This window comes from Streptococcus sp. 1453 (assembly GCF_013276955.1).
In the GTDB taxonomy this organism is placed as follows: domain Bacteria; phylum Bacillota; class Bacilli; order Lactobacillales; family Streptococcaceae; genus Streptococcus.
Map to the genome: position 1 here is coordinate 329 of NZ_VMLZ01000002.1, position 57,671 is coordinate 57,999.

42 protein-coding genes and 1 tRNA gene (1 of these 43 cut by a window edge) are annotated in these 57,671 nt (G+C 40.5%); 34 read left to right on the forward strand and 9 right to left on the reverse strand.

Annotated features, from left to right (window positions below; all coding sequences use genetic code 11):
* The 8 genes from HW098_RS10360 to HW098_RS00965 form a co-directional block, all read left to right on the forward strand.
* A partial coding sequence (locus HW098_RS10360) for a hypothetical protein (protein WP_240149435.1) occupies positions 1 to 892 on the forward strand: 892 nt, incomplete at its 5' end.
* A 147-nt stretch (positions 893 to 1,039) separates the two neighbouring features.
* Positions 1,040 to 2,317, forward strand: coding sequence for an ABC transporter permease (locus HW098_RS00930; protein WP_176138989.1), 1,278 nt, complete (start codon positions 1,040 to 1,042; stop codon positions 2,315 to 2,317).
* Between the two features lie 126 nt (positions 2,318 to 2,443).
* On the forward strand, positions 2,444 to 3,091 hold the full coding sequence (vex2, locus tag HW098_RS00935; protein ID WP_000173725.1) for an ABC transporter ATP-binding subunit Vex2: 648 nt from the start codon (positions 2,444 to 2,446) through the stop codon (positions 3,089 to 3,091).
* A gap of 161 nt (positions 3,092 to 3,252) precedes the next feature.
* Positions 3,253 to 4,632 (forward strand): ABC transporter permease subunit Vex3, encoded by a 1,380-nt coding sequence (gene vex3 / locus HW098_RS00940; RefSeq protein WP_176138990.1) that lies wholly within the window; start codon positions 3,253 to 3,255, stop codon positions 4,630 to 4,632.
* Between the two features lie 298 nt (positions 4,633 to 4,930).
* Entirely contained in the window at positions 4,931 to 8,665 is a 3,735-nt protein-coding gene (locus tag HW098_RS10365; protein ID WP_240149436.1) for a LysM peptidoglycan-binding domain-containing protein, read from the forward strand.
* A gap of 164 nt (positions 8,666 to 8,829) precedes the next feature.
* Positions 8,830 to 9,486 (forward strand): response regulator transcription factor VncR, encoded by a 657-nt coding sequence (gene vncR, locus HW098_RS00955; protein WP_176138991.1) that lies wholly within the window; start codon positions 8,830 to 8,832, stop codon positions 9,484 to 9,486.
* The gene (gene vncS / locus HW098_RS00960; RefSeq protein ID WP_176138992.1) at positions 9,483 to 10,811 is read left to right on the forward strand and encodes a sensor histidine kinase VncS; all 1,329 of its coding nucleotides are present in this window, start codon (positions 9,483 to 9,485) and stop codon (positions 10,809 to 10,811) included. The genes vncR and vncS overlap by 4 nt, the downstream gene beginning before the upstream one ends.
* A 140-nt stretch (positions 10,812 to 10,951) precedes the next feature.
* The gene (locus tag HW098_RS00965; RefSeq protein WP_001019001.1) at positions 10,952 to 11,833 is read left to right on the forward strand and encodes a class II fructose-bisphosphate aldolase; all 882 of its coding nucleotides are present in this window, start codon (positions 10,952 to 10,954) and stop codon (positions 11,831 to 11,833) included.
* A gap of 320 nt (positions 11,834 to 12,153) precedes the next feature.
* Here HW098_RS00965 and HW098_RS00970 read toward each other — a convergent pair whose 3' ends face one another.
* The 5 genes from HW098_RS00970 to HW098_RS00990 form a co-directional block, all read right to left on the reverse strand.
* Positions 12,154 to 13,344: a ferric reductase-like transmembrane domain-containing protein gene (locus HW098_RS00970; protein ID WP_176138993.1), complete on the reverse strand. Its 1,191-nt coding sequence runs from the start codon at positions 13,342 to 13,344 to the stop codon at positions 12,154 to 12,156.
* A gap of 293 nt (positions 13,345 to 13,637) precedes the next feature.
* The gene (locus HW098_RS00975; protein WP_050313389.1) at positions 13,638 to 14,297 is read right to left on the reverse strand and encodes an amino acid ABC transporter permease; all 660 of its coding nucleotides are present in this window, start codon (positions 14,295 to 14,297) and stop codon (positions 13,638 to 13,640) included.
* Positions 14,298 to 14,306: 9 nt separating this feature from the next.
* Positions 14,307 to 14,984 carry an amino acid ABC transporter permease gene (locus HW098_RS00980; RefSeq protein WP_000131137.1) on the reverse strand — a complete coding sequence of 226 codons (678 nt, stop codon included), beginning with the start codon at positions 14,982 to 14,984 and terminating at the stop codon, positions 14,307 to 14,309.
* Positions 14,985 to 14,996: 12 nt separating this feature from the next.
* Entirely contained in the window at positions 14,997 to 15,791 is a 795-nt protein-coding gene (locus HW098_RS00985; protein ID WP_176138994.1) for a transporter substrate-binding domain-containing protein, read from the reverse strand.
* Positions 15,792 to 15,801: 10 nt separating this feature from the next.
* Positions 15,802 to 16,560, reverse strand: coding sequence for an amino acid ABC transporter ATP-binding protein (locus HW098_RS00990; RefSeq protein WP_001229567.1), 759 nt, complete (start codon positions 16,558 to 16,560; stop codon positions 15,802 to 15,804).
* A gap of 176 nt (positions 16,561 to 16,736) precedes the next feature.
* On the opposite strand from HW098_RS00990, the gene recJ reads away from it, so the two are divergent.
* From recJ to HW098_RS01030, 8 genes are all read left to right on the forward strand, one after another.
* On the forward strand, positions 16,737 to 18,959 hold the full coding sequence (gene recJ, locus HW098_RS00995; protein ID WP_176138995.1) for a single-stranded-DNA-specific exonuclease RecJ: 2,223 nt from the start codon (positions 16,737 to 16,739) through the stop codon (positions 18,957 to 18,959).
* Positions 18,960 to 19,132: 173 nt separating this feature from the next.
* Positions 19,133 to 20,794, forward strand: a complete 1,662-nt coding sequence (locus tag HW098_RS01000; protein WP_176138996.1) for a ribonuclease J — start codon at positions 19,133 to 19,135, stop codon at positions 20,792 to 20,794.
* A 66-nt stretch (positions 20,795 to 20,860) separates the two neighbouring features.
* Complete coding sequence (locus tag HW098_RS01005) at positions 20,861 to 21,640, forward strand: alpha/beta hydrolase family protein (protein ID WP_176138997.1); 780 nt, start codon at positions 20,861 to 20,863, stop codon at positions 21,638 to 21,640.
* 111 nt (positions 21,641 to 21,751) lie between these two features.
* Entirely contained in the window at positions 21,752 to 22,972 is a 1,221-nt protein-coding gene (locus HW098_RS01010) for an aminoacyltransferase (RefSeq protein ID WP_176138998.1), read from the forward strand.
* 4 nt (positions 22,973 to 22,976) lie between these two features.
* A complete protein-coding gene (gene murN, locus HW098_RS01015; protein ID WP_176138999.1) occupies positions 22,977 to 24,209 on the forward strand; it encodes a peptidoglycan bridge formation alanyltransferase MurN in 1,233 nt (410 codons plus the stop codon).
* 78 nt (positions 24,210 to 24,287) lie between these two features.
* Positions 24,288 to 24,989, forward strand: coding sequence for a M57 family metalloprotease (locus tag HW098_RS01020; protein WP_176139000.1), 702 nt, complete (start codon positions 24,288 to 24,290; stop codon positions 24,987 to 24,989).
* A 38-nt stretch (positions 24,990 to 25,027) separates the two neighbouring features.
* Positions 25,028 to 26,875, forward strand: a complete 1,848-nt coding sequence (uvrC, locus tag HW098_RS01025) for an excinuclease ABC subunit UvrC (protein ID WP_176139001.1) — start codon at positions 25,028 to 25,030, stop codon at positions 26,873 to 26,875.
* Positions 26,865 to 27,698: a metallophosphoesterase family protein gene (locus HW098_RS01030; RefSeq protein ID WP_176139002.1), complete on the forward strand. Its 834-nt coding sequence runs from the start codon at positions 26,865 to 26,867 to the stop codon at positions 27,696 to 27,698. The genes uvrC and HW098_RS01030 overlap by 11 nt, the downstream gene beginning before the upstream one ends.
* A gap of 65 nt (positions 27,699 to 27,763) precedes the next feature.
* On the opposite strand, the gene HW098_RS01035 is transcribed toward HW098_RS01030, so the two are convergent.
* The gene (locus HW098_RS01035; RefSeq protein WP_176139003.1) at positions 27,764 to 28,564 is read right to left on the reverse strand and encodes an amino acid ABC transporter substrate-binding protein; all 801 of its coding nucleotides are present in this window, start codon (positions 28,562 to 28,564) and stop codon (positions 27,764 to 27,766) included.
* A gap of 171 nt (positions 28,565 to 28,735) precedes the next feature.
* Between HW098_RS01035 and HW098_RS01040 the strand changes: the two genes are divergently transcribed.
* From HW098_RS01040 to ldcB, 8 genes are all read left to right on the forward strand, one after another.
* A complete protein-coding gene (locus HW098_RS01040) occupies positions 28,736 to 29,341 on the forward strand; it encodes a nitroreductase family protein (RefSeq protein WP_050209139.1) in 606 nt (201 codons plus the stop codon).
* A gap of 12 nt (positions 29,342 to 29,353) precedes the next feature.
* A complete protein-coding gene (gene pepV, locus HW098_RS01045) occupies positions 29,354 to 30,754 on the forward strand; it encodes a dipeptidase PepV (RefSeq protein ID WP_176139004.1) in 1,401 nt (466 codons plus the stop codon).
* Between the two features lie 53 nt (positions 30,755 to 30,807).
* Positions 30,808 to 31,386: a uracil-DNA glycosylase family protein gene (locus tag HW098_RS01050; protein WP_176139005.1), complete on the forward strand. Its 579-nt coding sequence runs from the start codon at positions 30,808 to 30,810 to the stop codon at positions 31,384 to 31,386.
* Positions 31,387 to 31,545: 159 nt separating this feature from the next.
* Entirely contained in the window at positions 31,546 to 31,833 is a 288-nt protein-coding gene (locus tag HW098_RS01055) for a rhodanese-like domain-containing protein (protein ID WP_176139006.1), read from the forward strand.
* A 275-nt stretch (positions 31,834 to 32,108) separates the two neighbouring features.
* Positions 32,109 to 33,434: a branched-chain amino acid transport system II carrier protein gene (brnQ, locus tag HW098_RS01060; protein WP_176139007.1), complete on the forward strand. Its 1,326-nt coding sequence runs from the start codon at positions 32,109 to 32,111 to the stop codon at positions 33,432 to 33,434.
* A gap of 201 nt (positions 33,435 to 33,635) precedes the next feature.
* Complete coding sequence (locus HW098_RS01065) at positions 33,636 to 34,673, forward strand: M42 family metallopeptidase (protein ID WP_176139008.1); 1,038 nt, start codon at positions 33,636 to 33,638, stop codon at positions 34,671 to 34,673.
* Position 34,674: 1 nt separating this feature from the next.
* On the forward strand, positions 34,675 to 35,145 hold the full coding sequence (locus HW098_RS01070; RefSeq protein ID WP_176139009.1) for an HIT family protein: 471 nt from the start codon (positions 34,675 to 34,677) through the stop codon (positions 35,143 to 35,145).
* Between the two features lie 2 nt (positions 35,146 to 35,147).
* Complete coding sequence (gene ldcB, locus HW098_RS01075) at positions 35,148 to 35,864, forward strand: LD-carboxypeptidase LdcB/DacB (protein WP_176139010.1); 717 nt, start codon at positions 35,148 to 35,150, stop codon at positions 35,862 to 35,864.
* On the opposite strand, the gene HW098_RS01080 is transcribed toward ldcB, so the two are convergent.
* The gene (locus HW098_RS01080) at positions 35,861 to 36,073 is read right to left on the reverse strand and encodes a hypothetical protein (RefSeq protein ID WP_176139011.1); all 213 of its coding nucleotides are present in this window, start codon (positions 36,071 to 36,073) and stop codon (positions 35,861 to 35,863) included. The genes ldcB and HW098_RS01080 overlap by 4 nt on opposite strands.
* A gap of 100 nt (positions 36,074 to 36,173) precedes the next feature.
* Between HW098_RS01080 and rplK the strand changes: the two genes are divergently transcribed.
* The 7 genes from rplK to HW098_RS01115 all read left to right on the forward strand — a co-directional run bounded on the left by rplK (position 36,174) and on the right by HW098_RS01115 (position 47,986).
* A complete protein-coding gene (rplK, locus tag HW098_RS01085; RefSeq protein WP_001085807.1) occupies positions 36,174 to 36,599 on the forward strand; it encodes a 50S ribosomal protein L11 in 426 nt (141 codons plus the stop codon).
* Positions 36,600 to 36,806: 207 nt separating this feature from the next.
* Positions 36,807 to 37,496, forward strand: a complete 690-nt coding sequence (gene rplA, locus HW098_RS01090) for a 50S ribosomal protein L1 (RefSeq protein ID WP_001085675.1) — start codon at positions 36,807 to 36,809, stop codon at positions 37,494 to 37,496.
* A gap of 532 nt (positions 37,497 to 38,028) precedes the next feature.
* The gene (locus HW098_RS01095; RefSeq protein ID WP_176139012.1) at positions 38,029 to 44,766 is read left to right on the forward strand and encodes a YSIRK-type signal peptide-containing protein; all 6,738 of its coding nucleotides are present in this window, start codon (positions 38,029 to 38,031) and stop codon (positions 44,764 to 44,766) included.
* 447 nt (positions 44,767 to 45,213) lie between these two features.
* Positions 45,214 to 46,206: an ATP-binding cassette domain-containing protein gene (locus tag HW098_RS01100; protein WP_176139013.1), complete on the forward strand. Its 993-nt coding sequence runs from the start codon at positions 45,214 to 45,216 to the stop codon at positions 46,204 to 46,206.
* A gap of 1 nt (position 46,207) precedes the next feature.
* On the forward strand, positions 46,208 to 47,026 hold the full coding sequence (locus HW098_RS01105) for an ABC-2 family transporter protein (RefSeq protein WP_176139014.1): 819 nt from the start codon (positions 46,208 to 46,210) through the stop codon (positions 47,024 to 47,026).
* A 1-nt stretch (position 47,027) separates the two neighbouring features.
* Positions 47,028 to 47,813 (forward strand): ABC transporter permease, encoded by a 786-nt coding sequence (locus HW098_RS01110; RefSeq protein ID WP_000760742.1) that lies wholly within the window; start codon positions 47,028 to 47,030, stop codon positions 47,811 to 47,813.
* A gap of 100 nt (positions 47,814 to 47,913) precedes the next feature.
* Positions 47,914 to 47,986: transfer RNA gene (locus HW098_RS01115), tRNA-Thr, on the forward strand.
* A gap of 190 nt (positions 47,987 to 48,176) precedes the next feature.
* On the opposite strand, the gene HW098_RS10370 is transcribed toward HW098_RS01115, so the two are convergent.
* On the reverse strand, positions 48,177 to 48,317 hold the full coding sequence (locus tag HW098_RS10370; RefSeq protein ID WP_240149437.1) for a hypothetical protein: 141 nt from the start codon (positions 48,315 to 48,317) through the stop codon (positions 48,177 to 48,179).
* Positions 48,318 to 48,795: 478 nt separating this feature from the next.
* Here HW098_RS10370 and HW098_RS01125 point away from each other — a divergent pair, with 478 nt between their 5' ends.
* Together HW098_RS01125 and HW098_RS01130 are read left to right on the forward strand one after the other, a co-directional pair.
* On the forward strand, positions 48,796 to 55,458 hold the full coding sequence (locus HW098_RS01125) for a S8 family serine peptidase (RefSeq protein WP_176139015.1): 6,663 nt from the start codon (positions 48,796 to 48,798) through the stop codon (positions 55,456 to 55,458).
* Positions 55,459 to 55,950: 492 nt separating this feature from the next.
* Positions 55,951 to 56,259, forward strand: a complete 309-nt coding sequence (locus HW098_RS01130) for a hypothetical protein (protein ID WP_176139016.1) — start codon at positions 55,951 to 55,953, stop codon at positions 56,257 to 56,259.
* Positions 56,260 to 56,339: 80 nt separating this feature from the next.
* On the opposite strand, the gene HW098_RS01135 is transcribed toward HW098_RS01130, so the two are convergent.
* Positions 56,340 to 56,699 (reverse strand): DUF3397 family protein, encoded by a 360-nt coding sequence (locus tag HW098_RS01135; protein ID WP_012972478.1) that lies wholly within the window; start codon positions 56,697 to 56,699, stop codon positions 56,340 to 56,342.
* A gap of 91 nt (positions 56,700 to 56,790) precedes the next feature.
* On the opposite strand from HW098_RS01135, the gene HW098_RS01140 reads away from it, so the two are divergent.
* Positions 56,791 to 57,671: the 5' portion of a TIGR01212 family radical SAM protein gene (locus HW098_RS01140; RefSeq protein WP_176139017.1), read on the forward strand. Its footprint extends 76 nt past the window's final position; 881 of the gene's 957 nt are visible here — the first part of the coding sequence; the start codon lies at positions 56,791 to 56,793; the stop codon falls past the right edge of the window.

A 57,671-nucleotide genomic window follows, 5' to 3' on the forward strand; every position in this document is an offset into this window, starting at 1 on the left:
AGCTATCGATAACATCAATCCTCAGCCTGCTCCTCGTCCAAATCCAACTCCACGTCCTGACGACAGTGCTAACACCAACAGCGGTACTAATGCCGATAACGGTGCTAACACGAACAACGGCGGTACTACCACCCCTGCTGACAGCAATATCAACAGTGTGACACCAGGTAACAGTGGCAACACTCCAGCCCCTGGTGTGACGACAGACGATAGTAGCAACACCACCCCTGCTACTCCATCATCTACTGTTGGACAGGCTCAAGCAAGTACTCCAGCTCAAGAAACACCAGTTTCTACATCTACTTCAAACAATTCAGGCAATACGGTGACTCCTAGCGAGACTGGTCCTGTTGACAAGTCTGAACTTGCTCGATTGGTTGAAGAACTGGAAACTCGTTTGAAAGACTTGGATGGTATTGATCAATCTGTCATTGACGCTGCGAAGGTCATTCTCGGAGAGGGTCAAGAAGCCCTTAGAAATGCTGACTTGACAGAGGCAGGCTTGAGAGAGGTTACTGCTAAGGTCAAAGAAGCACTCGAATCCTTGAAAGGCAAGCAAGCAACTAAGGATGAAGAAGAAAGGAAAGAAACAAGGAAAGAGCAAGGTCATCTTCCATATGGTACGATGATTGGTAGCCTTCTCGCTCTTCTTGGTCTCCTTCTCTTCCTCATCGCGAGTCGTAAGAAAGAGTCAGAACTCAAGAAATTGACCAAGGAATTAACTAAGGTTCTGCAAGAAAACGACCTTACAAATGTAGATGCGAAAGTCCTCGACCAAGCACGAGAAGCTCTCGCTCAAGCAGTTGCCTTCCTAGCCAATGAGAAAGAGTCTGACCACACAGAAGATGAGTTGATTGAGAAACTCAAAGCTATTCTTGCTCAGTTAAGATAAGTCAAGCTTAGACGAGTCGGAAACCAGCTAGAATAGTACTTGAAAGAGCAACGGTGAAAGCCGTTGCTCTTTTTGATTCTTTTTTCGTATTTCATAAACATTTCATATTTGGGTTTTATAATAGTCTTACAAATATGGAGGTGACAAATGAATCCAATCCAAAGAGCTTGGGCTTATGTCAGCAGAAAGCGACTGAGAAGTTTTATTTTATTTCTGATTTTATTGATCCTGTTGGCTGGAATTTCAGCCTGTTTGACTCTGATGAAGTCCAACAAAACGGTGGAAACCAATCTTTACAAATCACTCAATACCTCTTTTTCTATTAAGAAGATAGAGAACGGTCAGACTTTCAAGTTGTCAGACCTAGCATCTGTAAGCAAGATTAAGGGACTGGAAAATGTTTCTCCTGAACTGGAGACGGTCGCAAAACTAAAAGACAAGGAAGCGGTGAGTGGCGAGCAGAGCGTGGAGCGTGATGATTTTTCCGCTGCGGATAAGAATTTGGTTAGCTTAACGGCTCTTGAAGATTCATCAAAGGATGTTACCTTTACCAGCTCGGCTTTCAATCTAAAAGAAGGGCGACACCTTCAAAAAGGGGATTCCAATAAAATTCTGATCCACGAAGAGTTGGCTAAGAAGAACGGTCTTTCGCTTTATGACAAGCTTCGCTTGGATGTTGGACAGTCAGAATCTGGAAAAGGGCAAACAGTAGATTTTGAAATTGTCGGCATCTTTTCTGGTAAAAAACAAGAGAAATTCACAGGCTTGTCTTCTGACTTCAGTGAAAATCAAGTCTTTACAGACTATGACAGTAGCCAAACTCTTTTGGGAAATAGTGAACCGCAAGTCAGTGCAGCGCGCTTCTATGTAGAAAATCCTAAGGAAATGGACGGACTCGTGAAGCAGGTAGAAAACTTGGCCTTGGAAAATCAAGGATACCAAGTCGAGAAGGAAAACAAGGCCTTTGAACAAATCAAAGACTCAGTTGCAACCTTCCAAACCTTTCTGACCATTTTCCTTTATGGAATGTTGATAGCTGGAGCCGGAGCCTTAATTCTGGTCTTATCTCTCTGGTTGAGAGAACGGGTCTATGAGGTGGGAATTTTACTTGCACTTGGAAAAGGCAAGAGCTCGATTTTCCTACAGTTCTGTTTAGAGGTAGTTTTGGTATCTCTCGGTGCCTTGCTTCCAGCATTTGTTGCAGGAAACGCCATCACATCTTACCTACTCCAAACACTACTAGCAAGTGGAGATCAGGCAGCCCTACAAGACACACTAGCTAAAGCAAGCAGTTTATCAACCAGTATCCTATCTTTTGCAGAATCCTATGTTTTTCTAGTTCTGCTTAGTTGCTTGTCTGTAGCCCTTTGTTTCCTATTCTTATTTAGAAAATCGCCTAAAGAAATTTTATCATCTATTAGTTAATACTCTTCGAAAATCTCTTCAAACCGCGTTAGCTGTATCTGCAACCTCAAAGCTGTGCTTTGAGCAACCTGCTGCTAGATTCCTAGTTTGAACTTTGATTTTCATTGAGTATAAGAAGGAGAAATCATGACTTTATTACAATTACAAGATCTTACCTACCGTTATAAGAACACTGCTGAAGCAGTCCTATATCAGATCAATTATAATTTTGAACCCGGGAAATTTTACAGTATTATTGGTGAGTCAGGAGCGGGGAAATCCACTCTCTTGTCCCTCCTTGCTGGTTTAGATAGTCCTGTTGAAGGTTCTATCCTTTTTCAAGGAGAGGATATTCGTAAGAAGGGCTATTCTTACCATCGCATGCACCATATTTCCCTGGTCTTTCAAAATTATAACTTGATAGATTATCTTTCTCCGCTGGAAAATATCCGCTTGGTCAACAAAAAGGCAAGCAAGGATACACTGCTTGAGCTTGGTTTGGATGAAAGTCAGATCAAGCGGAATGTTCTCCAGTTATCAGGTGGTCAACAACAACGTGTTGCCATTGCTCGTAGTTTGGTATCAGAAGCTCCAGTTATTCTTGCAGATGAGCCAACAGGAAATCTAGACCCTAAAACTGCTGGAGATATTGTCGAACTGCTCAAATCACTTGCCCAGAAAACAGGTAAATGTGTCATCGTCGTAACCCACAGCAAAGAAGTGGCACAAGCGTCAGATATTACACTTGAATTGAAGGACAAGAAACTGACTGAAACTCGCAATACGACGAAATAATATGAGCTTTTTCAGTTATACTCTTCGAAAATCAAATTCAAACCACGTCAGCGTCGCCTTACCGTACTCAAGTACAGCTTACGGCTAGCTTCCTAGTTTGCTTTTTGATTTTCATTGAGTATTAGAACTATAAAATAGAACAACATCTAGAAAGGGAACCTATGTTACACAACGCATTTGCCTATGTTACAAGGAAGTTTTTCAAATCGATTGTCATCTTCCTGATTATTCTCCTCATGGCGAGCTTGAGTTTGGTCGGCTTGTCGATCAAGGGAGCTACTGCCAAGGCTTCTCAGGAGACCTTTAAAAATATCACCAACAGCTTCTCCATGCAAATCAATCGTCGCGTTAATCAAGGAACGCCACGTGGTGCTGGGAATATTAAGGGTGAGGACATCAAAAAAATCACTGAAAACAAGGCCATCGAGTCTTATGTTAAACGCATCAACGCTATCGGAGATTTGACTGGATATGAACTCATCGAAACGCCAGATACCAAGAAAAATCTGACACCTGACCGTGCTAAACATTTTGGAAGTAGCTTGATGATTACTGGTGTCAATGACTCTTCTAAAGAAGATAAGTTTGTTTCCGGTTCTTATAAGCTGGTCGAAGGTGAGCACCTAACCAACGACGACAAGGACAAGATTCTTCTGCACAAGGACTTGGCAGCCAAACACGGCTGGAAAGTAGGAGATAAGGTCAAACTAGACTCTAATATCTACGATGCAGACAATGAAAAAGGTGCCAAGGAAACAGTCCAAGTGACAATCAAGGGACTCTTTGATGGCCACAATAAGTCGGCAGTAACTTACTCACAAGAGCTTTACGAAAACACAGCCATCACAGACATTCACACGGCTGCAAAACTTTATGGTTACACAGAAGACACAGCTATTTATGGGGACGCAACCTTCTTTGTAACAGCGGACAAGAACTTGGATGATGTCATGAAAGAGTTGAATGGTATCAGTGGTATAAATTGGAAGAGCTATACACTCGTTAAGAGCTCATCTAACTACCCAGCTCTTGAGCAATCCATCTCTGGTATGTACAAGATGGCCAATCTCCTCTTCTGGGGTAGCTTGAGCTTCTCAGTTCTTCTCCTTGCCCTCTTGCTCAGCCTTTGGATCAACGCCCGTCGCAAGGAAGTGGGAATTCTCCTCTCTATCGGTCTCAAGCAGGCAAGTATCTTGGGGCAATTCATCACCGAATCCATCTTAATTGCAATTCCTGCTCTCGTTTCTGCTTACTTCCTAGCCAACTACACAGCTCGTGCAATCGGAAATACTGTCCTTGCCAATGTCACTTCAGGTGTTGCCAAGCAAGCTAGCAAGGCGGCTCAAGCCTCTAACCTTGGTGGTGGTGCAGAAGTAGATGGCTTTAACAAGACCTTGTCAAGCCTAGATATTTCCATTCAGACATCAGACTTTATCATCGTCTTTGTCCTAGCCTTGGTTCTAGTGGTTCTCGTTATGGCGCTTGCTTCAAGCAATCTCCTTAGAAAACAACCAAAAGAGCTCTTGCTCGATGGTGAATAATACTGATGCTAGACTGAAAAATGAGGCTAGCAACTGAAAGTTTTAAAATGATACATGAAGCAGAAAGCAATGGTAACAATCATTGCTTTCAGTTGCTTTCTTTGTACTTTAGTACTTAAATATGATATACTAAGGTTATGGAATTTATTGGAAAGGAGTTTCGCAACTTATATATGGAATTGTGCATAAAAATAGATAGATAAATCTGTAGAAGCCTATCCATATCGCAAACATAGGCTAGTAGACCTAGGCAGGGTCTACTTTAGAAAATATAGAATAGTGAGGAAAAATAAACATTATGAGACAAACAAATGTTAGAGGAAGCTTGTCCCTCCGTGGCTTTAGAAAATTAAGAACTGGTGCAATTGTTGCGACAGGTGTCATTTTGCTAGGGCTGGGCTTTTTAGCTCCAACTGTATCAGCCAGTGAACAAGATGGTGTCTGGGTAGCCAGAACAGTTGAGGAAGTGAAAGCTGATATTCAAAATATAGACAATTTATCACACTACACAATTAAGTGGGGAGATACACTGAGTGCTATTAGTGGTGCAACAGGGTTATCTGTTGATAGTTTGGTTGAGATAAATCGTATTGCAAATAGAGATTTGATTTTTGCTAATAATAAATTGTATTTTAGCGAAGAAGCTTTTCTAAAAGATGGAAATACAGAAGTCAAAAGACAGCGAGTGTCGATTGAGAATTCTGGTAGCCGTCAAAGTTATGAAGTTGAAACAAAGACAGATACTGTAACTGGAGAGCAAAGGACTACTGTTAAACAAACGACACCAGTAGCTGTGGAAACACCAGCAGTATCAGCACCGAAATCAGAAGCCTCAGTCTCAGTTACGCCAAAAGCCGAAACAAGATCAGAAACTTTACCTGCTCCATCTGCAGATACTACAAATGAGTCAGGAAACTCAACTGAATCAAGTCCAGTAACAGACAAGGTCCCTTCGAATATAGGGACTACAAATCAACCTGTAGTTTCAAATCCAAGTTCTGAAGCGCCAGCGCCAAAAGCGGAAGAGCCAGTGACTCCAGAAGCGAAAGAAGAGAAGCCAGCGACTCCAGCGCCAAAAGTGGAAGAACCAGCAACACCAGCGCCGAAAGAAGAGAAGCCAGCGACTCCAGCGACAAAAGTGGAAGAGCCAACAGAATCATCTGAACCAAAAACAGAAGCACCGACAACTCCAGAAAATAAAGAAGAACAACCGGGTGCAACAGAAGCAACGGAACCAGAAGTAACAGAGTCAGAGATAGCTAAACCAGCTGAACCAAATGCAGAAGCTCCAGCACCGAAAGTAGAAACGCCAACAGAATCATCTGAACCAAAAGGAACAGAAGCAGAGCCAGAGGTAGCAAAACCAGCAGAACCAAATGCAGAAACTCCAACGCCGAAAGTTGAAGAGCCAACTACTCCAACACCTAAAGAAGATGCAACTGAAGGAAAAGTAGAAGCGTCGAAAGTTGAAGCACCAGAGGCGTCAGCTGAACCAAAAGGAACAGCGCCAGTGGTAGAGGAAGACACTTCAGGAGAACAAGATCAACCAGCAGAAGAAACCCCAGCACCATCAAAACCAGAAACCCCAGCTTCAACAGAAGAAGTAGCAAAGGAAGCTGAAGGAACAGAGCCAGAGGCAGCGAAACCAACTGAACCAAACGCAGAAACTCCAGCAGAATCAACTGAATCAAAAGCAACCGAGCCAGAGGTAGCAAAACCAGCTACACCAAAAGCGGAAGCTCCAGTAGAATCAACTGAATCAAAAGCAACCGAGCCAGAGGTAGCGAAACCAGCTGAATCAAACGCAGAAGCTGCAACAGAATCAACAGAAGCTTCAGGAACTTCAGCAGAAACAACACCTAAAGAAAATGAAACAGAAGGAACTACACCAGGTGCAACAGCAGAAGCAGGGGAAACAACAGGAGAAGAAGGAAAAGAACCTGAGAAAACGTCAGAAACGGCAAATACTCCATCAACAGGTGTTACAGCTAGTGCTAATTCAGATGAATCAGGAAATACAACTGAAGAAAAAGCAGAAATGCCGAAAGTTGAAGAGCCAGCGCCAGCGGTAGAGGGTACAACTGCAGGAGAACAAGGTCAACCAGTAGAAGAAAAACTAGCTCCAAAAGAAACAGGAGAAGAAGGTAAAGCGGAGGATTCAGTTTCTTCAACTGAATCTTCATCAACTGCCTCTGAAGGTGAGTCAACAGTTACACAACCATCTGTAGAATCAGGAACAGATTCTACATCGGAAGCTGAAGGAAAAACATCTGAGGAAGCAGGAACACAAGCTCCAGCAGAATCAGCTACAGCACCAAAAGAAACAGATTCAACTTCAGAAAAAGAAGTTGAAGAATCAGGAGCAACAGGAAAAGAAGCGAAAGAAACTGAAGAAAAACTAGCTCCAAAAGAAGATTCAACATCAGGAGATGAAGGTAACGCCGAAACATCAAATAATCCAACAACAGGCGCTACAACTAGTGCTGATTCAGATGAATCAACTCCTTCAACATTGACCTCTGATGAAACAAAACCAGAAGAGGTAGCAAATGAATCTGAAGGAAAAGAGTCAGCAGAAGAAGGAACATCTGCAACTACTGAAACAGCCACACCAGTGCCAGCAGTAGACTCTACAAATGAGGCGCCTAACGAAGGTGAATCAGAAAATCCAGTAGCAGAAGGAACACCAGTCACAGAAGAACAACCGTCTACAGACAATACGGCTTCATCAAGTGCAACAAGTAATTCAGCTGACTCAAGTTCATCAACTGAATCAACAGCTCCAGAATCAACGACTGCTACAACGGGAAATACTTCAAATTCATCAACAGACGTTACAACTGATGGCAACTCAAACGATTCAACTTCTAATGAAGAAAAACCTCAAGGCGATGAACCAGCTGTGGAACATCAGGGTTCAGAGAAGTCTTTAGAGAAAGAAACTGAAGACAGTAATAAAGCTGCGATTGATGAAGATAGGGCAACAAAAGACAAAGAAATCAATGAGAGCACTCTAAACGAGGAGCAGAAAAAAGAAGCCCGCGAAAAAGTAACAAAACTCACTGAAGAGTACCACAAGAAGCTTGCTACAGAACAAGATACGGAGAAACAGGTTGATATTGTAGAAGAGTACAGAGAAGAACTGGCTAAGATTGAGACTCCAGGTGTAACCTATGACAGCCCTGATTACAATAAACCAATCGAAAGTCATGCTGGTGGAACAACTATAGATGAAAATAGTACAGTAGCAAACAGCGCACTAACTTCTAGCAATCCATCTTCTCAGCCGTCCTCATCTGAAGACTCACCACAAGCAAAACCTGCGGCAACGTCGGACAGTTCTACAACTGGTGACTCAGGCTTCCGAAGTGCAGGAACTTACCAACCTCGAGTAACTCGTCGTCGTAGAAGTATTGAGGAACCTCAAAACACAGTCTCTATTTATTATAATTTTGATGGTATGAAAGATATTCCAGGCTTCTTTGGTGATCCTGGTGAAAAAAATACCGTTACGATTCCTGCTGGAACGAGTGAAGCACAGGCAAAAGAATTAGTAAAAGAAAAAATTCAAGCTAAAGTTCAAGAATTAAATAAACGTGGATATACAGTAAAAGAAGAAATAGTATTTGAGCAAGATACTGATGTGAAAAACTTTAATTACGTAGTCACTTTCACTAAGCAAGCTACAGGAACTACAGGTTTCAGGATGGCTCCAGCAGTTCAACCACGCGCTAGCAGAAATCGTAGAAGTCTAGAACAGCCAGCTCCTCAAAAGGTCAAAGTAAATGTATTTTATAACTTTGATAAAATGAAAGATATTGCAGGTTTCCTAGGATATATCGATGGAACTTCTCTTGAAATCGTGGAAGGTTCAACAAATGAACAACAGGTGAAAGTAGCAGTTCAGAACCAAGTTGAAGCTAAGAAAGAAGAGTTGAGAAAACGTGGCTACACTTTCAAAGAGGACTATGTCTATCAAGCTAATGGGAAAGATTATAACTACGTTGTAACATTTTCAAAAGCAACTAAATAACGTTCATTTCACGGGGAGTGAAATGTGAGCAGAGAGAGCGATAGGCTCTCTTTGTTTTATCTAGTAGTCAGTTACTTAAAGACAAAAGGCCAGCAAGAGACTATAATAGAAAATAGAGTAGGTATTTATTCTAAGAAAAATAAAAAATAGAGAGCAGTTAAAGTATGAAAATTTTAATTGTAGAAGATGAAGAGATGATCCGTGAGGGGATCAGTGACTATTTGACAGATTGTGGTTATGAAACCATTGAGGCTGCAGATGGGCAAGAAGCCTTAGAGCAATTTTCCAGCTATGAGGTGGCCCTGATTTTACTGGATATCCAGATGCCCAAACTCAATGGCTTAGAAGTTCTAGCTGAGATTCGTAAGACTAGTCAGGTCCCTGTCCTGATGTTGACCGCCTTTCAGGATGAGGAATACAAGATGAGTGCTTTTGCTTCGCTAGCAGATGGCTATCTGGAAAAGCCCTTCTCCCTCTCCCTCTTAAAAGTGAGGGTGGACGCGATTTTCAAGCGCTACTACGATACAGGACGAATTTTCTCCTATAAGGATGCCAAGGTGGACTTTGAAAGCTACAGTGCAAGCCTCGCAGGTCAAGAAGTGGCCATCAATGCTAAAGAGTTGGAAATTCTTGATTATTTAGTGAAAAATGAAGGACGAGCCTTGACTCGATCTCAGATAATCGATGCGGTCTGGAAAGCGACAGATGAGGTTCCCTTTGACCGTGTTATTGATGTTTATATTAAGGAACTGCGGAAAAAGCTAGACTTGGATTGTATCCACACTGTGCGCAATGTTGGTTATAAATTGGAGCGAAAATGAAACGAACAGGTTTATTTACAAAGATATTTATCTATACCTTCTCGATTTTTAGTGTTCTGGTTATTTGCCTTCATTTGGCTATTTATTTTCTTTTTCCTTCGACTTATCTGAGCCACCGTCAAGAAACTATTGGTCAGAAAGCGACAGCCATTGCCCGGTCACTCGAAGGAAAGGATAGGCAGAGTATAGAGAAAGTGTTAGACTTGTATTCCCAGACTAGTGATATCAAGGGGGCTGTCAAGGGCGAGATGACCGAGGATAAGTTAGAAGTCAAGGACAATCTTCCTCTGGACACAGACCGCCAGACTACCTCCCTCTTTATCGAGGAGCGGGAGGTGAAAACGCAAGATGGTAGCACCATGACTCTCCAGTTTCTAGCTTCCATGGATTTGCAAAAGGAAGCAGAGCAAATCAGTCTCCAATTTCTTCCCTATACCTTGCTGGCATCCTTTCTGATTTCCCTCTTGGTGGCCTATATCTACGCTCGGACCATTGTTGCCCCGATCTTGGAAATCAAACGGGTGACTCGTCGGATGATGGAACTGGATGTCCAAGTGCGATTGCGCGTGGATTCCAAGGATGAGATTGGTGATCTCAAGGAACAAATCAATAGCCTTTACCAGCATCTTTTGACTGTTATTGCGGACTTGCATGACAAGAATGAAGCCATTCTCCAGCTGGAAAAGATGAAGGTCGAATTCCTACGAGGAGCTTCTCATGAATTGAAAACACCGCTGGCTAGTTTGAAAATCCTAATCGAAAACATTAAAGAAAATATCGGGCGCTATAAGGATAGAGATCACTATCTGGGAGTTGCCTTGGGGATTGTGGATGAGCTCAATCACCATGTTCTCCAGATACTTTCTCTCTCTTCTGTGCAGGAATTACGAGATGATAGGGAAACAATTGATCTTCTCCAGATGACGCAAAGTCTCGTTAAGGATTATGCCTTACTAGCCAAAGAAAGAGAACTCCAGATAGACAATAGTTTGACTCATCAGCAGGCTTATCTAAACCCATCAGTTATGAAGTTAATCCTGTCTAACCTCATCAGTAATGCCATTAAGCACTCTGTTCCAGGTGGCTTAGTTCGAATTGGAGAAAGAAAAGGAGAACTCTTTATTGAGAATAGCTGTAGTCCAGAAGAACAAGAAAAACTAGCCCAGTCTTTTTCTGACAATGCTAGTCGCAAGGCCAAGGGGTCTGGGATGGGACTCTTTGTGGTCAAGAGTCTATTGGAACATGAAAAATTAGCTTATCGTTTTGAGATGAAGGAGAATCGTTTAACCTTCTTTATAGCTTTTCCAAATGTTGCCCAAGACTAGGGAGGGAAAGGGTTTACATAGATGAAGCTAGAAGAAATTCAATCGAAACTACGGGAAAAACTAGATTTTTTTGTCAAAAAGTGATAAAATGAACAATGTAAATGGGATGACCCATAAAAATATACAGGAGGCCTGATAAAATGGCAATCGTTTCAGCAGAAAAATTTGTCCAAGCAGCTCGTGACAACGGTTATGCAGTTGGTGGATTTAACACAAACAACCTTGAGTGGACTCAAGCTATCTTGCGCGCAGCAGAAGCTAAAAAAGCTCCAGTTTTGATCCAAACTTCAATGGGTGCTGCTAAATACATGGGTGGTTACAAAGTTGCTCGCAACTTGATCGCTAACCTTGTTGAATCAATGGGTATCACTGTACCAGTAGCTATCCACCTTGACCACGGTCACTACGAAGATGCACTTGAGTGTATCGAAGTTGGTTACACTTCAATCATGTTTGACGGTTCACACCTTCCAGTTGAAGAAAACCTTAAATTGGCTAAAGAAGTTGTTGAAAAAGCACACGCTAAAGGTATCTCAGTAGAAGCTGAAGTTGGTACTATCGGTGGTGAAGAAGACGGAATCATCGGTAAAGGTGAATTGGCTCCAATCGAAGACGCTAAAGCAATGGTTGAAACTGGTATCGACTTCTTGGCAGCTGGTATCGGTAACATCCACGGTCCTTACCCAGCAAACTGGGAAGGTCTTGACCTTGACCACTTGCAAAAATTGACAGAAGCTCTTCCTGGATTCCCAATCGTATTGCACGGTGGATCAGGTATTCCTGATGAGCAAATCCAAGCAGCTATCAAACTTGGTGTTGCCAAAGTTAACGTTAACACAGAATGCCAAATCGCATTCGCTAACGCAACTCGTAAATTTGCTCGTGACTACGAAGCAAACGAAGCAGAATACGACAAGAAAAAACTCTTCGACCCACGTAAATTCTTGGCTGACGGTGTAAAAGCTATCCAAGCATCAGTTGAAGAACGTATCGACGTATTCGGTTCAGAAGGTAAAGCTTAATCTAGCTGAATAATACAGATGAAACCTGCCCATTGGGTGGGTTTTTTGGTGTTTCAAGCTACTCGTTTTAGTATAGTCAACTGAAACTAGACTAGCACAATGCTGCTTCTATAGCGTTTTGAAACTGGAATAGGACGTCATGACTGCTAAAAGATTTCTATAAATTCATTTGATTTTCCTAATCAATTTGTTCGTATCCTATTTCACTCCACTATAAAACATTCTTATCAATTGATTTGAATGCCAAAATTGTATCGCTCCGGTCTTATTTTATTTGGCTATAAAAAACTCTCCTAGAATTCCCAGGAGAGTATGATTGGTTATTTGAACTTGAATCCTTCGTAAATAAGCTCTGCTTTTGGATTTTGTTTCTTAATCTGTTTGGCAAGTGACTTCATCATAGAAAGAGGACCACACATATAGACGATTGCATGTTCGGGTACTTCTTCTTGATCAAAATTAAGATAGCCGTCTTTCCTACTGTCTACTAGATTGAGTTTAAAATTAGGATTTTTCTGAGCATAGTTACGGAGTAAATCTAGGTAGACTGCATTTTTTTCTCCACGGAAGCTATAGTAGAAGTGAACCTGTTTATCTAAAATAGGATGTTCACGGATGTAAGAGATGAAGGGGGTAATCCCAATACCTCCAGCAATCCAAACCTGATTTTCTCGTCCTTCTTCTATGATCATGTGTCCGTAAGCTCTGTCTACGCTTACTTTGCTACCGACTTGAAGATTGTCATAGATATTCTTGGTATGGTCACCTGAATTTTTGACAGTAAAGTAAAGAGTTTGACCATGACCTCCTGAGATAGAAAAGGGATGCGGAGCACTTTCAAAGCCTTCTTGGAAAATCTTTAGAAAGGCAAATTGTCCTGATTGATAGTTGAAAGGTCTGCTAAGATGGATTTGAATTTCTCTAGTATCGTGATTTAATCGTTTGAGATTGGTGATTTTCCCTAGATAGGGGAAGCCAATCTTTTGATATAGAAAAATGATATAAAAACCAGCTAGCAAGCCTAAAAGAGCATAGCTACCAACAAGAAAACTTAGAAGATTAAATGTGAGAAGACGATTGCCCATCATCATGTAGACGTGAAAGAGTCCAAAAATATAGGCTAGGTAAACTAGACGATGAATCCATCGCCAAGCTTCGTATTGGATGTATTTTCCTAAATAGGCGACAAGGATGATGCTGACAAAGATATAGATTGCAAGATTGCCAAACTGAGCAGCTAAGCGAGTGCCCCACAGACCGCCCATACTAAAGTTATGAAAGATGAGTAGGATGATGGAGAGAAAGGCTGTGAATTTGTGGACGGTGTAGACCTTCTCCAAACCGTGAAACCAGCTTTCTAGTAGGGGGAGACGAGTGGCGAGGATAAAGGTCAGAGATAGGCTTGTTAAAGCTAGTCCTGGAATCATGAATTGGGGAGAAGTGTTCATCCAAGTCAAAATAGTCAAGATAAAACTAGCTATGATAAAGAGTAGTCCTTTGAGTGATTTCATAGAAAATTCCATTTCATTTAGATTCGATTTGTTGTAAATAAATTTGTTACATTTTATCATAGAAAAAGTATGGTGTCAAATTGAGGTCTATAAATATCTACTCTCATCAAAAAACTCTCCAATTGAACTGGAGAGTGGCTGTTTATACTCAATGAAAATCAAAGAGCAAACTAGGAAGCTAGCCGCAGGCTGCTCAAAACACTGTTTTGAGGTTGTGGATAGAACTGACGAAGTCAGTAACATATATACGGCAAGGTGAAGCTGACGTGGTTTGAAGAGATTTTCGAAGAGTATTATTCTGCAGCTTGTTGCCAACGTTTGGCTAGCATATGAGACAGGCTAGAAATGGCTAGGTTAAAGCTGAAGTAGATGAGGGCAATCAGGATATAAAGACTAAACACTTGCTCTGGTTCGAAATAACGGCCCATGAGAATTTGGCTGGCTCCAAAGAGTTCTTGTAGGGCGATAACAGAGTAGAGGAGGCTGGTATCCTTAATCACGGTTACAAACTGAGAAATGATGGCTGGCAGCATTTTACGAATGGCTTGTGGGAGAATGATGTAGTAGAGGATTTGGGATGAAGTGAAGCCTTGTGACATTCCTGCTTCGTACTGCCCCTTGTCTACGGCATTGAGACCACCTCGAATAATCTCAGCTAGGGCCGCTGATGTAAAGAGAGTGAAGGCAGTGATTCCTGCTGGTGTGGATTTCATCTTGAAAACCAAAAAGATGGTGAAAATCCAGAGAAGGTTGGGAACGTTACGCACAAACTCGATGTAAATGCTAGAGATGATACGTAAGACAGGATTTTTCCCATTTCTCATGACGGCTAGCACTGTCCCGATAAGGGTAGCGAGGACGATGGCAATCAGAGAAATATAGAGGGTCAAGCCAAATCCTTTAAAGATAAAGACTAGGTTATCTGGGGTCAAAACTTCTAAAATGGATTCCATAGTAACCTCCTAAAGTGAATAAGCTTTTTTGTTGGCTTGCTCCATCTTGCGACCAAACTGGGCAACAGGGAAGCAAAGAGAAAAGTAGAGAAGGGCAGCACCTAGAAAGGCTGGGATATAGTTTCCGTTAAGAGCCGACCAAGACTTGGTCACAAACATCAAGTCCACTCCAGAGATGATAGCGACTGTCGAGGTGTTTTTGATGAGGTTAACAATTTGGTTGGTCAAAGGAGGGAGAATAATACGGAAGGCCTGAGGCAAGATAATCAAGCGCATGGCGCTGATATAGGTAAAACCTTGCGACAAGGCGGCCTCCATCTGACCGCTAGGAATAGACTGAATACCTGAGCGAATAACCTCAGCGATATAGGCGCCGTGATAAAGTCCGACGCAGAGAACAGCTGTCCAATAAATCGGAATCATGATGATATGGTCACTGATAAGAGGTAGGCCATAAAAAACGATAACAAACTGCACCAAGAGGGGAGTATTTTGGTAAAATTCGACAAAGATGCGAGCTAAAATTCTCAATATTGGACGCTTGCTGGTTGACATGGCTCCAAAGAAGATGCCCAAAACCATGGCTAGGATAAAAGATCCGATAGCTAGTGCAAGAGTGAAGAGGAAACCATTGAAAAATTGTCCAAAATCCTGAAAATAGGCTGTCCAAGATGATAAATCTGTCATGGGGTATCCTCCTTAATCTGCAGTATGGCTAGATGGTTTGAGCTTGTAACGGTCATAAAGTTTCTGCAAACTACCATCCTTGCTCCATTTAGTAACCAAGTTATCAAGATAGTCGTTGAGTTCGGTATTTGATTTCTTGGTAACGATACCGTAGTCAGATGGCTTGAAACTATCATCTAGTAGCACTGTGCGCTTGCTGATGTAGCCAGACAGAATCGAGCGGTCGACGGAAAAGGCGTCGATACGGTAAGCATGCAGGGAAGTAATCAATTCTGGGTAGGAACCAAGTTCGACGAATTTAAACTTCAGACCTTTCTTTTTACCCAGTTCAGTAATCAGGCGTTGGGTGATGGAACCTTGGGCGACTCCGATGGTTTTGCCGTTTAGGTCCTCAATCTTTTTGATTTTGGCAGATTTATTGACCAAAAAGCCAGATGCGTCCGTGTAGTAGGGACTGGTAAAGTTGTAGAGTTTTTTGCGTTCGTCTGTGATGGTAAAGGTTGCGATATCCATATCGACCTGTTCATTGTCCAGAAGGGGGCCACGGGTTTGTGCTGTAACAGGCACATAACGAACCTTGACCTTGAGCTCATCAGCTACCATCTTGGCCAGGTCAGTTTCGATACCAGAAAAGGTCCCTGTCTTGGGATCCTTGTAACCGAAATTGGGAACGTCTTGTTTGACACCAACAACCAGCTCGCCTCTTTTTTGAATATCTGCGACACTGGTATCAGCCTGAACTGGTTTTGTAGCAGCAAGGCCCAAAAGGCTAATCAATAATGCTGATAAAAAGAATTTCTTTTTCATAGGCGCCTCCTTATTTGACTTTGTCACTTTCGTGGTTGATGATTTTGCTGAGGAATTGTTGGGCACGAGGTTCGCTTGGATTGTCGAAAAAGTCATCAACATCTGTCGTATCCACCAACACTTCTCCATCAGCCATAAAGATGATGCGGTCCGCAACTTCACGGGCAAAGCCCATTTCATGGGTAACGACAATCATATTCATACCATCGTGGGCTAATTTTTGCATAACTGCCAGAACATCGCCGATGGTTTCAGGATCAAGAGCAGATGTTGGTTCATCAAAGAGGAGGAGTTCAGGATGCATGGCGAGTCCACGTGCGATGGCAATCCGTTGTTTTTGTCCACCAGATAGCATGGCTGGATAAGAATCTTTTTTGTCCCACATATTAACAAATTCCAGATATTTTTGGGCTGTTTTTTCAGCTTCTTTTTTATCAATTCCTAGAACTTTTATGGGTGCTAGTGTTACGTTTTCTAACACTGTTTTATGCGGATAGAGGTTAAAATGTTGAAAAACCATGCCGACTTCTTTGCGAAGAGGCACCAAATCTTTCTGGCTGGCACCAGCAACTTGGTGACCATTTACTAGAAGGCTTCCCTTGTCAACAGCCTCCAAACCATTGATAGTGCGGATAAGAGTGGATTTGCCAGAACCAGAAGGGCCTAGGAGGACAACAACTTGCCCTTTTTCAAAATGGAGATTGATGTCGCGGAGTGCGTGGTAGTCTCCGTAATATTTTTCGACGTGTTCAAATTCTACTAAAGCCATAAGGAATCTCCTTTGTGTTAGATTTTATAACATGATTCTACACCAAAAAATTTGTCTTGTCAAATCATATCTGAAAAAATTCACTAAAATTTTATAAAAAAGCAATCTGGATAGAGAAAAAGCCTAAATCATGTTATAATGAAGCAATAGAATTCTTAGAAAGAGTGGATGTCTTTTTGATAACACCTACTTATGAATGGCAGTTTGCCTCGCAGGTTGAAGATGCGAATTTTACAAAGATAGCCAAGAAGGCTGGACTGGGTCCTGAGGTGGCTCGGTTATTATTTGAGAGAGGGATTCAGAACCAAGAAAGTCTGAAGAAGTTTTTAGAACCTTCCTTGGAGGACTTGCATGACCCTTATCTACTCCATGATATGGATAAGGCAGTGGAACGGATTCGTCAGGCCATTGAAGAAGGGGAAAATATCCTCGTTTACGGTGATTACGATGCGGATGGAATGACTTCGGCTTCTATTGTTAAGGAAAGTTTGGAACAGCTTGGTGCCGAGTGCCGGGTTTATCTGCCTAATCGTTTTACCGACGGTTATGGACCTAATGCCAGTGTTTACAAATATTTTATCGAGCAAGAAGGAATTTCCTTGATTGTGACAGTGGATAATGGAGTTGCGGGTCACGAGGCTATTGAATTGGCCCAGTCTATGGGAGTAGATGTCATTGTGACCGACCATCATTCCATGCCTGAAACCCTCCCTGATGCCTATGCCATTGTCCATCCTGAACACCCTGATGCGGACTATCCTTTCAAATATTTGGCTGGTTGTGGAGTGGCTTTCAAGTTGGCTTGTGCCCTGTTAGAAGAAGTGCAAGTGGAATTGCTTGATTTGGTCGCTATCGGAACTATTGCAGATATGGTGAGTTTGACGGATGAGAACCGTATCTTGGTTCAATATGGTCTAGAAATGCTGGGGCATACTCAGCGCATTGGTTTACAAGAAATGCTGGACATGGCTGGATTTGCCGCCAACGAAGTAACAGAAGAAACGGTTGGTTTTCAGATTGCCCCTCGTTTGAATGCCTTGGGACGCTTGGATGATCCCAATCCTGCCATTGATTTGTTGACTGGATTTGACGACGAGGAAGCTCACGAGATTGCCCTCATGATTCATCAGAAAAACGAAGAGCGCAAGGAAATCGTCAAGTCTATCTATGAAGAAGCTAAGACCATGGTGGACTCTGAGAAGAAGGTTCAAGTCTTGGCCAAGGAAGGCTGGAACCCTGGGGTTCTGGGAATCGTCGCTGGTCGTTTGTTGGAAGAATTAGGGCAGACAGTCATCGTTCTCAATATAGAGGACGGTCGTGCCAAGGGTAGTGCTCGTAGTGTGGAAGCGGTCGATATTTTTGAAGCTCTGGATCCTCATCGAGACCTCTTCATCGCCTTTGGTGGCCATGCTGGTGCGGCTGGTATGACGCTGGAAGTTGAGAAACTTTCAGATTTATCTCAAGTCTTGGAAGATTATGTTCGTGAAAAAGGTGCAGATGCTGCTGGCAAGAACAAGTTAAATCTAGATGAAGAACTGGATTTGGAGGCACTTAGCTTGGAAACGGTCAAAAGTTTTGAACGTTTGGCACCTTTTGGCATGGACAATCAGAAACCTATCTTTTATATCAAGGATTTTCAGGTCGAAAGTGCTCGTACTATGGGAGCAGGAAATGCCCATCTCAAGCTGAAAATTTCCAAGGGTGAGGCGAGTTTTGAAGTGGTGGCCTTTGGACAAGGTAGATGGGCAACAGAATTTGCTCAAACCAAGAATCTAGAGTTGGCAGTCAAATTGTCTGTCAACCAATGGAATGGCCAAACTGCTCTCCAGTTGATGATGGTGGATGCGCGTGTGGAAGGTGTTCAACTTTTTAACATCCGTGGGAAGAATGCAGTCTTGCCAGAGGGAGTTCCAGTCTTGGATTTTGCTGGAGAACTACCAGATTTAGTAGATAGTGAAGCTGTTGTTGTAAAAACCATTCCTGAGGATATTACTCAGCTGAAGACCATTTTTCAGGAACAGCATTTCTCTGCTGTCTATTTCAAAAATGATATTGACAAGGCTTACTATCTGACAGGTTATGGGACTAGAGAGCAGTTTGCCAAATTGTACAAGACCATCTATCAGTTCCCAGAGTTTGATATTCGCTACAAGCTGAAAGATTTGGCTACTTATCTTAATATCCAACAAATCTTGCTGGTCAAAATGATTCAAATATTTGAAGAACTAGGCTTTGTGACGATCAAAGATGGTGTCATGACAGTGAATAAAGAGGCACCAAAACGGGAGATCGGAGAAAGTCAGATTTACCAAAATCTCAAACAAACCGTCAAAGACCAAGAAATGATGGCGCTGGGTACCGTGCAAGAAATTTATGACTTTTTAATGGAAAAAGAGTAGATCATAGGAAAGAGTTGGGAAACCAGCTCTTTTTTGAAAACAAATCTTCATTTTGAAAATCATCAAAAAAATGGTATAATGGTAGGAAAAGATTCGGCTAACAGTAATAGTGCTTTTAGAATAAAAGGGTAAGCAACCCTATAATCAAGATAAACAAAGCTTTCGGAGGAAAAATGAGTAATATCAGTTTAACAACACTTGGTGGTGTACGTGAAAACGGGAAAAATATGTATATCGCTGAAATCGATGGGTCTATTTTCGTTTTGGATGCAGGTCTGAAATACCCTGAAAATGAACAACTAGGGGTGGACGTAGTTATTCCAAATATGGACTACCTTTTTGAAAATAGCGACCGTATCGCTGGGGTCTTCTTGACCCACGGCCATGCGGATGCCATTGGTGCTCTTCCTTATCTCTTGGCGGAAGCCAAGGTACCTGTATTTGGCTCCGAGTTGACCATTGAGTTGGCCAAACTCTTTGTCAAAGGAAATGATGCGGTTAAGAAATTCAATGATTTCCATGTCATTGATGAGGATACGGAGATTGATTTTGGAGGAACTGTGGTGTCCTTCTTCCGTACGACACACTCTATCCCAGAAAGTTTGGGTGTTGTCTTGAAGACAGCTGAAGGTAGTATCGTTTATACAGGTGACTTTAAATTTGACCAGACAGCTAGTGAATCCTATGCGACAGACTTCGCTCGTTTGGCAGAAATCGGTCGTGATGGAGTTCTAGCTCTTCTTAGCGATTCAGCCAATGCAGACAGTAATATCCAAGTGGCTAGTGAAAGTGAAGTTGGGGACGAAATCACTCAAACCATTGCGGACTGGGAGGGCCGTATCATTGTTGCGGCAGTAGCCAGCAACCTCTCTCGTATCCAGCAGGTGTTTGACGCTGCGGATGCAACAGGTCGTCGTGTGGTTTTGACAGGATTTGATATTGAAAATATCGTCCGTACCGCGATTCGCCTCAAGAAATTGTCTCTAGCTAACGAGAGTCTTTTGATTAAGCCAAAAGATATGTCTCGCTTTGAAGACCATGAGTTGATTATTCTTGAGACAGGTCGTATGGGTGAGCCGATCAACGGTCTTCGCAAGATGTCGATTGGTCGCCACCGTTATGTGGAAATCAAGGACGGTGACCTAGTTTATATCGTAACCACTCCATCTATCGCCAAGGAAGCAGTCATGGCGCGTGTGGAAAATATGATTTACCAAGCTGGCGGTGTTGTCAAACTGATTACTCAAAGTTTGCGTGTGTCAGGTCACGGAAATGCGCGTGACTTGCAGTTGATGATCAATCTCTTGCAACCCAAGTATCTCTTCCCAATTCAAGGGGAGTACCGTGAGTTGGATGCCCACGCTAAGGCTGCTATGGCAGTTGGAATGTTGCCAGAACGCATTTTTATCCCTAAAAAGGGAACCAGCATGGCTTATGAGAATGGGGACTTTGTCCCAGCTGGCGCAGTTTCGGCAGGCGATGTCTTGATTGACGGAAATGCTATCGGTGATGTTGGAAATGTGGTTCTTCGTGACCGCAAGGTCTTGTCAGAGGATGGTATTTTCATCGTAGCAATCACAGTTAACCGTCGTGAGAAGAAAATTGTGGCCAAGGCCCGTGTTCACACGCGTGGATTTGTTTATCTCAAGAAGAGCCGTGATATTCTCCGTGAAAGTTCAGAATTGATTAACCAAACGGTAGAAGATTATCTTCAAGGAGATGACTTTGACTGGGCAGACCTTAAAGGGAAGGTTCGTGATAACCTGACCAAGTATCTCTTTGACCAGACTAAGCGTCGTCCAGCTATTTTACCAGTAGTCATGGAAGCAAAATAATCGTTGAAATAAACAGAGAGAAAGTCGAGTTTCGGCTTTTTCTTATAGAAAAATAGAGGAAAAAATATGGCAGTAATGAAAATCGAGTATTACTCACAAGTCTTGGATATGGAGTGGGGAGTGAATGTCCTCTACCCTGATGCCAATCGAGTGGAAGAACCAGATTGTAAAGACATTCCAGTCTTGTACCTCTTGCACGGGATGTCTGGCAATCATAATAGTTGGCTCAAGCGAACCAATGTAGAACGCTTACTTCGGGGGACTAATCTCATCGTCGTCATGCCCAATACCAGCAACGGTTGGTACACTGATACCCAATATGGTTTTGACTATTACACAGCTCTAGCAGAGGAATTGCCAGAGGTTTTAAAACGCTTCTTCCCTAATATGACTAACAAGCGTGAAAAGACCTTTATCGCTGGTCTCTCTATGGGAGGCTATGGCTGCTTCAAACTAGCTCTTGCAACAAATCGTTTTTCTCATGCAGCTAGTTTTTCAGGTGCCCTTAGTTTTCAAGATTTTTCTCCTGAGAGCCAAAATCTGGGAACGCCGGCTTATTGGAGAGGCGTGTTTGGGGAAATTAAAGACTGGATGGCTAGTTCTTATTCTCTTGAAAGTCTGGCTAAAAAATCGGACAAAAAGACCAAGCTGTGGGCTTGGTGTGGCGAACAGGATTTCTTGTATAAAGCCAATAATCTCGCAGTGAAAAATCTCAAAAAACTGGGATTTGATGTGACCTATAGCCATAGCGCTGGAACTCACGAGTGGTATTACTGGGAAAAACAATTGGAACGGTTCTTGGCAACCCTACCGATTGATTTCAAATTAGAAGAGAGATTGACTTAGTTTGAACTTCAGCATAGGGGGAGTAGAACTAAAATAAAATATGTTTTCACTAGACTTTTCAAACGAAAGTAGTAGAATAGTAATAAGATATTGGAGGAAAGAGAGTAAGAAATGTACCGTTATCAAATTGGCATTCCCACATTAGAATATGATCAGTTTGTCAAAGAACATGAATTAGCTAATGTATTACAAAGCAGTGCTTGGGAAAAAGTGAAATCTGATTGGGATCATGAGAGATTTGGTGTCTATGAAGAGGGGAAGTTACTGGCTGTGGCTAGTATTCTCATAAAATCTCTTCCTTTAGGCTATAAAATGTTTTATATTCCAAGAGGTCCTATATTGGATTACAGGGATATAGAACTTTTAAAGTTTGTCCTGCAGTCTATTAAGTCTTATGCTCGCAGTAAGAGAGCGTTTTTTGTGACTTTCGATCCAAGTATTTGTCTATCTCAACATTTGGTCAATCAAGATAAAAGAGAATATCCTGAAAATCTTGCTATTGTTGAGATTTTAGGGCAATTAGGAGTGAAATGGTCTGGGCGGACAACCGAGATGGATGACACCATTCAGCCTCGTATTCAGGCGAAAATATACAAGGAAAATTTTAAAGAAGATAAACTTTCTAAGTCAACAAAACAGGCTATTCGAACAGCGCAAAATAAGGGAGTAGAGGTTCAATTTGGTGGAACTGAATTATTAGAGCCTTTTTCCTTTTTGATGAAAAAAACCGAGAAGCGAAAAGAGATTCATTTGAGGAATGAAGTCTATTATAAAAAATTGTTAGATAATTTTAAGGACGAGGCTTATATCACCTTGGCAACCTTGGATGTCTCTAAACGTTCGCAAGAATTAGAAGAACAGTTAGCGAAAAACAGAGCCTTGGAAGAGACCTTTACTGAGTCGACTCGAACTTCAAAAGTAGAAGCGCAGAAGAAGGAAAAAGAACGTTTGTTAGAGGAATTGACTTTCCTGCAGGAATATATGGATGCAGGTCAAGCAAGAGTTCCTTTAGCGGCTACTTTGAGTTTGGAATTTGGTAATACCTCTGTCAATCTATATGCTGGTATGGATGATGATTTTAAACGTTACAATGCACCGATTTTAACTTGGTATGAAACGGCTCGCTATGCCTTTGAGCGAGGTATGTTGTGGCAAAATTTAGGTGGTGTTGAAAACTCTCTCAATGGTGGACTTTATCATTTTAAGGAAAAATTTAATCCAACGATTGAAGAATATTTGGGTGAATTTACAATGCCTACCCATCCTCTCTATCCTCTGTTAAGACTTGCTCTTGATTTCCGTAAAACATTAAGAAAAAAACATAGAAAGTAAGTATATGGCACTAATTACACTCACGAAAGAAGAGTTTCAAGCTTATTCTGGTCAGGTTTCTTCTCGTTCCTTTATGCAATCGATCCAGATGGGGGAGTTGTTAGAAAAAAGAGGGGCTCGAATTGTTTATCTTGCTTTGAAACAAGAAGGAGAAATTCAAGTCGCAGCTTTGGTTTATAGTTTACCAATGCTAGGTGGTCTTCATATGGAGCTCAATTCGGGGCCGATTTATACCCAACAAGATGCTCTTCCAGTTTTTTATGAAGAGTTAAAAGAATATGCCAAGCAAAATGGTGTATTAGAGTTGCTTGTAAAACCTTATGAAACTTATCAAACTTTTGATAGCCAAGGTAATCCAATAGATACTGAGAAAAAAAGTATCATTCAAGGTTTAACTGATTTAGGTTATCAATTTGATGGCTTGACAAGAGGTTATCCAGGTGGAGAGCCGGATTGGTTATACTATAAGGATTTGACTGAATTAACTGAAAAGAATTTGCTTAAAAGTTTTAGCAAAAAAGGGAAACCTTTGGTGAAAAAGGCTGAAACCTTTGGCATTCGGTTGAAAAAGTTAAAACGTGAAGAGTTATCAATTTTTAAGAACATCACAAAAGAAACCTCTGAACGTAGAGAATATAGTGATAAAAGTTTAGAATACTATGAGCATTTTTATGATGCTTTTGGAGAACAAGCGGAGTTTCTCATAGCAAGCTTAAATTTTTCGGACTATATGAGCAAATTGCAAGGTGAACAAAGTAAACTAGAAGAAATCTTGGACAAGTTGCGACTTGATTTGAGTAAAAATCCTCATTCTGAGAAAAAACAAAATCAACTGAGAGAATATTCTAGTCAATTTGAAACTTTTGAAGTTCGAAAAGCAGAAGCGCGAGACTTGATTGAAAAATATGGAGAAGAAGATATTGTTTTAGCTGGGAGTTTATTTGTTTATATGCCTCAGGAAACGACTTATCTCTTTAGTGGTTCTTACACTGAATTTAATAAGTTCTATGCCCCTGCGCTACTTCAAAAATATATTATGTTGGAAAGTATAAAACGTGGAATACCTAAATACAACTTCCTAGGGATTCAAGGGATTTTTGATGGTAGTGATGGTGTTTTGCGTTTTAAACAGAATTTTAATGGCTATATTGTACGCAAAGCAGGTACTTTCCGTTATCATCCATCGCCTTTAAAATACAAAGCTATCCAGTTACTCAAAAAAATAGTAGGACGTTAAGATGAAAAAGCCAGTATTTAGCTTTCTTTCAGCTTCTTTTAGTAAAATAATTTTTATTTGCTAGAAAGGTGGAGAGACATGCGCTGGCTTTTTCGTTTGATAGGGGCTTTCTTTTCTTTTGTGTGGCGTTTGTTTTGGCGTCTAGTTTGGATAGCTTTTCTTTTGTGTGCTTTTGCTTTTGGACTTCTTTGGTATCTGAACGGTGATTTTCAAGGAGCGCTAAAGCAAGCAGAGCGGTCAGTAAAAATTGGTCAACAAAGTATCGACCAATGGGAAAAAACAGGGCAACTGCCTCAGTTGAACCAGACAGATAGTCACCAACACTCTGAAGGAAGGTGGCCGCAGGCTTCTGCTCGTATTTACCTAGATCCCCAGATGGATTCACGCTTTCAAGAGGCGTATTTAGAAGCAATTCAGAACTGGAATCAAACTGGTGCTTTTAACTTTGAACTCGTGACTGAGTCTAGTAAGGCGGATATCTTGGCTACTGAGATGAATGACGGAGGCACTCCTGTGGCAGGAGAGGCAGAAAGTCAGACCAACCTCTTAACAGGGCAATTCTTGTCTGTCACGGTACGGTTGAATCACTATTATCTGTCCAATCCTAACTATGGCTATTCCTATGAGCGCCTTGTCCATACTGCAGAACATGAGTTGGGGCATGCGATTGGCTTGGACCATACAGATGAGAAGTCTGTGATGCAACCAGCAGGTTCCTTTTATGGTATCCAGGAAGAGGATGTTGAAAGACTTCGAAAATTATATGAGACTAGTGAGTAGGGGACTATCTTTCCCTACTTTTTTGCTATAATGGAATTATGAACAACTTGATTAAATCAAAACTAGAGCTCTTGCCGACCAGCCCTGGTTGCTACATTCACAAGGATAAAAACGGCACCATTATCTATGTAGGAAAGGCTAAAAATCTGCGTAACCGCGTGAGGTCTTATTTCCGTGGGAGTCACGATACTAAGACAGAGGCCTTGGTGTCTGAAATTGTGGATTTTGAATTTATCGTTACGGAGTCCAATATTGAGGCACTTCTCCTAGAAATCAACTTGATCAAGGAAAACAAGCCCAAATACAATATCATGCTCAAGGATGACAAGTCCTATCCTTTCATCAAGATTACCAATGAACGCTATCCTCGTTTGATTATCACCCGTCAGGTCAAGAAGGACGGCGGTCTCTACTTTGGACCTTATCCAGATGTGGGGGCAGCCAATGAAATCAAGCGACTGCTGGATCGGATATTCCCTTTTCGCAAGTGTACAAACCCACCGTCTAAGGTCTGTTTTTACTACCATATCGGCCAATGTATGGCCCATACCATCTGTAAGAAAGATGAGGCCTATTTCAAGTCCATGGCTCAGGAGGTTTCTGACTTCTTAAAAGGGCAGGATGACAAAATCATTGATGACCTCAAGGGAAAAATGGCAGCGGTAGCCCAGACTATGGAATTTGAACGTGCGGCGGAATACCGTGACCTAATTCAGGCCATTGGAACGCTTCGAACCAAGCAACGGGTCATGGCTAAGGATCTCCAAAATCGGGATGTCTTTGGCTACTATGTGGACAAGGGATGGATGTGTGTTCAGGTTTTCTTTGTTCGTCAGGGAAAACTCATTGAGCGGGATGTCAATCTCTTTCCCTACTACAATGATCCGGATGAGGACTTTTTGACCTATGTGGGACAATTTTATCAAGAAAAATCTCATCTGGTTCCCAATGAGGTACTGATTCCGCAGGATATCGATGAAGAAGCCGTTAAGGCTTTGGTGGATACCAAGATTCTCAAGCCCCAGCGTGGAGAGAAAAAGCAGCTGGTCAATCTAGCCATAAAAAATGCCCGAGTCAGCCTAGAGCAGAAATTTAACCTGCTAGAGAAATCTGTCGAGAAGACCCAAGGGGCTATTGAAAATCTAGGACGCTTGCTCCAAATTCCGACTCCAGTTCGCATCGAGTCCTTCGATAACTCCAATATCATGGGAACCAGTCCTGTTTCAGCTATGGTGGTCTTTGTCAACGGCAAACCAAGCAAGAAGGATTATCGTAAGTACAAGATAAAAACGGTTGTCGGTTCAGATGACTATGCTAGTATGCGTGAGGTTATTCGCAGACGTTATGGTCGAGTACAAAGAGAAGGTTTAACTCCGCCAGATTTGATTGTCATTGATGGGGGACAAGGTCAAGTCAATATCGCCAAGCAAGTCATCCAAGAGGAGCTAGGCTTGGATATCCCCATTGCAGGTTTGCAAAAGAATGATAAGCACCAAACCCATGAATTGCTCTTTGGAGATCCGCTTGAGGTGGTGGAGTTGTCTCGCAATTCTCAGGAATTTTTCCTCCTCCAACGCATTCAGGACGAGGTCCACCGCTTTGCCATCACTTTCCACCGTCAACTGCGCTCCAAAAATTCCTTTTCATCCCAATTGGATGGTATTGATGGTCTAGGACCTAAACGCAAGCAAAATCTCATGAAGCATTTCAAGTCTCTGACAAAAATCAAGGAAGCCAGTGTGGATGAGATTGTCGAAGTTGGAGTACCAAGAGCAGTAGCAGAGGCTGTGCAGAGGAAGTTGAACCCGCAGGAAACAGAAATCTTGCTTCAAGTGGCGGAAGAAAGAGTAGATTACCAAACGGAAGGAAACCACAATGAACCATAAAATCGCAATTTTATCAGATATTCATGGCAATGCAACTGCACTAGAAGCAGTGATTGCAGATGCTAAAAATCAAGGAGTCAGTGAATACTGGCTTCTGGGAGATACTTTTCTTCCTGGTCCAGGCGCAAATGACTTAGTCGCCCTGCTAAAGGACCTTCCTATCACAGCCAGTGTTCGAGGCAATTGGGATGATTGTGTCCTGGAGGTCTTGGATGGGCAATACGGTTTAGAAAATCCGCAAGAAATCCAGCTTATGCGAATGACTCAGTTTTTGATGGAGCGAATGGATCCTGCAACGATTGTCTGGCTACGAAGCTTGCCTTTGCTGGAAAAGAAAGAAGTTGAGGGGCTGCGTTTTTCTCTCTCACATAATTTACCGGACAAAAATTATGGTGGTGACTTGCTAGTTGAGAATGATACAGAGAAATTTGACCAACTCCTAGATGATGAAGTTGACGTGGCAGTCTATGGTCATGTTCACAAGCAGTTGCTTCGTTATGGCAGTCAAGGGCAACAAATCATCAATCCAGGGTCGATTGGCATGCCCTATTTTAATTGGGAGGCGTTAAAAAATCACCGTGCCCAGTATGCCGTGATAGAGGTTGAAGATGGGGAATTGGTAAATATCCTATTTCGTAAAGTCGCTTATGATTATGAAGCGGAGTTAGAATTGGCCAAGTCCAAGGGGCTTCCCTTTATCGAAATGTATGAAGAACTACGTCGTGAAGATAACTATCAGGGACACAATCTGGAACTCTTAGCCAGCTTAATAGAAAAGCATGGGTATGTAGAGGATGTGAAGAAATTTTTTGATTTTTTGTAAGAGTTTCCTAAAATAACCGATGCAAACTAAAAACGATTGACTGGTCCAATCGTTTTTAATATATCTTACTGTAACTGAGATTGATCTGGGAGGTAAGAGCCACCTAGATAGGTATTGCTGAGTTTTTCGAGGGTTCCGTCTTGGTAGAGTTCTTTGAGTGCTTTATCAAATTGTTCTTTAAACTCTTTCTGGTCGCTTGAGAAAATGATATAGTTGCTGGGGCTATCGGCAGAAGGCAAGTCAACCACAGAAAGGTCTAAGCCACGGTCCTTGATAATCTTTTGAACAGAGACCTTGTCAAAAACGAGGAAATCAAATTCACCGTTAGCAAGGTCTAGGATTCGTTTGCCGATATCTTCACCAGAAAAATCTATAGTAGCAGGATTATCAGTGTGTTTTTGATTCCAGTTATTGATGAATTGAGCGTTTGAAGTTCCGGTATCCTCTTGCGTTGTTTTACCAGCAATTTGGTCAAGTGAAGTCAAAAGATTTTTCTTGTTGCTGACGAGGACGAGGGGATTGTTCGAAATCGGAAGTGAGTAGAGGTATTTTTCAGCACGCTCTTTTGTATAACTCAAGTTATTGGCTGCAGCCTGATAGTGACCAGAATCAAGTCCTGGGAAGATACTTTCCCAAGCAGTTCTTTGGAATTGAATCTCGTAGTCGCTGAGTTTTTCATCCACTGCCTTTAGGACTTCAATATCGAAGCCTGTCAGATTACCCTTGTCTTCGTAGTCAAATGGCGGCACATCGCCGGCTGTAGCAACGACGATTGTCTTTTGAGCGCTAGTCTCTTTGGGTGTAGCTTGATTCCCACAGGCAACCAAAAATGGTAGGATAGCTAGTAATAGGCTAAATTTTTTCATAATGTCTCCATTCAAATGTAAAGTACTTGCTAGTTTATCAGAAACTTTCCTGATAAACCAATATATATCTTTTATGTCTGTGATAGAAAAAACTTAATCATGAAAAATCTCTGCAAGCTCTTTCAAAATATGGTAGAATGGAAGCAGTAGAATTAGAAAAGGAAATCGATTATGAAATTTCTTGAATTAAATAAAAAACGTCATGCGACTAAGCATTTCACTGATAAGCCAGTTGATCCAAAAGATGTGCGTACGGCTATCGAAATTGCAACCTTGGCTCCAAGCGCCCACAACAGCCAGCCTTGGAAATTTGTGGTGGTACGTGAGAAAAATGCCGAACTAGCAAAATTGGCTTACGGTTCAAACTTTGAACAGGTATCATCAGCGCCTGTAACTATTGCCTTGTTTACAGACACAGATTTGGCTAAACGTGCCCGCAAGATTGCCCGTGTCGGTGGCGCAAAGAATTTCTCAGAAGAACAACTTCAATATTTCATGAAGAACTTGCCTGCGGAATTTGCCCGTTACAATGAACAACAAGTCAGCGACTACCTAGCCCTCAATGCAGGTTTGGTTGCTATGAACTTGGTTCTGGCTCTTACAGACCAAGGAATCGGATCAAATTTGATCCTTGGATTTGACAAATCAAAAGTCAATGAGGTTTTGGAAATTGAAGACCGTTTCCGCCCAGAACTCTTGATCACAGTGGGTTACACAGACGAAAAATTGGAACCAAGCTACCGCTTGCCAGTAGATGAAATCATCGAGAAAAGATAGAAAGAAGAAAAAATGACAGTAATTGATTTTACAGCAGAAGTAGAAAAACGCAAAGAAGACCTCTTGGCTGACTTGTTTAGCCTTTTGGAAATCAACTCAGAACGTGATGATAGCAAGGTTGATGCTGAGCATCCATTTGGACCTGGTCCAGTAAAAGCCTTGGAAAAATTCCTTGAAATAGCAGATCGTGATGGCTACCCAACTAAAAATGTTGATAACTATGCAGGACACTTCGAGTTTGGTAATGGCGAAGAAGTTCTCGGGATCTTTGCTCACATGGACGTGGTTCCTGCTGGTAGCGGTTGGGACACAGACCCTTACACACCAACTATCAAAGATGGTCGTCTTTATGCGCGTGGGGCTTCTGATGATAAGGGACCTACAACAGCTTGTTACTATGGCTTGAAAATCATCAAAGAATTGGGCCTTCCAACTTCTAAAAAAGTTCGCTTCATCGTCGGAACAGACGAAGAATCAGGCTGGGCAGACATGGACTACTACTTTGAACATGTAGGACTTGCCAAGCCAGACTTTGGTTTCTCTCCAGACGCTGAATTCCCTATCATCAATGGTGAAAAAGGAAATATCACGGAATACCTTCACTTTGCAGGTGAAAATGCAGGTGAAGCTCGTCTTCACAGCTTCACAGGTGGTTTGCGTGAAAACATGGTACCAGAATCAGCAACAGCAGTCGTTTCAGGTGATTTGGCTGACTTGCAAGCTAAACTAGATGCCTTTGTTGCAGAACACAAACTTAGAGGAGAACTCCAAGAAGAAAACGACCAATACAAGGTGACGATCATTGGTAAATCAGCCCACGGTGCTATGCCTGCTTCAGGTGTCAATGGTGCGACTTACCTAGCCCTCTTCCTTAGCCAGTTTGACTTTGCTAGTCCAGCCAAAGACTACCTTGACATCGCTGGTAAGATTCTCTTGAACGATCATGAGGGTGAAAATCTCAAGATTGCTCATGTGGATGAAAAGATGGGTGCCCTTTCTATGAATGCCGGTGTCTTCCGCTTTGATGAAACAAGTGCTGACAATACGATTGCCCTTAACATCCGCTATCCAAAAGGAACAAGTCCAGAACAAATCAAGTCAATCCTTGAAAACTTGCCAGTTGCTTCTGTTAGCCTTTCTGAACACGGTCATACCCCTCACTATGTGCCAATGGAAGATCCACTTGTGCAAACCTTGTTGAATGTCTATGAAAAACAAACTGGACTTAAAGGTCACGAGCAAGTTATCGGTGGTGGAACCTTTGGTCGTTTGCTCGAACGCGGAGTTGCCTACGGTGCCATGTTCCCAGACTCAATTGATACCATGCACCAAGCCAATGAATTTATCGCCTTGGACGATCTCTTCCGAGCAGCAGCAATCTATGCCGAAGCTATTTACGAATTGATCAAATAAAACGATAGAAGTCTGAGATCTTATGCTTAGACTTCTTTTTGGAGGGAAAGTAGATGTCTCAAATCGAAAGAATCAAGAAAGCTATTATGGCGGATCCACAGAATGCTATCTATACAGAACGCGGAATTGAGCCTCTTTTTGCAGCGCCAAAAACTGCTCGCATCAATATCATCGGTCAGGCGCCTGGTCTTAAAACCCAAGAAGCAGGCCTTTACTGGAAGGACAAAAGTGGTGATCGTTTGCGGGACTGGCTCGGTGTGGATGAAGATACCTTTTACAATTCAGGCTATTTTGCTGTCTTGCCTATGGATTTCTACTTTCCAGGACATGGCAAGTCAGGTGACCTGCCACCGAGAACAGGCTTTGCTGAAAAATGGCATCCACAGCTCTTGCAAGAATTACCCGATATCCAGTTGACCCTCTTGATCGGCCAATATGCCCAAGCCTACTATTTACAGGAGAAAGTCAGTGGCAAGGTGACAGAACGGGTAAAATATTATCAGAATTACTTGCCAGAGTATTTTCCTTTAGTTCACCCCTCACCGCGAAATCAAATCTGGATGGCCAAAAATCCTTGGTTTGAGGCAGAAGTGGTGCCGGATTTGAAAAAAAGAATTAAAACTATTTTATAGTCAATGAAAATCAAAGAGCAAACTAGGAAGCTAGCCGCAGGTTGCTCAAAACACTGTTTTGAGGTTGTGGATAGAACTGACGAAGTCAGTAACATACGCACGGTAAGGCGACGCTGACGTGGTTTGAAGAGATTTTCGAAGAGTATTAGGAGAAAAAGAATGAAAGAAATAACCTTTGACGAATTTTATCAGCTTTACCAAAACGACCAACTTTCTCTAGTGGACGTGAGAGAAGTGGATGAGTTTGAAGCTCTTCATTTAGAAGATGCCCATAACCTGCCACTTAGTCAATTAGCTGATACTTATGATCAATTGGACAAGGAACAGTTACATTATGTTATTTGTAAATCTGGAATGAGATCGGCGCGTGCTTGCCAATTCTTATCAGAACAAGGTTATAAGGTTATCAATGTCCAAGGTGGTATGACTGCCTTTGAAGAACTTTAATACTCAATGAAAATCAAAGAGCAAACTAGGAAGCTAGCCGCAGGCTGTACTTGAGTACGGCAAGGTGAAGCTGACGTGGTTTGAAGAGATTTTCGAAGAGTATAAACATTAGAATTTTCTCCTACTTGACGTGGACTGGGTAGGGGATGTTATTTTTAGACAATTCTTATTTTTAAGAATCTTGAAAACATTCAATATTTACTTCGTGAAGCTTTTTTCGTACTCTTATTCATGATATACTAGGTCAGTATTTTATAAATATGAAGGAGATTTTCATGACTAAAAAAGGTGCCCTAACAGGTTTACTCCTGTTTGGAATATTTTTTGGTGCGGGAAACTTGATTTTTCCGCCTTCTCTAGGTGCTCTATCTGGAGAACATTTTCTTCCTGCCATCGCAGGTTTTGTCTTTTCAGGTGTCGGTATTGCCGTCTTGACTCTTATTATTGGAACGCTAAATCCTAAAGGGTATATCTATGAGATTTCAACAAAGATAGCGCCTTGGTTTGCGACTCTTTACCTCTCAGTTCTTTATTTGTCAATCGGTCCATTCTTTGCTATCCCACGTACTGCTACAACAGCTTACGAAGTAGGGATTAGCCCCCTTTTGTCGGATGCAAATAAAGGTCTTGGTTTGATTGTCTTTACAGTTCTGTATTTTGCAGCAGCCTATTTGATTTCGCTTAATCCATCAAAAATCTTAGACCGTATCGGCCGTATTTTAACGCCAGTCTTTGCGATTTTGATTGTTATCTTGGTTGTTCTGGGAGCTTTCAAATACGGTGGAACAAGTCCTCAAGCTGCTTCAGCTGCTTATCAAGCTTCTGCCTTTGGTACAGGTTTCCTAGAAGGTTACAATACCTTGGACGCCCTTGCCTCAGTTGCCTTTAGCGTAATCGCAGTTCAAACCTTGAAACAACTTGGATTTTCAAGTAAGAAAGAATACATTTCAACCATTTGGGTTGTTGGTATCGTTGTTGCCCTTGCCTTCAGCGCTCTTTACATCGGTTTAGGCTTCCTTGGGAATCATTTCCCAGTACCAGCTGAAGCGATGAAGGGTGGAACGCCAGGTGTTTACATCTTGTCACAAGCCACTCAAGAAATCTTTGGCTCAACAGCGCAACTCTTCCTTGCAGCTATGGTTACCGTAACCTGCTTCACAACAACAGTTGGTCTGATTGTGTCAACAGCTGAGTTCTTTAATGAACGCTTCCCACAAATCAGCTACAAGGTTTATGCGACAGCCTTTACTTTGATCGGATTTGCTATTGCCAATTTGGGTCTTGATGCGATTATCAAGTACTCCATTCCAGTATTGGTTATCTTGTACCCAATCACGATTGCCATCGTTATGATTGTCATTGTCAACAAATTTGTGGCTCTTTCAAAACCAGGTATGCAGTTGACAATTGCTGTGGTTACAGCTATTGCTATTGCAAGCGTACTAGGAAGCTCGTTTAAGGTTGAGTTTCTTGCAAACCTTGTCAACACTCTTCCTTTTGCTAAGGCATCTCTCCCATGGTTGGCACCAGCTATTGTCGGAATCTTGCTCTCATTGGTTCTACCAAACAAGCAAGAAAGTGATGTTTTTGAAATGGAATAATCACTAATACTCTTCGAAAATCTCTTCAAACCGCGTCAACGTCGCCTTGTCGTACTCAAGTACAGCCTGCGGCTAGTTTCCTAGTTTGCTCTTTGATTTTCATTGAGTATAAAATCACTTTTGTAGCTAAGTCTACAGGGGTGATTTTCTTTTTTATCCGATGATAAATGTGTTATAATAGGTAGCAAAAGAGGTAAATAAATGAATCAAACAGTAGAATATATCAAAGAACTAACAGCCATTGCATCGCCAACAGGCTTCACTCGTGAGATTTCGGACTATTTAGTCAAAACTCTAGAAGGTTTTGGTTACCAGCCGGTTCGCACAGCTAAGGGCGGTGTCAATGTGACCATTAAAGGTCAAAAAGATGAACAACACCGCTATGTGACTGCCCATGTAGATACGCTGGGTGCCATTGTCCGTGCTGTCAAACCGGACGGTCGTCTCAAAATGGACCGTATCGGTGGTTTTCCTTGGAACATGATTGAAGGAGAAAACTGTACCGTTCATGTGGCTAGCACAGGTCAAAAGCTATCAGGTACCATCCTCATCCACCAAACTTCTTGCCATGTCTATAAGGATGCAGGAACTGCAGAACGCACGCAGGACAATATGGAAGTGCGTTTGGACGCCAAAGTAACAAATGAAAAAGAAACTCGTGCCTTGGGGATTGAGGTCGGTGATTTTATCAGTTTTGACCCACGAACTGTCGTGACAGAGACAGGTTTTATCAAGTCTCGTCATTTGGACGACAAGGTCAGCGCAGCGATTTTGCTTAACCTGCTTCGTATCTATAAGGAAGAGAAAATTGAGTTGCCAGTAACAACCCATTTTGCCTTTTCAGTCTTTGAAGAAGTGGGGCATGGTGCTAATTCTAATATTCCTGCTCAAGTAGTCGAATATCTGGCTGTGGATATGGGAGCTATGGGGGATGATCAGCAAACAGATGAGTACACAGTGTCCATCTGTGTCAAGGATGCTTCTGGACCTTATCACTATGACTTCCGTCAACATTTGGTTGCCTTGGCGAAAGAGCAAGATATTCCATTTAAGCTGGACATCTATCCATTTTATGGTTCAGACGCTTCAGCAGCTATGTCTGCAGGGGCAGAAGTCAAACACGCTCTGCTTGGTGCTGGTATTGAATCAAGTCACTCTTACGAACGAACACACATTGATTCAGTTGTCGCGACGGAGCGTATGGTTGATGCCTATCTTAAGAGCGAATTGGTAGACTAATATGTGCCTTATATGTCAGAGAATTGAGCTCATCAAGAAGGGAGAAAATCCTTACTTTGTCAAAGAGTTGGAAACAGGCTATGTGGTCATTGGAGACCACCAGTATTTTGCAGGCTATAGTCTTTTTCTAGTCAAGGAACACGTCACCGAATTGCACCATTTGAAAAAGGAAACAAGACTACGTTTTCTAGAAGAAATGAGTCTAGTCCAAGAGGCAGTTGCCAAGGCCTTTACTGCTGAGAAAATGAATATCGAACTGTTAGGAAATGGCGATGCCCATCTTCATTGGCATCTGTTTCCACGACGGACAGGTGATATGAATGGTCACGGTCTCAATGGACGTGGACCAGTCTGGTGGGTTCCCTTTGAAGAAATGACAGCAGAAACCTGCCAAGCAAAACCGGATGAAATCAAAAGATTAGTCGAATGTTTATCATCAGAAGTAGATAAACTATTAGAAATAAAGGAGTAGAAATGAAGAAAAGATACCTTGTCTTGACAGCCTTGCTAGCTTTGAGTCTAGCAGCTTGTTCACAAGATAAAGCAAAAAATGAAGATGGCGCAGCTAAGACAGAACAAACAGCCAAAGCTGATGGAACAGTCGGCAGTAAATCTCAAGGAGCTGCCCAGAAGAAAGCAGAAGTGGTCAATAAAGGAGACTATTACAGCATCCAAGGCAAATACGATGAAATCATCGTAGCCAACAAACACTATCCATTGTCTAAAGACTATAATCCAGGGGAAAATCCAACAGCCAAGGCTGAGTTGGTTAAACTCATCAAAGCGATGCAAGAGGCAGGTTTCCCAATTAGTGACCATTACAGTGGCTTTAGAAGTTATGAAACTCAGACCAAGCTCTACCAAGATTATGTCAATCAAGATGGGAAAGAAGCTGCTGACCGTTATTCTGCTCGACCTGGCTATAGTGAACACCAAACTGGCTTGGCCTTTGATGTGATTGGGACTGATGGTGATTTGGTGACAGAAGAAAAAGCAGCCCAATGGCTTTTGGACCATGCAGCTGATTATGGCTTTGTTGTCCGTTATCTCAAAGGCAAGGAAAAGGAAACAGGCTATATGGCTGAGGAATGGCACCTTCGTTATGTAGGAAAAGAAGCTAAAGAAATTGCTGAGAGTGGTCTTAGTTTGGAAGAATACTATGGCTTTGAAGGCGGAGATTACGTCGATTAGTACTCTTCGAAAATCTCTTCAAACCACGTCAGCGTCGCCTTACCGTGCGTATGGTTACTGACTTCGTCAGTTCTATCCACAACCTCAAAACAGTGTTTTGAGCTGACTTCGTCAGTTTTATCTGCAACCTCAAAGCTGTACTTTGAGCAGCCTGCGGCTAGCTTCCTAGTTTGCTCTTTGAGTATAAAAAATAAACTTTTCTCTTGCAATTCCAGATAAATAGTGTATAATAGATGGGTATGTGAAAAGCATACTTGTGGGAGGTAAAAATCTCTAATTACCGCCAAAACCACAAAGGAGGATTTAAAAATGGCTAAAAAAGTCGAAAAACTTGTAAAATTGCAAATCCCTGCTGGTAAAGCTACACCAGCTCCACCGGTTGGACCTGCTCTTGGTCAAGCTGGTATCAACATCATGGGATTCACAAAAGAGTTCAACGCTCGTACAGCTGACCAAGCTGGTATGATCATTCCAGTTGTTATCTCAGTTTACGAAGATAAATCATTTACTTTCATCACTAAAACACCACCAGCTGCTGTTCTTTTGAAAAAAGCTGCAGGTGTTGAAAAAGGATCAGGTACACCTAACAAAACTAAAGTTGCTACAGTTACTCGTGCGCAAGTACAAGAAATTGCAGAAACTAAGATGCCAGATTTGAACGCAGCAAACGTAGAGTCTGCAATGCGTATGATCGAAGGTACTGCTCGTTCTATGGGATTCACTGTTGTTGACTAATCAATAACACAGTAGAAAATCTCACAGCAGTCTATTAGTTGCTTTTCATACTAGGTAAGTGACTGAGGCTTGTACTTGGGTACAGTAAGGGAACTTAAGTCCGTAGGAAAAGAGAAATAATAGACTGATAACCCGCAAGACTTCATCATTTCGAGAAGTGACGTGGGAGATGAAAATCGATTGAACCACTTACAAGGAGAATAGAAAATGGCTAAAAAAAGCAAACAACTTCGTGCTGCTCTTGAGAAAATCGACAGCACAAAAGCATACAGCGTAGAAGAAGCTGTAGCACTTGCAAAAGAAACTAACTTTGCAAAATTTGATGCAACTGTAGAAGTTGCTTACAACTTGAACATCGACGTTAAAAAAGCTGACCAACAAATCCGTGGAGCAATGGTATTGCCAAACGGTACTGGTAAAACTTCACGCGTTCTTGTTTTCGCACGTGGTGCAAAAGCTGAAGAAGCAAAAGCTGCTGGTGCAGACTTTGTTGGTGAAGATGACCTTGTTGCTAAAATCAACGACGGTTGGTTGGACTTCGACGTAGTTATCGCTACACCTGATATGATGGCTCTTGTTGGACGTCTTGGACGTGTCCTTGGACCACGTAACTTGATGCCAAACCCTAAAACTGGTACTGTAACTATGGATGTTGCTAAAGCAGTTGAAGAGTCTAAAGGTGGTAAAATTACTTACCGTGCTGACCGTGCAGGTAACGTTCAAGCAATCATCGGTAAAGTATCATTTGAAGCTGAAAAATTGGTTGAAAACTTCAAAGCTTTCAACGAAACAATCCAAAAAGCAAAACCAGCTACAGCTAAAGGAACTTACGTAACAAACTTGACTATCACAACTACTCAAGGTGTTGGTATCAAAGTTGACGTAAACTCACTTTAATCAGTAGTTAAAGTAATGTAAAAAAGTTGAAGACGCTATGTCTCAACTTTTTTTGATTTCAAAATATCTTCTTGTAAGGTAATACTCAATGAAAATCAAAGAGCAAACTAGGAAGCTAGCCGCAGGCTGTACTTGAGTACGGCAAGGTGAAGCTGACGTGGTTTGAAGAGATTTTCGAAGAGTATAAATTTAAGTTACTGCTGTTATTCTTAGAGTCACGTGTTTCAATACAATACTCTTTAAGCGTATGTAAATTGGTTTTATACTAAAGCATTGATCATCGTTAATGAAAAATAGAAAGATCTCTAATAAAATTAAAAAACACTCATTCAAACTCAATAATTACCAGTTATAATACTTGAATGCTACAAATATAAATGATATAATGAACTGAAACGTGTACAATTATTTAGCAATCTTTTTTAAGATGTTCTTCTCTTAATATTACTAAAAAATTTAAGGGGGGGGGCTTTTTATTTGCCCTAATGCTTTAAATCAACACGAATAAAATAAATCAAGGAGGTTGAATCTCATGAAGAGAGGTCAACAAGATTTTAGAACTGAAAGATACCTTCGATATGGTATTCGTAAGTATAGTTTTGGGGCAGCATCAGTGGCAATTGCGGCTGGTTTGATGTTTCTTGGAGCTGGTGCGGTATCAGCAACAGAAGTAGAAGGAGTTAATGAACTATCTTCAACAGCTACTCCAACACCGACCATAGGCGATGAGGGTGCTAATCAAGGTGCTAACTCATCTAAATCCACTACTTATGACGCAAAACCAGTCCTAACTAGGGACGGCGGTGAAGATACTGCCTCATCCCAAGCTAGCGATGAGAATACCGAAGCAGCGGCAACTGAATCCTCTACAGAAACAGTTGCAGATAAGACGGAACTACAATCGAAAATTTTGACCTTACGTACTGCAATCCAGTCGGCTACTAAGGGGACAGACAGTCTAGCTCTTGACTTTGCTAATCAAACATTGACAAGTGCGCAAGCAGTTTTAGAAGCTAAACCAAGTCAAGAAGAGGTCGCTCAGCAAGTCCAAGCCCTAACAAATGCTATTACTGTAATCGCAGAGGCATCTAGTCAAGCACAAGCTAATCAAGTCGATACAGCAGAAACAAATCAATCATCTGAAAAAGTAGAGTTAGAAAAGCGAGTGTCAGAGGCGGATGTAACCAATCGTTTAGCAAATAGTTTTTTGGAAAAAGAAGCAAATGATTCAAGCCTTTCTGAAGATGTCAAGAGTGCTATTAGAGCTGCCATAGCCAGCAATGCTGCTAAAATTACAGAAGCAAAGGCTGCTTTAGCAAATGGTGATGCGAGTGCCCAAGCCCTTAACCAATCGATGGCAGAATTGAAGTCATCTATTGAAGCTGTATATGTTACTCTCCGTAAAACAGGCAAAGAAGAATTTTCTGTTTCCTTGGCTGATACGCCTCCTGCCGGTGGTGTAATTGCACAACCAAATGCCAAAGATTATATATCCATTCCGCAGGGGGATGGCACTTATAAGATAGTTTCAACAGCTACAACAGAAGCCTCTGCAACAGGTAAGGATATCTATACCTTTGGTGCAACTGCCGCTACAAACGGAGATGTCTCAACTGATAGAATCAGTGGAGATATTACGACTCTGGAAGCAGTCGTGTACTCTCACCAACGGACAGGTACCGATACGAATCCTGGTAACTCAGGTTCCGGAAATAATAATAAAGGTCGAGTGGATTTTCCTCTAACCAAGGAACAAGCAGAAGCCTTGGCTGCAGAAGCTCCCCTCTGGAAAGGAAAACTCCGCGCAGATGGGTCAAGAATTTCAACGTATAATAATGTAGTTTTTGGTGCAGGAGGAGGATATGAATACCTTGCAACCCACATCTATCACTATGTCTATGAACAAGGTACTGACCGTGTCTATATCGAAAAGATCAAGGGACGATTTAGTGTGACAGAGAAAGCAGCCACAGCTGGCTGGGTGGTTTCAAAGGTAGAGCCGACAAACTTACCAACAGGTTTAACCTATAATGCAGCTACAGATACTATTCAGGGGAAGATTGTGACAGATGGTCTGGCAAATGGGGTATATGATACGCGGATGTATGTGACCTATACCAATACCCAGACCAATGCAACTGTGCGTGCAGTGTACCGAAATCTTCGTGGGGGTTGGATTGGTTGGCAAGACACAACTCCACCAAACATTGGAACCAATGGAGAGATCTTTGAAGGAAAGGTTGGTGAAAGTAGCTTCACCAATGAGCAAGGTCACTCTACAAATAGTATTGATATCCACTACTCAGATACTTCAGGTTCTCGTGCCATGTCTGGCGGTGCTAATGTTAGCTATACGCTAGCAGATGGGACAGATGTTACAGTCCGTAATCAATACGGGCCAAGTACTACAGGAATCTCGGGTAATATTGTGACAGCTACTGGAACAGCTCGTGCCGTGGATACAGAGATTCCGGGATTGACCTATGCGCTAGATGGTAGTAGATCCTTAACTAGTCCTGACGGTGCGACTGTGGGTTATACAGGGAAGGCTTTGATTAGTGGGACTCCAACGGAAGCTGGTATTTATTATGTTACAGCCTATGCTAAGGACTGGAACCAGCCAACAGGTGCGAATGGTTGGACAACCCAGGGGCAAGAAACCCATGCAGGTATCACAGTTAAGGTAGCACCGAAAATTGATGTCCTCAACATTGCTGCATATGGAACAGAAGTCCCAGTGACTATCTCTAAAGGAGCTACCTATGCCAAGGTGACTATGCCTGATGGAAGTGTCACAGCACTTGAAAATAGAGAAGGCAAGTGGTATGTTGCCGCGGAGGGAACTACAAATACAGCAGTGACAGCTGGTGAATTAGTCGGAACAGTTGGTGAACAATTTAAATTAAAAGTTACAAGTGAAATGACAGCAACAGCTGGTGTAAATAAGATATCTGTTTATGCTAAAACAGAAGCTGTTACAGCATCCTTGATGCGTTCATCTGTTACACTCCAAGATAATGATAACTCGTCACATGTTGCAACCTTGAATAAAACAAGTGGACGTTGGGAACTACCAGCTGAATATGCGACTGTTAGAACCGATCACGGAGATGGTACTTATGATGTAACGAATAGAGAAGTTTACACTTCTGTGCAAACGGATGGCTCTATCAAGTTCTATATTTATGCCTATAACCGTAGTTATGATGCTACAGGAAAGGTTACAGCAGTTAATGATGTGACTCGTAAAGAAACAGTTTATGCGAGAGAAAATACCTTAGCTACAACAGTTGGGAATGGAACCTATGTAACAGTTTCTTACGATAAAGCTACAAACACATGGTCGTCATCGGATCAGTCAGTAGTGACAGCTACAAAGACAGATGCTGGTCATTGGGAAGTATCTACTTCATCAGGATTTTCTGGTGTGGTTAAGGCTACTACAGCAGAATCAACGGACGAAGCTACAATTATCAATAGAAAACCAACTGTTACTTCGACTTCTTATACATCTAAGATGAATACAACTGTAGACTTAGTAGACCGCAGTTTGGACGGAGTAAGTACGGTAACAACTGATGCTCATGTGACAGTAGCTGATGCAGAAGATGACTCACTTCCATCTACAAGTGATGCTGAGAAAACTTTCAAGACTAGTCACAATACCAAGATAACAACTATTACAGTAACTGATCCAAATGGTGGGGTGGTTGCATCTTACACAAAGACTGGTGATGCTCATAATTACCCAGATGCAACAAGCTTAAAATTGACAGAAGTTGGTGTTTATACGGTTACAGTAGATGTTATGGATAGTAATACTAACCTAGTTGATGAGACAAACGTTGGTGAGACAACAGCGGGGACAGATCATGGTGCAAACACATCCACGGCAAGAACAGTCTACACTATTACTGTTACTCCTCTGGATATAGAGGGTCAACCTACGAAATCATTGGCTATTCAAGGGGAACCACAAACAGGTGACCCAACATTTGAGTTTAAAACAGATGTCGAAACTGAGAAAAAGATTGATCAGGGAACAAAACTCTATAGCCTTGAAGGAGCGATAGATGGCTCTGTAACGGCTACAAAAGATGGTAAGACAATAGGTACTTACAAGATTGATAAAGATACAGGATTGGTCACTTTCACTCCTGAAAAAGACTTTACAGGGGAAGCACCAGCAGTTACAGTACGTTTGACAGTAACATTTTCTAATGATACTACTGGCAACCCACTCACTGCAACTGCGACAGCTACCTACACTCCAACAGTTATTCCAGTAACTCCAAGCTCTGAAGCTTCTAAGACAACTGGGCCGCAAGGACAAGCCCAGACTTCAGTTATTAAGTATGACACTGCAGATACAGACGCTAGCACTGTGAACTTTACTAAAGGTAGTGCTATGGTTGAAAATGTTGAGGAGTCTGTTGAGTTAGATAAGGGAACGGTAACGCTTCTTGATGCCAATGGAGCAGAAACTACAACTGTCACAGTGGCCAATCAAGGTACCTACAGTCTAAACAAAGACACCAACACCATCACCTTCCAACCTCTTTCAAGTTTCGTAGGCAAGGCAACTCCAGTAACAGTTCAAGTGAAGGATGACAACGGAACAGCGACAACAACGACTTACACTCCAACGGTAACAGCTGTGACCATGACATCTGAAGATGCCACATCGACTGGTATTCAAGGGGCTACTCAAAGTGGAACACCAGGATTTGAAACATCAGATCCATCAGTAACGATTGCAACACGTCAGTTGCTTGATCCATCAACGATGCAACCAACTACTAGTGTTACAATTGCAAATGAAGGAACATACACAATTGAACCAACAACAGGTCTTGTGACCTTCGTACCAGATCCATCATATAAAAAGAAGGGAACAGGTGTTACTGTTCAAGCAACGGACTCAAATGGTGAAACCTCAACCGCTACCTACACTCCGACAGTTACTCCAGTTTCTCTAACGTCGACTGATGTGACATCGAAAGATATTCAAGGGGCAGAACAAGAAGGAACTCCAACCTTTGCCTTGTCAAATGGAGCAGAAGCAACAACGACTATCACAGGCTATAAACTTGTGGATCCAACTACAGGCCAAGCGACAGATGAAACATCTGTAGTTGTTCAATCAGTTGGTACGTATACAATTGATTCAACGACAGGTAAAGTAACCTTCCAACCAGATGGTGCGTATAAGGGGACACCAGATGCCATCAAAGTTGAAGCAACTGCGACTGTTAAAAATGCCAAGAATGAAACTGCAAGCATTACGAAAGAAGCTACCTACACCCCAACAGTTATTCCAGTAACACCAAGCTCTGAAGCTTCAGAGACAACTGGACCGCAAGGACAAGCCCAGACTTCATCTATTAAGTATGATACTGCAGATACAGACGCTAGCACTGTGAACTTTACTAAAGGTAGTGCTATGGTTGAAACTGTTGCGAAGTCTGTTGAGCTAGATAAAGGAACGGTAACGCTTCTTGATGCCAATGGAGCAGAAACTACAACTGTCACAGTGGCAAATCAAGGTACCTACAGTCTAAACAAAGACACCAACACCATCACCTTCCAACCTCTTTCAAGCTTTGTAGGCAAGGCAACTCCAGTAACAGTTCAAGTGAAGGATGCCAACGGAACAATTACAACAACTACCTACACTCCAACGGTAACAGCTGTAACCCCAACAGGTGCTTCATCGGTTACTGAAGGAGCTCGTGGAACTATTCAAACATCTCCTGTAGTATTTGATACGCCAGATCAAGATAATACAACAGTAAACTTTAATAAAGGTCATGAAAAAGTTGAGCTTGATAAGTCTACTCTAACATTAGTTGATAAAACTGGTAAAGAAGTGAAAGAAGTTGTAGTTCCAGGAGAAGGAATATATGTACTTAAGGATGGAGTCGTTGAATTTACACCAGAAAAAGATTTCGTAGGCAAGGCAACTCCAGTAACAGTTCAAGTGAAAGACGTCAATGGTAAGGTGGTTTCTGAAACTTATACTCCAACTGTGCGTCCTGTAACGGAGTTTAAAGACACAGATGGGAATGTTGTTTCAGGAAGTACTACAGAAGATGGCAAAGTTGATAAGAAGGACTTCCCGGGCTATAGATTTGTTGAAACTAAAGTTGATAACAAAGGTAATACTACTCATATCTATGAAAAAGTAACAACAACATTCAAGGATAAGGAAGGCAATCTTATTACTGTTGATAAAGACAATAATCCTGTGAAATCAACAGAAAAAGGAGAAATCCCAGCTAAAACGATCCCAGGTTATAAATTCGTAGAAACGAAGAAATTACCAAATGGCGATATTGAGCATATCTATGAAAAAGTAACAACAACATTCAAGGATAAGGAAGGCAATCTTATTACTGTTGATAAAGACAACAACCCTGTGAAATCAACAGAAGAAGGAGAAACTCCGGCTAAAACGATTCCAGGTTATAAATTCGTAGAGACTAAGAAACTTCCAAACGGAGATATCGAACATATCTACGAAAAAGTAACAACTTCATTCAAAGATAAAGACGGAAACGAAATTCCAAACTATCCAAGTGAGCCAGGTACAGTCGATAAGAAAGATATCCCAGAATACAGATTCGTAGAGACTAAGAAATTACCAAATGGTGATACTGAACATATCTACGAAAAAGTAAGTACCTTCTTCAAAGATAAAGAAGGCAAAGAGATTCCAAACTATCCAAGTGAGCCAGGTACAGTCGATAAGAAAGACATTCCAGAATACAGATTCGTAGAAACGAAGAAACTGTCAAATGGAGATACTGTTCATGTTTATGAAAAAGTAACACCACCAGCTCCAACACCTTCACCTGTTCCTCAACCAAATCCAGGTAAGCAAAATACAACTACTTGGACTGATGAGAATGGAAATCCATTGAAACCAAGTGAGCCAGGTTCTAAAGAACCGGGAACAATTCCAGGTTACGAATATGTGAAGACTGTGACAGATTCAAATGGTAATATCAGACATATATTCCGCAAAGTTGAGATGCCAACTCCAACACCGGTTGAACCGACTCAACCAGCACAACCGGTAGAGCCAGCAACTCCAGCAATACCTGAACAGCCAGCTAAGCCTCAAATGCCAGCAACACCTAAATATGTTGATGGTCAAAAAGAATTGCCTAACACAGGTACAGAAGCTAACGCTAGTCTAGCTGCACTTGGACTCCTTGGAGTTCTAGGTGGATTTGGACTTCTTGCTCGCAAGAAAAAAGAAGACTAATCTTTCTAATGGGTATAATTTGTTTGCAATGAACAGATTGTCCTTAATGAGGATGGGCAAAAACTTCATTTCAGGATAAAATGAAGCCACAATAAAACGCATAGTATCAAGTTTTCAAGACCTGATATTATGCGTTTTTTAATTTTAAAGACTTTTTCGGTCTCACTTATTGCATAGTGAAATGAGATAAAAAATGGACAAATTGATTGGGGGATTTAAACCAATTTCTAATCAACAGAATTTTTGATTAAAAGTATGATTTTAAGAGAGAAATCTTTAATTTTATAATCTGTAGGCAAACGCTTGCATTCTAGTTTTTATTGGACTATAATAGGTTGGTATAAAGCTTTCTGTAATAATAAAATGTAGAAGGTGTAGAAAGTAAGGATTTCGAATACTTGTATTGGAAAATACAATGTTGCTATTCCTTGCGATAGGGAGATAGATATGGCAATGATAGAAGTGGAACATCTTCAGAAAAATTTTGTGAAGACTGTTAAGGAACCGGGCTTGAAGGGGGCATTACGCTCCTTCATTCATCCTGAAAAGCAGACCTTTGAAGCGGTCAAGGATTTGACTTTTGAGGTCCCAAAAGGACAAATTTTAGGCTTTATCGGGGCCAATGGTGCTGGGAAGTCGACAACCATCAAAATGCTGACAGGGATTTTGAAACCGACATCTGGTTTTTGTCGGATTAACGGCAAAATTCCGCAAGACAATCGCCAAGATTATGTCAAGGATATTGGGGTGGTATTTGGGCAAAGAACCCAGCTATGGTGGGATTTGGCTCTGCAAGAGACCTACACGGTTTTGAAAGAGATTTACGATGTGCCAGACTCGCTCTTTCATAAGAGAATGGATTTTTTAAATGAAGTCTTGGATTTGAAGGATTTTATCAAGGACCCCGTGCGGACTCTTTCACTGGGGCAACGGATGCGGGCGGATATTGCAGCTTCCTTGCTCCACAATCCAAAGGTTCTCTTTTTAGATGAGCCAACCATCGGTCTGGATGTTTCGGTTAAGGATAACATTCGTCGGGCTATTACCCAAATCAATCAGGAGGAAGAGACGACTATTCTCCTGACCACTCATGATTTGAGTGATATTGAGCAACTTTGTGATCGGATTTTCATGATTGACAAGGGGCAGGAGATTTTTGATGGAACGGTTAGCCAGCTCAAGGAAACCTTTGGCAAGATGAAGACTCTTTCCTTTGATTTGGTGCCAGGGCAAAGTCATCTCGCTTCTCACTATGAAGGCCTACCTGATATGACAATTGATAGACAAGGAAATAGCCTTAATATTGAATTTGATAGTTCCCGCTACCAGTCAGCTGATATTATCAAGCAAACCCTGTCTGATTTTGAAATCCGTGATTTGAAGATGGTGGATACGGATATTGAGGATATTATCCGTCGCTTCTACCGAAAGGAGCTCTGAGATGGTCAAATTGTGGAGACGTTATAAACCCTTTATCAATGCAGGGATTCAGGAGTTGATTACCTATCGAGTCAATTTTCTTCTCTATCGGATTGGTGATGTGATGGGAGCTTTCGTGGCTTTTTATCTCTGGAAGGCTGTCTTTGATTCCTCGCAGGAGTCCTTGATTCAGGGCTTCAGCATGGCAGATATCACCCTCTACATCATCATGAGTTTTGTGACCAATCTCTTGACTAAGTCAGATAGCTCTTTTATGATTGGGGAGGAGGTCAAGGATGGCTCCATTATCATGCGTTTGTTGCGGCCAGTGCATTTTGCGGCCTCCTATCTTTTTACCGAGCTTGGGTCTAAGTGGTTGATTTTTATCAGCGTTGGCCTTCCATTTTTAAGTGTTATTGTCTTGATGAAAATCTTATCTGGACAAGGGATTGTAGAAGTGCTGGGCTTAACTGTTCTATATCTTTTTAGCTTAACGCTCGCCTATCTGATTAACTTTTTCTTTAATATCTGCTTTGGATTTTCAGCCTTTGTGTTTAAAAATCTTTGGGGTTCCAATCTACTAAAGACTTCCATAGTGGCCTTTATGTCTGGAAGTTTGATTCCCTTGGCTTTCTTTCCAAAGCTTGTTTCAGATATTTTGTCCTTCCTGCCTTTTTCATCCTTGATTTACACTCCAGTTATGATTATTGTTGGGAAATACGATGCCAATCAGATTCTTCAGGCACTCGCTTTGCAGTTTTTCTGGCTGATAGTGATGGTGGGCTTGTCTCAGTTGATTTGGAAACGAGTCCAGTCCTTTATCACCATTCAAGGAGGTTAGTATGAAAAAATATCAGCGTATGCATCTGATTTTTATCAGACAATACATCAAGCAAATTATGGAATACAAGGTGGATTTTGTAGTTGGTGTCTTGGGAGTTTTTTTAACTCAAGGCTTGAACCTCTTGTTTCTTAATGTCATCTTTCAACACATCCCATCCCTAGAAGGTTGGACTTTTCAAGAAATCGCCTTTATCTATGGTTTTTCCTTGATTCCTAAGGGATTGGACCATCTCTTTTTTGATAATCTCTGGGCACTGGGACAACGCTTGGTGAGAAAAGGTGAGTTTGACAAGTATCTGACTCGTCCTATCAATCCTCTCTTTCATATTCTAGTTGAGACTTTTCAGATTGATGCCTTGGGAGAACTCTTGGTCGGTGGTATCCTATTGGGAACAACAGTGACTAGCATTGATTGGACTCTTCCAAAATTCCTGCTTTTCCTAGTTTGTATTCCTTTTGCGACCTTGATTTATACTTCCTTGAAAATCGCGACAGCCAGCATCGCTTTTTGGACCAAGCAGTCAGGTGCCATGATCTACATTTTTTATATGTTTAATGATTTTGCCAAGTATCCCATTTCAATTTATAATTCATTTCTTCGTTGGTTAATCAGTTTTATTGTACCTTTTGCCTTTACGGCCTACTATCCTGCCAGCTATTTCTTGCAGGACAAGGATGTACTCTTTAACATTGGAGGTTTGATTTTGATTTCTCTTGTCTTTTTTGGTATTTCCCTTAAACTCTGGGACAGGGGCTTGGATTCTTATGAAAGTGCTGGGTCCTAAGATGAAGAAACTCAAAGCCTTGTCTCAGGACAGGCTTTTTCTAATAGAGATGAAAATTCCTTGAAATCTATTCTCAGAGTGCTATACTGTAAGTGTAATAGCCGATTTAGCTCAGTTGGTAGAGCAAGGCACTCGTAAAGCCTAGGTCACAGGTTCGATCCCTGCAATCGGCAAAGTGAAGAAGTCTCATCAGTCTTCTTTTTCTTTTTAAAGAAAATCAGACCACTTAGACCGATATAGAGACCAGATAGGCAAACGAACTTGTTCTTGAGAAACTCCTCTGCTATAATAATTTTTGTAAGGGACGTGAGTATTTATACTCTTCGAAAATCTCTTCAAACAAAGTCAGCTTCACCTTGCCGTTTATATGTGACTGACTTCGTCAGTTCTATCCACAACCTCAAAGCAGTGCTTTGAGCTGACTTCGTCAGTCTTATCTACAACCTCAAAACAGTGTTTTGAGCAGCCTACGGCTAGTTTCCTAGTTTGCTTTTTGATTTTCATTGAGTATTAGTTGCTAGAGCAAGGCACTCGTAAATCCTAGGTCACAGGTGAACATATGACTGAAGATTTGAAAAAATAGATATGTATAAATAACCGTTAAGCCTTATTCTTAGCGGTTATTTATATTGTTTAATAGCGCTGATATTTCATCAATGATGTTTGACTTTGTGATTTTGGTAGTGGTTCAATTTGATTGCTACTATTTTTGATGGTATGAATGTGCTTATAATGTATCCCCGTTAAGTACGAAACTTTTGCATCATTTATTAACATGCGTTAAAAATAAAATTAACCAGCCTTAATTTTTCTTGACTTAAATTTTTTAAATGATATACTATTTTTATGGAGAGCTAACAATTATATATAAATGTACTACTCTATTTCCTAGATAATACTTAGTAAAACTTTTTATAACAAAGGCTAGCAAGGTTAAAGTTTTCTATCTATTGGAAGTTAAATAAATATGTAAGGAATTAAAATGAAAAAAAGTACAGTATTGTCATTAACCACAGCTGCAGTTATTTTAGCAGCCTATGCCCCTAATGAGGTAGTCTTAGCAGACACATCTAACTCTGAAGATGCTTTAACTATCTCTGATAAAGAAGAAGTAGTAGATAAGGAAACAGAAAATAAAGAGAAACATGAAGATATTCATAATGCTATAGAAACTTCAAAGGATACTGAAGAAAAGAAAACAACGGTTATTGAGGAAAAAGAAGTTGTTAGTAAAGAATCTGTGATAGATAACAAAACTAGCAATGAAGAAGAAAAAATCAAAGAAGATTCCAATCAATCCAAAGAAGATAAAGCGGACTCGTCTGCAAGTAAAGACCCAGAAAGTCCCAAAAAAGAGGATAAACTTGTCTATATTGCTGAATTTAAAGATAAAGAATCTGGAGAAAAAGCAATCAAGGAATTATCCAATCTTAAGGATACAAACGTTTTATATACCTATAATACGATTTTTAATGGTGTTTCAATAGAAACAACTCCAGATAATCTGGATAAAATTAAACTAATAGAAGGTATTTCATCGGTTGAACGGTCACAAAAACTCCAACCCATGATGAATCATGCCCGAAAGGAAATTGGAGTTGAGGAGGCTATCGATTACCTAAAGGCCATTAATGCTCAATTTGGGAAAAACTTTGATGGTAGAGGTATGGTCATTTCAAATATCGATACCGGGACAGATTATAGGCATAAGGCTATGAGAATCGATGATGATGCCAAAGCCTCAATGAGATTTAAAAAAGAAGACTTAAAAGGCACTGATAAAAATTATTGGTTGAGTGATAAAATTCCTCATGCTTTTAATTATTATAATGGTGGTAAAATTACCGTAGAAAGAGCTGATGATGGAAGTGATTATTTTGATCCCCATGGGATGCATATTGCAGGGATTCTTGCTGGAAATGATACTGAAAAAGACATCAAGAACTTTAATGGCATAGATGGAATTGCACCTAATGCACAGATCTTCTCTTATAAAATGTACTCTGACGCAGGATCTGGGTTCGCAGGGGATGAAACAATGTTTCATGCTATTGAAGATTCCATCAAACACAACGTTGATGTTGTTTCGGTATCATCTGGTTTTACAGGAACAGGTCTTGTAGGTGAGAAATATTGGCAAGCTATTAGAGCATTAAGAAAAGCAGGCATTCCAATGGTTGTCGCTACGGGTAACTATGCGACTTCTGCTTCAAGTTCTTCATGGGATTTAGTAGCAAATAATCATCTGAAAATGACCGACACTGGAAATGTAACGCGAACAGCAGCACATGAAGATGCGATAGCGGTTGCATCTGCTAAAAATCAAACAGTTGAGTTTGATAAAGTTAACATAGGTGGAAAAAGTTTTAAATACAGAAATATAGGAGCCTTTTTCGATAAGAATAAAATCACAACAAATGAAGATGGTTCAAAAGCTCCTGATAAATTGAAATTTGTATATATAGGCAAAGGCCAAGACCAAGAGTTGATAGGTTTGGATCTTAAGGGCAAAATTGCAGTAATGGATAGAATTTATACAAAGGATTTAAAAAATGCTTTTAAAAAAGCTACGGATAAGGGTGCACGCGCCATTATGGTTGTAAATACTGTAAATTACTACAATAGAGATAATTGGACAGAGCTTCCAGCTATGGGATATGAAGCGGATGAAGGTACTAAAAGTCAAGTGTTTTCAATTTCAGGAGATGATGGTGTAAAGCTATGGAACATGATTAATCCTGATAAAAAAACTGAAGTCAAAAGAAATAATAAAGAAGATTTTAAAGATAAATTGGAGCAATACTATCCAATTGATATGGAAAGTTTTAATTCCAACAAACCGAATGTAGGTGACGAAAAAGAGATTGACTTTAAGTTTGCACCTGACACAGACAAAGAACTCTATAAAGAAGATATCATCGTTCCAGCAGGATCCACATCTTGGGGGCCAAGAATAGATTTACTTTTAAAACCCGATGTTTCGGCACCTGGTAAAAACATTAAATCTACTCTCAATGTCATTAATGGGAAATCAACTTATGGCTATATGTCAGGAACTAGTATGGCAACTCCAATCGTAGCAGCTTCTACTGTTTTGATTAGACCGAAGTTAAAGGAAATGCTTGAAAGACCTGTATTGAAAAATCTTGAGGGAGATGACAAAATAGACCTTACAAGTCTTACAAAAATTGCTTTACAAAATACTGCGCGACCGATGATGGATGCAACGTCTTGGAAAGAAAAAAGCCAATACTTTGCATCACCTAGACAACAGGGAGCAGGGCTAATTAATGTTGCCAATGCTTTGAGAAATGAAGTTGTAGCGACTTTCAAAAACAAGGATTCTAAAGGTTTGGTAAACTCTTATGGTTCTATTTCTCTTAAAGAAATAAAAGGAGAAGAAAAATATTTTACAGTTAAGCTTCACAATACATCAGACAGACCTTTAACCTTTAAAGTTTCAGCATCAGCGATAACTACAGATTCTCTAACTGACAGATTAAAACTGGATGAAACATATAAAGATGAAAAATCTCCAGATGGGAAGCAAATTGTTCCAGAAATCCATCCAGAAAAAATCAAAGGAGCAAATATCACATTTGAGCATGATACTTTCACTATAGGCGCAAATTCTAGCTTTGATTTGAATGCGGTTATAAATGTTGGAGAGGCTAAAGACAAAAATAAATTTGTAGAATCATTTATTCATTTTGAGTCAGTGGAAGAAATGGAAGCTCTAAACTCTAACGGGAAGAAAATAAACTTCCAACCTTCTTTGTCGATGCCTCTAATGGGATTTGCTGGGAATTGGAACCACGAACCAATCCTTGATAAATGGGCTTGGGAAGAAGGATCAAAATCAAAAACAATGGAAGGTTATGATGATGATGGTAAACCGAAAATTCCTGGAACCTTGAACAAGGGTATTGGTGGAGAACATGGTATAGATAAATTTAATCCAGCAGCTATTATTCAAAACAGAAAAGATAAAAATATTACATCACTAGACCAAGACCCAGACTTATTTGCCTTTAACAACCAAGGTATTCATGCAGAATCCACTAGTGGATCTAATGTTGCTAGGGTATATCCACTTGACTCAAAGGGAGAACCACAAAGTGTTTCACTAGAAAGAGGATTAACACCTTCTCCACTTGTATTAAGAAGTGCAGAAGAAGGATTAATTTCAATAGTAAATATAAATAAAGAGGGAGAAAATCAAAGAGACTTAAAAGTCATTTCGAGAGAACACTTTATTAGAGGAATTTTAAATTCTAAAAGCAATGATGCAAAGGGAATCAAATCATCTAAACTAAAAGTTTGGGGTGACTTGAAGTGGGATGGACTCATCTATAATCCTAGAGGTAGAGAAGAAAATGCACCAGAAAGTAAGGATAATCAAGATCCTGCTACTAGGATAAGAGGTCAATTTGAACCGATTGCGGAAGGTCAATATTTCTATAAATTCAAATATAGATTAACCAAGGATTATCCATGGCAGGTTTCTTATATACCAGTAAAAATTGATAATACAGCTCCAAGAATTATTTCAATTGATTTTTCTAATCCAGATAAAATTAAATTGATTGCAAAAGATACCTACCACAAGGTAAAGGATGAGTACAAACACGAAACCTTGTTTGCTAGAGACCAAAAAGAACATCCTGAGAAATTTGAAGAAGTAGCCAACGAAGTATGGTATGCAGGTGCAGCTCTTGTCGATAAGTATGGAGATGTTGAGAAAAATCTTGATGTAACTTACGCCGGAGAGGGTGAAGGAAGAAATAGGAAACTTGACAAAGACGGAAATACCATCTACGAAATTAGCGGAGCAGGAAATTTAAGAGGAAAAATCATCGAAGTAATCGCCCTAGATGGCGCAAGCAACTTTACCAAAATCCATAGAATTAAATTTGCTGATAAGGCTGACAAAAATGGAATGATTTCTTATTACCTAGTAGATCCTGACAAAGATGCTTCTTCTTACAAAAAACTAGGGGAAATTTCTGAAGATAAACTTAAAAATGCCCAAAGTCCAGAAGCCTCAAATAACGTAGAAGAAAAGAAAGAGACTGTTGAAGAAAAACCTATAGAGGGACCTTCAACTCTAGAGTTAGACAAAGAAATCTCTACTGTAAGAAACTTTGAAAATAAAGACCTAAAGAAACTCATTAAAAAGAAATATAAGGAAGAAGAAGACTTTGTAAATGGCGGAAAAAGAAAAGTAGAGCTTGATTATCAATATGATACTAAGGGAAATATAACTGCCTATGTGGATGGAAGTGCTCTAGAATATGAGACTGAGAAACTTGATGATGTTAAATCAAAGCTTGGTGGTGTATTAAGCCCATCAAAGGATGGACATTTTGAAATTCTTGGAAAAGTAAGTAATGTATCCAAAAATGCTAAGGCTTACTATGGCAATGGCTTCAAATTAATAGAAATTAAGGCAAGTAAATACGACCCACAAACTAAAACTCTAACCTTTGACTTATTTGCAAATACAAATGATGTAGTCGATGGTCTATCCTTTACGGGTGATATGAATATCCTTGTAAAAGATAAGGGTAAAACAAAAGCTAAAACTAAAATTAGAATGCCTGAAAAAAATAGGGAAACTAAAACAGAATATCCCTATGCATCAAGTTATGGGAATGTAATAGAATTAGGAGAAGGTGATCTTTCAAAAAACAAACCAAACAATTTAACTGAAATGGAATCTGGTAAAATCTATTCTGATTCAGAAAAACAACAATATCTATTAAAGGATAATATCATTCTGAGAAAAGGCTATGCACTAAAAGTGACTACCTATAATCCTGGAAAAACGGATATGTTAGAAGGAAATGGAGTCTATAGCAATGAAGATATAGCAAAAATACAAAAGGCCAATCCTAATCTAAGAGTCCTTTCAGAAAAAATAATTTATGCTGATAGTAGAAATGTTAAAGATGGAAGAAGCACTCAATCAGTATTAATGTCGGCTTTGGATGGCTTTAACATTGTAAGATATCAAGTGTTTGCCTTTAACATGAATGATAAAGGGGAGGCAATCGATAAAGATGGAAATCTTGTGACAGATTCCTCTAAACTTGTATTATTTGGTAAAGATAATAAAGAGTATCATGGGGAGGAATATTCTAATGTAGAAGCTATAAAAGAAGATGGCTCCATGTTATTTATTGATACCAAACCAGTAAACCTTTCAATGGATAAGAACTACTTTAATCCATCTAAATCTAATAAAATTTATGTACGAAATCCAGAATTTTATTTAAGAGGTAAGATTTCTGATAAGGGTGGTTTTAACTGGGAATTGAGAGTTAATGAATCGGTTGTAGATAATTATTTAATCTACGGAGATTTACACATTGATAACACTAGAGATTTTAACGTTAAGCTTAATGTTAAAGACGGTGACATCATGGACTGGGGGATGAAAGATTATAAAGCAAACGGATTTCCAGATAAGGTAACAGATATGGATGGAAATGTTTATCTTCAAACTGGCTATAGCAATTTGAATGCGAAAGCGGTTGGAGTACACTATCAATTTTTATATGATAATGTTAAACCAGAAGTAAACATTGATCCCAAGGGAAATACAAGTATCGAATATGCTGATGGAAAATCTGTAGTCTTTAATATCAATGATAAAAGAGATAATGGATTCAATGGTGAGATTCAAGACAAACATATTTATGTAAATGGAAAAGAATACACATCATTTGATGATATTAAACAACTAACAGATAAGACACTAAACATTAAGATTCTTGTAAAAGATTTTGCAAGAAATACAACTGTAAAAGAATTCATTTTAAACAAAGATACGGGAGAGGTAAGAGAACTAAAACCTCATACGGTAACTGTGACCATGCAAAATGGAAAAGAAATGAGTTCTAAGATAGTGTCGGAAGAAGATTTCATTTTACCTGTCTATAAGGGTAAATTAGAAAAAGGCTATCAATTTGATGGCTGGGAAATTTCTGGTTTCGAAGGGAAAAAAGATGCTGGCTATGTTCTTAATTTATCAAAAGATACCTTTATAAAACCTGTATTCAAGAAAATAGAGGAGAAAAAGGAGGAAGAAAATAAACCTACTTTTGATGTATCCAAAAAGAAAAATAAGGTGCAAGTAAATCATAATCAATTAGATGAAAGTCACAGAAAAGAGGATTTACAAAGGGAAAATCATTCCCATAAATCTGATTCAACTGAAGGTGTCAAAGCTACAGTTCCTGTACAAGTAAATCATAATCAATTAGATGAAAGTCACAGAAAAGAGGATTTCCAAAGAGAAAATCATTCACACAAATCTGATTCAACTGAGGGTGTCACAGCTACAGTTCCTGTACAAGTAAATTATAGTCAATTAGATGAAAGTCAAAGATCTGATTTAACTAAGGATGTCAAAGCTACAGTTCCTGGTAGAAATGATAAAAACTTTGAAAATAAGACTGAAGTTTATCCTAATGAACCAGAGAACATAGCCAATAAAGACACCAATATCGATAGCAAATTAACTACTAACAATCTTAATAAGTCACCAAAAACCGGAACAGTTAGCGGAGTCTTTACATTATTCGTTGCTGGAATACTGTTTACCGTAGGCACATTTCTTGGATTAAAGAAAAAAGATTAAGATGAAGACAAAAGCTATAGATGAAAAAATGGTTTATGTACTGAGATAGTGTGATGATGAAACAGTTTTGTGAAAATAGCCATTTATAACTCAATTATTTAGTTTACTTTACTATTGATACTCTTTTTGGATTTATTAATAGACTTAGTTTCGACAACTAATGAATTGATTGAAAGGGTTAGTATTGACAATATTGGTCACATTGATTAGAAAATAGAGTCTATCAAAATTTAAAGGCTAATAGAGGTGATGAGATAATTTCAAGGAATTAAGTAGCGTTTGGTTGCTTAATTCCTTTTTATTTGGAAGGAAGTTTTTCACCTGCTTCCTTATTTTATCGCTATTATTGAACCACTTAGACCGATATAGAGACCAGATAGGCAAACGAACTTGTTCTTGAAACTAACCTCTGCTATAATGATTTTTGTAAGGGACGTGAGGCCTCACTATCAGATAACTCAAGTTCCTAAAAAAGAAATTGGAGATAAACAAATGAAAAAATTATTGGGGATTGTCTTTTTAGTAGCAGCAGCGACAGTAGTGTATTTTGGTTCTGTTGGCTGGCCAAATTTTAATGTCAACCTCTGGTCATTGATTCCGGTAGGGCTGTTCCTCTTTTTCACTCTAGAGAATCTTTTGAAAAAAGACTACAAGGCTAGTCTGATGTGTTTGATTATTGCCTTTATCATCGCAAATGCAGTTTTGGACCTTTTGCCAATTTCAAGTGGCTTGGTCATTGGAGCAGGTGTGCTGGCTTGTGTAGGTATTGGTTACCTCTTTCCTGATAAAGAAGGAAAATAAGAATTATTAAAAAAGATATAAAGAAAAACACTTCAATCATTGTATTTTAGTTTGATTGAGGTGTTTTCGATTTCATTTTTTTATTTCTGAGCCATCAATTCAACAATCATCTCGATATACATGACAAGGGTTAATAAGAATCCTGCACGCCAGAAGAATTTGATGAATTTAGGATAGTAAAAGCTGCGTTTTTTCAGAAGGAAGAAAAAAACGAGAATAATGGCTAGGAGTGAGAGGGCTAGGCCTAGTCTAGGGAGAAAATTATGGGTAAAGGTTTTAGCTGTGATTAGGTAGTACTCAAATACCAAGACTGGAAAAGCCAAATCCGCAAAGTTTCGTCCTAGTTTTTTTAATCTAAAAAGTTTGGTTATGATGATGCAGACTACTAAAGTCAGTATCAATAATAAAATAGATGCTAATTTCATTAAAATCATATCCATATTGTATCATAAAAAATTGCTAAAGGAAACGAGAAACAGAGGAATTTATAGGAAAGTCAGGCTTTTGAGATTGTGGGTGATTTTTGTTATAATGAAAGTTATGAAATCTTATAATACCTTGAATGATTATTATCGAAAACTCTTTGGAGAAAAGACTTTTAAAGTCCCTATTGATGCGGGATTTGACTGTCCCAATCGTGATGGAACTGTGGCTCATGGAGGCTGTACTTTTTGTACGGTTTCAGGTTCTGGAGATGCTATTGTAGCACCAGATGCGCCTATCCGTGAGCAATTTTATAAGGAAATTGACTTTATGCACCGCAAGTGGCCAGATGTTCAGAAGTATCTGGTTTATTTTCAAAATTTTACCAACACCCATGAAAAGGTGGAAGTGATTCGGGAACGCTATGAGCAGGCTATCAACGAGCCAGGTGTGGTAGGAATCAATATTGGAACGCGCCCAGACTGTTTACCAGACGAAACCATCGAATATTTGGCTGAGTTGTCGGAACGCATGCATGTGACGGTTGAATTGGGCTTGCAGACTACTTATGAAACAACCTCTGATCTGATTAACCGTGCCCATTCCTATGAGTTGTACGTGGAAACGGTCAAGCGTTTGAGAAAGTATCCAAAGATTGAGATTGTTTCCCATCTTATTAATGGCTTGCCTGGTGAAACCCATGAGATGATGGTTGAAAATGTCCGCCGTTGTGTCACGTATAACGATATTCAAGGAATTAAACTGCACTTGCTTCACCTGATGACCAATACGCGTATGCAACGAGATTACCACGAGGGACGTTTACAACTCATGAGTCAAGAAGAGTATGTCAAGATCATCTGCGACCAATTGGAAATTATTCCCAAACATATTGTCATCCATCGAATCACAGGAGATGCACCGAGAGATATGCTGATTGGCCCTATGTGGAGCCTCAATAAATGGGAAGTGCTCAACAGCATTGAGAT

What these genes read in the sequence shown, in the direction of transcription:
- HW098_RS00930 (WP_176138989.1), top strand. Translation starts at nt 1,040, where the DNA reads ATGAATCCAATCCAAAGAGCTTGGGCTTATGTCAGCAGAAAGCGACTG.
- vex2 (WP_000173725.1), top strand. Translation starts at nt 2,444, where the DNA reads ATGACTTTATTACAATTACAAGATCTTACCTACCGTTATAAGAACACT.
- vex3 (WP_176138990.1), top strand. Translation starts at nt 3,253, where the DNA reads ATGTTACACAACGCATTTGCCTATGTTACAAGGAAGTTTTTCAAATCG.
- HW098_RS10365 (WP_240149436.1), top strand. Translation starts at nt 4,931, where the DNA reads ATGAGACAAACAAATGTTAGAGGAAGCTTGTCCCTCCGTGGCTTTAGA.
- vncR (WP_176138991.1), top strand. Translation starts at nt 8,830, where the DNA reads ATGAAAATTTTAATTGTAGAAGATGAAGAGATGATCCGTGAGGGGATC.
- vncS (WP_176138992.1), top strand. Translation starts at nt 9,483, where the DNA reads ATGAAACGAACAGGTTTATTTACAAAGATATTTATCTATACCTTCTCG.
- HW098_RS00965 (WP_001019001.1), top strand. Translation starts at nt 10,952, where the DNA reads ATGGCAATCGTTTCAGCAGAAAAATTTGTCCAAGCAGCTCGTGACAAC.
- HW098_RS00970 (WP_176138993.1), bottom strand. Translation starts at nt 13,344, where the DNA reads ATGAAATCACTCAAAGGACTACTCTTTATCATAGCTAGTTTTATCTTG.
- HW098_RS00975 (WP_050313389.1), bottom strand. Translation starts at nt 14,297, where the DNA reads ATGGAATCCATTTTAGAAGTTTTGACCCCAGATAACCTAGTCTTTATC.
- HW098_RS00980 (WP_000131137.1), bottom strand. Translation starts at nt 14,984, where the DNA reads ATGACAGATTTATCATCTTGGACAGCCTATTTTCAGGATTTTGGACAA.
- HW098_RS00985 (WP_176138994.1), bottom strand. Translation starts at nt 15,791, where the DNA reads ATGAAAAAGAAATTCTTTTTATCAGCATTATTGATTAGCCTTTTGGGC.
- HW098_RS00990 (WP_001229567.1), bottom strand. Translation starts at nt 16,560, where the DNA reads ATGGCTTTAGTAGAATTTGAACACGTCGAAAAATATTACGGAGACTAC.
- HW098_RS01000 (WP_176138996.1), top strand. Translation starts at nt 19,133, where the DNA reads ATGAGTAATATCAGTTTAACAACACTTGGTGGTGTACGTGAAAACGGG.
- HW098_RS01005 (WP_176138997.1), top strand. Translation starts at nt 20,861, where the DNA reads ATGGCAGTAATGAAAATCGAGTATTACTCACAAGTCTTGGATATGGAG.
- HW098_RS01010 (WP_176138998.1), top strand. Translation starts at nt 21,752, where the DNA reads ATGTACCGTTATCAAATTGGCATTCCCACATTAGAATATGATCAGTTT.
- murN (WP_176138999.1), top strand. Translation starts at nt 22,977, where the DNA reads ATGGCACTAATTACACTCACGAAAGAAGAGTTTCAAGCTTATTCTGGT.
- HW098_RS01020 (WP_176139000.1), top strand. Translation starts at nt 24,288, where the DNA reads ATGCGCTGGCTTTTTCGTTTGATAGGGGCTTTCTTTTCTTTTGTGTGG.
- uvrC (WP_176139001.1), top strand. Translation starts at nt 25,028, where the DNA reads ATGAACAACTTGATTAAATCAAAACTAGAGCTCTTGCCGACCAGCCCT.
- HW098_RS01030 (WP_176139002.1), top strand. Translation starts at nt 26,865, where the DNA reads ATGAACCATAAAATCGCAATTTTATCAGATATTCATGGCAATGCAACT.
- HW098_RS01035 (WP_176139003.1), bottom strand. Translation starts at nt 28,564, where the DNA reads ATGAAAAAATTTAGCCTATTACTAGCTATCCTACCATTTTTGGTTGCC.
- HW098_RS01040 (WP_050209139.1), top strand. Translation starts at nt 28,736, where the DNA reads ATGAAATTTCTTGAATTAAATAAAAAACGTCATGCGACTAAGCATTTC.
- pepV (WP_176139004.1), top strand. Translation starts at nt 29,354, where the DNA reads ATGACAGTAATTGATTTTACAGCAGAAGTAGAAAAACGCAAAGAAGAC.
- HW098_RS01050 (WP_176139005.1), top strand. Translation starts at nt 30,808, where the DNA reads ATGTCTCAAATCGAAAGAATCAAGAAAGCTATTATGGCGGATCCACAG.
- HW098_RS01055 (WP_176139006.1), top strand. Translation starts at nt 31,546, where the DNA reads ATGAAAGAAATAACCTTTGACGAATTTTATCAGCTTTACCAAAACGAC.
- brnQ (WP_176139007.1), top strand. Translation starts at nt 32,109, where the DNA reads ATGACTAAAAAAGGTGCCCTAACAGGTTTACTCCTGTTTGGAATATTT.
- HW098_RS01065 (WP_176139008.1), top strand. Translation starts at nt 33,636, where the DNA reads ATGAATCAAACAGTAGAATATATCAAAGAACTAACAGCCATTGCATCG.
- HW098_RS01070 (WP_176139009.1), top strand. Translation starts at nt 34,675, where the DNA reads ATGTGCCTTATATGTCAGAGAATTGAGCTCATCAAGAAGGGAGAAAAT.
- ldcB (WP_176139010.1), top strand. Translation starts at nt 35,148, where the DNA reads ATGAAGAAAAGATACCTTGTCTTGACAGCCTTGCTAGCTTTGAGTCTA.
- rplK (WP_001085807.1), top strand. Translation starts at nt 36,174, where the DNA reads ATGGCTAAAAAAGTCGAAAAACTTGTAAAATTGCAAATCCCTGCTGGT.
- rplA (WP_001085675.1), top strand. Translation starts at nt 36,807, where the DNA reads ATGGCTAAAAAAAGCAAACAACTTCGTGCTGCTCTTGAGAAAATCGAC.
- HW098_RS01095 (WP_176139012.1), top strand. Translation starts at nt 38,029, where the DNA reads ATGAAGAGAGGTCAACAAGATTTTAGAACTGAAAGATACCTTCGATAT.
- HW098_RS01100 (WP_176139013.1), top strand. Translation starts at nt 45,214, where the DNA reads ATGGCAATGATAGAAGTGGAACATCTTCAGAAAAATTTTGTGAAGACT.
- HW098_RS01105 (WP_176139014.1), top strand. Translation starts at nt 46,208, where the DNA reads ATGGTCAAATTGTGGAGACGTTATAAACCCTTTATCAATGCAGGGATT.
- HW098_RS01110 (WP_000760742.1), top strand. Translation starts at nt 47,028, where the DNA reads ATGAAAAAATATCAGCGTATGCATCTGATTTTTATCAGACAATACATC.
- HW098_RS10370 (WP_240149437.1), bottom strand. Translation starts at nt 48,317, where the DNA reads ATGAAAATCAAAAAGCAAACTAGGAAACTAGCCGTAGGCTGCTCAAAA.
- HW098_RS01125 (WP_176139015.1), top strand. Translation starts at nt 48,796, where the DNA reads ATGAAAAAAAGTACAGTATTGTCATTAACCACAGCTGCAGTTATTTTA.
- HW098_RS01130 (WP_176139016.1), top strand. Translation starts at nt 55,951, where the DNA reads ATGAAAAAATTATTGGGGATTGTCTTTTTAGTAGCAGCAGCGACAGTA.
- HW098_RS01135 (WP_012972478.1), bottom strand. Translation starts at nt 56,699, where the DNA reads ATGGATATGATTTTAATGAAATTAGCATCTATTTTATTATTGATACTG.